The organism is Variovorax sp. PAMC26660 (assembly GCF_014302995.1).
GTDB lineage: Bacteria > Pseudomonadota > Gammaproteobacteria > Burkholderiales > Burkholderiaceae_C > Variovorax.
Genome location: NZ_CP060295.1, coordinates 3,110,148 through 3,167,359, shown reverse-complemented (window position 1 = coordinate 3,167,359; position 57,212 = coordinate 3,110,148). Strand labels below are relative to the sequence as shown.

The 57,212-nt window shown below is 67.8% G+C and carries 46 protein-coding genes (2 of these 46 cut by a window edge); 25 read left to right on the top strand and 21 right to left on the bottom strand.

Annotated features, from left to right (window positions below; translation table 11 throughout):
* On the top strand, positions 1-1,890 hold the 3' portion of the coding sequence (locus H7F35_RS15150) for an ATP-binding protein (protein ID WP_187113645.1). Its footprint begins 90 nt before the window's first position; only the last 1,890 of its 1,980 coding nucleotides appear in the window; the start codon falls outside the window, past its left edge; its stop codon occupies positions 1,888-1,890.
* 10 nt (positions 1,891-1,900) lie between these two features.
* Here H7F35_RS15150 and H7F35_RS15145 read toward each other — a convergent pair whose 3' ends face one another.
* On the bottom strand, positions 1,901-2,878 hold the full coding sequence (locus H7F35_RS15145) for a GlxA family transcriptional regulator (protein ID WP_187113644.1): 978 nt from the start codon (positions 2,876-2,878) through the stop codon (positions 1,901-1,903).
* A gap of 101 nt (positions 2,879-2,979) precedes the next feature.
* Here H7F35_RS15145 and H7F35_RS15140 point away from each other — a divergent pair, with 101 nt between their 5' ends.
* Positions 2,980-3,609: a cysteine hydrolase family protein gene (locus H7F35_RS15140; protein ID WP_187113643.1), complete on the top strand. Its 630-nt coding sequence runs from the start codon at positions 2,980-2,982 to the stop codon at positions 3,607-3,609.
* A 295-nt stretch (positions 3,610-3,904) separates the two neighbouring features.
* Here the strand turns inward: H7F35_RS15140 and H7F35_RS15135 are convergent, their stop codons facing one another.
* From H7F35_RS15135 to H7F35_RS15120, 4 genes are all read right to left on the bottom strand, one after another.
* Positions 3,905-9,346, bottom strand: a complete 5,442-nt coding sequence (locus H7F35_RS15135; protein ID WP_187113642.1) for a filamentous hemagglutinin N-terminal domain-containing protein — start codon at positions 9,344-9,346, stop codon at positions 3,905-3,907.
* Positions 9,347-9,348: 2 nt separating this feature from the next.
* On the bottom strand, positions 9,349-11,070 hold the full coding sequence (locus tag H7F35_RS15130; RefSeq protein ID WP_187113641.1) for a ShlB/FhaC/HecB family hemolysin secretion/activation protein: 1,722 nt from the start codon (positions 11,068-11,070) through the stop codon (positions 9,349-9,351).
* Between the two features lie 395 nt (positions 11,071-11,465).
* A complete protein-coding gene (locus H7F35_RS15125) occupies positions 11,466-13,457 on the bottom strand; it encodes a CHAT domain-containing protein (protein WP_261803636.1) in 1,992 nt (663 codons plus the stop codon).
* 298 nt (positions 13,458-13,755) lie between these two features.
* Positions 13,756-14,715 (bottom strand): DMT family transporter, encoded by a 960-nt coding sequence (locus tag H7F35_RS15120; RefSeq protein ID WP_187113639.1) that lies wholly within the window; start codon positions 14,713-14,715, stop codon positions 13,756-13,758.
* A gap of 102 nt (positions 14,716-14,817) precedes the next feature.
* Here H7F35_RS15120 and H7F35_RS15115 point away from each other — a divergent pair, with 102 nt between their 5' ends.
* Positions 14,818-16,305 (top strand): PLP-dependent aminotransferase family protein, encoded by a 1,488-nt coding sequence (locus tag H7F35_RS15115; RefSeq protein WP_261803635.1) that lies wholly within the window; start codon positions 14,818-14,820, stop codon positions 16,303-16,305.
* On the opposite strand, the gene katE is transcribed toward H7F35_RS15115, so the two are convergent.
* The gene (gene katE / locus H7F35_RS15110) at positions 16,302-18,488 is read right to left on the bottom strand and encodes a catalase HPII (RefSeq protein ID WP_261803634.1); all 2,187 of its coding nucleotides are present in this window, start codon (positions 18,486-18,488) and stop codon (positions 16,302-16,304) included. The two genes, H7F35_RS15115 and katE, sit on opposite strands and share 4 nt — an antisense overlap.
* Before the next feature lie 32 nt (positions 18,489-18,520).
* Positions 18,521-18,670 (bottom strand): hypothetical protein, encoded by a 150-nt coding sequence (locus tag H7F35_RS15105; protein WP_187113636.1) that lies wholly within the window; start codon positions 18,668-18,670, stop codon positions 18,521-18,523.
* A 322-nt stretch (positions 18,671-18,992) separates the two neighbouring features.
* Between H7F35_RS15105 and H7F35_RS15100 the strand changes: the two genes are divergently transcribed.
* On the top strand, positions 18,993-19,811 hold the full coding sequence (locus tag H7F35_RS15100) for a transglutaminase-like domain-containing protein (protein ID WP_187113635.1): 819 nt from the start codon (positions 18,993-18,995) through the stop codon (positions 19,809-19,811).
* A gap of 140 nt (positions 19,812-19,951) precedes the next feature.
* Here H7F35_RS15100 and ligD read toward each other — a convergent pair whose 3' ends face one another.
* The 3 genes from ligD to H7F35_RS15085 form a co-directional block, all read right to left on the bottom strand.
* Positions 19,952-22,474 (bottom strand): DNA ligase D, encoded by a 2,523-nt coding sequence (ligD, locus tag H7F35_RS15095; RefSeq protein WP_187113634.1) that lies wholly within the window; start codon positions 22,472-22,474, stop codon positions 19,952-19,954.
* Between the two features lie 15 nt (positions 22,475-22,489).
* Positions 22,490-23,464, bottom strand: coding sequence for a Ku protein (locus H7F35_RS15090; RefSeq protein WP_187113633.1), 975 nt, complete (start codon positions 23,462-23,464; stop codon positions 22,490-22,492).
* A 63-nt stretch (positions 23,465-23,527) separates the two neighbouring features.
* Positions 23,528-24,529: a succinylglutamate desuccinylase/aspartoacylase family protein gene (locus H7F35_RS15085; protein WP_187113632.1), complete on the bottom strand. Its 1,002-nt coding sequence runs from the start codon at positions 24,527-24,529 to the stop codon at positions 23,528-23,530.
* Between the two features lie 167 nt (positions 24,530-24,696).
* On the opposite strand from H7F35_RS15085, the gene H7F35_RS15080 reads away from it, so the two are divergent.
* Entirely contained in the window at positions 24,697-24,951 is a 255-nt protein-coding gene (locus H7F35_RS15080; protein ID WP_187113631.1) for a hypothetical protein, read from the top strand.
* Here H7F35_RS15080 and rpe read toward each other — a convergent pair.
* The gene (rpe, locus tag H7F35_RS15075) at positions 24,941-25,633 is read right to left on the bottom strand and encodes a ribulose-phosphate 3-epimerase (RefSeq protein WP_187113630.1); all 693 of its coding nucleotides are present in this window, start codon (positions 25,631-25,633) and stop codon (positions 24,941-24,943) included. The two genes, H7F35_RS15080 and rpe, sit on opposite strands and share 11 nt — an antisense overlap.
* Before the next feature lie 107 nt (positions 25,634-25,740).
* Here rpe and H7F35_RS15070 point away from each other — a divergent pair, with 107 nt between their 5' ends.
* The 5 genes from H7F35_RS15070 to H7F35_RS15050 all read left to right on the top strand — a co-directional run bounded on the left by H7F35_RS15070 (position 25,741) and on the right by H7F35_RS15050 (position 32,042).
* Entirely contained in the window at positions 25,741-27,120 is a 1,380-nt protein-coding gene (locus H7F35_RS15070) for an RDD family protein (RefSeq protein WP_261803633.1), read from the top strand.
* Positions 27,121-27,160: 40 nt separating this feature from the next.
* The gene (apaG, locus tag H7F35_RS15065) at positions 27,161-27,556 is read left to right on the top strand and encodes a Co2+/Mg2+ efflux protein ApaG (RefSeq protein WP_187113628.1); all 396 of its coding nucleotides are present in this window, start codon (positions 27,161-27,163) and stop codon (positions 27,554-27,556) included.
* Positions 27,557-27,589: 33 nt separating this feature from the next.
* Entirely contained in the window at positions 27,590-29,572 is a 1,983-nt protein-coding gene (locus tag H7F35_RS15060; RefSeq protein ID WP_187113627.1) for a site-specific recombinase, read from the top strand.
* Positions 29,569-30,840: a cation:proton antiporter gene (locus H7F35_RS15055; RefSeq protein ID WP_187113626.1), complete on the top strand. Its 1,272-nt coding sequence runs from the start codon at positions 29,569-29,571 to the stop codon at positions 30,838-30,840. Before H7F35_RS15060 ends, H7F35_RS15055 begins: the two co-directional genes overlap by 4 nt.
* Before the next feature lie 77 nt (positions 30,841-30,917).
* A complete protein-coding gene (locus H7F35_RS15050) occupies positions 30,918-32,042 on the top strand; it encodes a YbdK family carboxylate-amine ligase (RefSeq protein WP_187114283.1) in 1,125 nt (374 codons plus the stop codon).
* Positions 32,043-32,144: 102 nt separating this feature from the next.
* On the opposite strand, the gene H7F35_RS15045 is transcribed toward H7F35_RS15050, so the two are convergent.
* Positions 32,145-33,734, bottom strand: coding sequence for a hypothetical protein (locus tag H7F35_RS15045; protein ID WP_187113625.1), 1,590 nt, complete (start codon positions 33,732-33,734; stop codon positions 32,145-32,147).
* Positions 33,735-33,866: 132 nt separating this feature from the next.
* Between H7F35_RS15045 and thiL the strand changes: the two genes are divergently transcribed.
* Positions 33,867-34,823 carry a thiamine-phosphate kinase gene (gene thiL, locus H7F35_RS15040; protein ID WP_187113624.1) on the top strand — a complete coding sequence of 319 codons (957 nt, stop codon included), beginning with the start codon at positions 33,867-33,869 and terminating at the stop codon, positions 34,821-34,823.
* Here thiL and H7F35_RS15035 read toward each other — a convergent pair whose 3' ends face one another.
* Both H7F35_RS15035 and H7F35_RS15030 read right to left on the bottom strand, forming a co-directional pair.
* On the bottom strand, positions 34,824-35,534 hold the full coding sequence (locus H7F35_RS15035) for a DUF3053 domain-containing protein (RefSeq protein ID WP_187113623.1): 711 nt from the start codon (positions 35,532-35,534) through the stop codon (positions 34,824-34,826). It lies immediately after the preceding gene.
* Positions 35,535-35,569: 35 nt separating this feature from the next.
* Positions 35,570-36,466 (bottom strand): LysR family transcriptional regulator, encoded by an 897-nt coding sequence (locus H7F35_RS15030; protein ID WP_187113622.1) that lies wholly within the window; start codon positions 36,464-36,466, stop codon positions 35,570-35,572.
* A gap of 100 nt (positions 36,467-36,566) precedes the next feature.
* Here H7F35_RS15030 and H7F35_RS15025 point away from each other — a divergent pair, with 100 nt between their 5' ends.
* Positions 36,567-37,574, top strand: coding sequence for a Bug family tripartite tricarboxylate transporter substrate binding protein (locus H7F35_RS15025; RefSeq protein WP_187113621.1), 1,008 nt, complete (start codon positions 36,567-36,569; stop codon positions 37,572-37,574).
* A gap of 18 nt (positions 37,575-37,592) precedes the next feature.
* The gene (locus H7F35_RS15020; protein ID WP_187113620.1) at positions 37,593-39,299 is read left to right on the top strand and encodes an FAD-dependent oxidoreductase; all 1,707 of its coding nucleotides are present in this window, start codon (positions 37,593-37,595) and stop codon (positions 39,297-39,299) included.
* 16 nt (positions 39,300-39,315) lie between these two features.
* Here the strand turns inward: H7F35_RS15020 and H7F35_RS15015 are convergent, their stop codons facing one another.
* On the bottom strand, positions 39,316-40,776 hold the full coding sequence (locus H7F35_RS15015) for an MFS transporter (protein WP_187113619.1): 1,461 nt from the start codon (positions 40,774-40,776) through the stop codon (positions 39,316-39,318).
* Between the two features lie 183 nt (positions 40,777-40,959).
* Here H7F35_RS15015 and H7F35_RS15010 point away from each other — a divergent pair, with 183 nt between their 5' ends.
* The 4 genes from H7F35_RS15010 to H7F35_RS14995 all read left to right on the top strand — a co-directional run bounded on the left by H7F35_RS15010 (position 40,960) and on the right by H7F35_RS14995 (position 43,026).
* Positions 40,960-41,487, top strand: coding sequence for a phosphatidylglycerophosphatase A (locus tag H7F35_RS15010; protein WP_187114282.1), 528 nt, complete (start codon positions 40,960-40,962; stop codon positions 41,485-41,487).
* Positions 41,488-41,497: 10 nt separating this feature from the next.
* On the top strand, positions 41,498-42,028 hold the full coding sequence (locus H7F35_RS15005; RefSeq protein ID WP_187114281.1) for a CinA family protein: 531 nt from the start codon (positions 41,498-41,500) through the stop codon (positions 42,026-42,028).
* A gap of 189 nt (positions 42,029-42,217) precedes the next feature.
* Positions 42,218-42,712, top strand: coding sequence for a nuclear transport factor 2 family protein (locus H7F35_RS15000; RefSeq protein ID WP_187113618.1), 495 nt, complete (start codon positions 42,218-42,220; stop codon positions 42,710-42,712).
* Complete coding sequence (locus H7F35_RS14995) at positions 42,709-43,026, top strand: GNAT family N-acetyltransferase (protein WP_187113617.1); 318 nt, start codon at positions 42,709-42,711, stop codon at positions 43,024-43,026. Before H7F35_RS15000 ends, H7F35_RS14995 begins: the two co-directional genes overlap by 4 nt.
* Here H7F35_RS14995 and H7F35_RS14990 read toward each other — a convergent pair.
* Both H7F35_RS14990 and H7F35_RS14985 read right to left on the bottom strand, forming a co-directional pair.
* Positions 43,016-44,206: an MFS transporter gene (locus tag H7F35_RS14990; RefSeq protein WP_187114280.1), complete on the bottom strand. Its 1,191-nt coding sequence runs from the start codon at positions 44,204-44,206 to the stop codon at positions 43,016-43,018. The two genes, H7F35_RS14995 and H7F35_RS14990, sit on opposite strands and share 11 nt — an antisense overlap.
* A gap of 419 nt (positions 44,207-44,625) precedes the next feature.
* Positions 44,626-45,408 carry a UPF0149 family protein gene (locus H7F35_RS14985; protein WP_187113616.1) on the bottom strand — a complete coding sequence of 261 codons (783 nt, stop codon included), beginning with the start codon at positions 45,406-45,408 and terminating at the stop codon, positions 44,626-44,628.
* A 57-nt stretch (positions 45,409-45,465) separates the two neighbouring features.
* Here H7F35_RS14985 and H7F35_RS14980 point away from each other — a divergent pair, with 57 nt between their 5' ends.
* Both H7F35_RS14980 and H7F35_RS14975 read left to right on the top strand, forming a co-directional pair.
* Entirely contained in the window at positions 45,466-47,166 is a 1,701-nt protein-coding gene (locus H7F35_RS14980; protein WP_187113615.1) for an FMN-binding glutamate synthase family protein, read from the top strand.
* A gap of 31 nt (positions 47,167-47,197) precedes the next feature.
* Positions 47,198-48,118 carry a hypothetical protein gene (locus H7F35_RS14975; RefSeq protein ID WP_187113614.1) on the top strand — a complete coding sequence of 307 codons (921 nt, stop codon included), beginning with the start codon at positions 47,198-47,200 and terminating at the stop codon, positions 48,116-48,118.
* Here the strand turns inward: H7F35_RS14975 and H7F35_RS14970 are convergent.
* Positions 48,115-48,543, bottom strand: coding sequence for a putative toxin-antitoxin system toxin component, PIN family (locus H7F35_RS14970; protein WP_187113613.1), 429 nt, complete (start codon positions 48,541-48,543; stop codon positions 48,115-48,117). The two genes, H7F35_RS14975 and H7F35_RS14970, sit on opposite strands and share 4 nt — an antisense overlap.
* A gap of 137 nt (positions 48,544-48,680) precedes the next feature.
* Here H7F35_RS14970 and H7F35_RS14965 point away from each other — a divergent pair, with 137 nt between their 5' ends.
* A complete protein-coding gene (locus tag H7F35_RS14965) occupies positions 48,681-49,112 on the top strand; it encodes a surface-adhesin E family protein (protein ID WP_187113612.1) in 432 nt (143 codons plus the stop codon).
* Between the two features lie 6 nt (positions 49,113-49,118).
* Here the strand turns inward: H7F35_RS14965 and H7F35_RS14960 are convergent, their stop codons facing one another.
* Positions 49,119-50,378, bottom strand: a complete 1,260-nt coding sequence (locus tag H7F35_RS14960; RefSeq protein WP_187113611.1) for a class I SAM-dependent RNA methyltransferase — start codon at positions 50,376-50,378, stop codon at positions 49,119-49,121.
* Between the two features lie 103 nt (positions 50,379-50,481).
* On the opposite strand from H7F35_RS14960, the gene H7F35_RS14955 reads away from it, so the two are divergent.
* The 4 genes from H7F35_RS14955 (at position 50,482) to H7F35_RS14940 (ending at position 54,570) form a co-directional block, all read left to right on the top strand.
* The gene (locus H7F35_RS14955) at positions 50,482-52,248 is read left to right on the top strand and encodes a hybrid sensor histidine kinase/response regulator (protein WP_261803631.1); all 1,767 of its coding nucleotides are present in this window, start codon (positions 50,482-50,484) and stop codon (positions 52,246-52,248) included.
* Between the two features lie 431 nt (positions 52,249-52,679).
* The gene (locus H7F35_RS14950) at positions 52,680-53,285 is read left to right on the top strand and encodes a cytochrome b (protein WP_187113609.1); all 606 of its coding nucleotides are present in this window, start codon (positions 52,680-52,682) and stop codon (positions 53,283-53,285) included.
* On the top strand, positions 53,282-53,869 hold the full coding sequence (locus tag H7F35_RS14945; protein ID WP_187113608.1) for a YceI family protein: 588 nt from the start codon (positions 53,282-53,284) through the stop codon (positions 53,867-53,869). Before H7F35_RS14950 ends, H7F35_RS14945 begins: the two co-directional genes overlap by 4 nt.
* Positions 53,870-53,940: 71 nt before the next feature.
* Positions 53,941-54,570, top strand: a complete 630-nt coding sequence (locus H7F35_RS14940) for a YceI family protein (protein WP_187113607.1) — start codon at positions 53,941-53,943, stop codon at positions 54,568-54,570.
* A gap of 29 nt (positions 54,571-54,599) precedes the next feature.
* Here H7F35_RS14940 and H7F35_RS14935 read toward each other — a convergent pair whose 3' ends face one another.
* Positions 54,600-54,860, bottom strand: coding sequence for a hypothetical protein (locus H7F35_RS14935; protein WP_187113606.1), 261 nt, complete (start codon positions 54,858-54,860; stop codon positions 54,600-54,602).
* Between the two features lie 134 nt (positions 54,861-54,994).
* Between H7F35_RS14935 and H7F35_RS14930 the strand changes: the two genes are divergently transcribed.
* The gene (locus H7F35_RS14930; RefSeq protein WP_187113605.1) at positions 54,995-55,636 is read left to right on the top strand and encodes a LysE family translocator; all 642 of its coding nucleotides are present in this window, start codon (positions 54,995-54,997) and stop codon (positions 55,634-55,636) included.
* Positions 55,637-55,649: 13 nt separating this feature from the next.
* Here the strand turns inward: H7F35_RS14930 and H7F35_RS14925 are convergent, their stop codons facing one another.
* On the bottom strand, positions 55,650-57,212 hold the 3' portion of the coding sequence (locus tag H7F35_RS14925; RefSeq protein ID WP_187113604.1) for a phospholipase D family protein. It continues 51 nt past the right edge of the window; 1,563 of the gene's 1,614 nt are visible here — the last part of the coding sequence; its start codon lies off the right edge, out of view — the gene reads right to left on this strand; the stop codon is at positions 55,650-55,652.

The following is a 57,212-nucleotide window of genomic DNA, read 5'->3' as shown; positions in this document are numbered from 1 at the left end:
TCCCACACGCTGGTCGTGCGCGGCAACCTGCAGCGCGACCTGTTCCGCCTTGGCGTGGTGCCATGCGCAGCAGTGGCGCTCGCGCTCACCGGCTGGTTCACGCACAACCGGCTGCAGACGCTCGAAGCCGCCTTCGATGCCGAAGGGCAGGCCGTGGCGCGGCAAGTCGCGGCCATGTCCGACCTGAGCCTTTACGCGGGCGACCTGCCGGCGCTGCAGAACGTGGCCAACGCCGCACTGCGCGGCGGACAGGTCACGCGCGTGGAGATCAGCAACAGCGCTGGCGTGTACGTCACCGCCGGGCCCAAGACCGCGTCGCTCGCGCAGTTGCGCATGTTCACCTCGCCGGTCACGCTGCGCGAAGCCTCGCGCGCCAGCGCCTTCGCGCCCGCCGGTTCCACCGCGGCGGGCGATGCGCCCATCGGGCTGGTGCAGACCTTTCGCGACACCACGGCTTACACGCGCGAACGCAGCCGCTCGCTGATTGCCGGCATCGGCATTGCGCTGGTCGCGCTGCTGGCGGCATGGGCTTCGGTGCGCCACATGGCACGCACCGTAGCGCGGCCGCTGCGGCGCGTGTCGCGCACGGTGGCTGCGCTGGAGGCCGGGCACTTCGAGATGCGCTGCGACGTGGTCGAAGGCGGCACACGCGGCACGCACGAACTGGCGGTGCTGGCCCACGACATCGACCGCCTGGCCGAACGCCTGCAGCGCAACCGCCAGATCAGCGAAGAGCGTGTGCGCGAAGCCACCGCCGTCGCGCTGCAGCGCATGGCCGAGGCCGAGCAGGCCGCGCTGTCGCGCGCGCGCTTTCTTGCGGCCGCGAGCCACGACCTGCGCCAGCCGCTGCATGCCATGGGCCTGTTCATCGACGGGCTGCTGCCGGGCGCTTCGGCCACGCAACGCCCGGCCGTGCTGCGGCTGCAGGAAAGCACCGAGTTCATGGGCGTGCTGCTCGACGACCTGCTCGAAATCTCGCGGCTCGACGCGCAGGTGCTGACACCGGCCATCACCAAGGTGTCGCTCGCCGCGCTGTTCGACCAGCTAGATGCACAACACGCCGCCACCGCCATCGAGGCGCGCATCCGCCTGCGCTGGAGCGACCGTGGCCTGGCGGTGCGCACCGATGCGGCGATGCTGCGGCGCATCGTCGGCAACCTCGTGACCAACGCGCTGCGCCATGCGCCCGACGGCGGCACCGTGCTGGTGGCCGCGCGGCGCAGCCCGGCCGGTATACGCATCGAGGTGCGCGACAACGGCGTGGGCATCGCGCCGATCCACCAGGGCCGCATCTTCGAGGAGTTCTACCAGGTGGCGAACACCGAGCGCGACCGGCGCCGCGGCTTTGGCCTGGGCCTGGCGATCTGCGCGCGCATCGCGACCTTGCTGGGCACCCGCATCACCGTGCGCTCCGCGCTGCAGGCCGGCAGCACTTTTTCCTTCACACTGCCTGCGGCGCGCACCACCGATGCCATGCCGGCCGAGCCGCCGCCACTCGCGCCAGCGCCCCTGGCCGGCCTGCGCTGCCTGGTGGTGGACGACGACCCGGTCATCCTCGACGGCAGCCGCACGCTGCTGGAGCAGTGGGGCTGCCAGGTCGAATGCGTGACCACCGGCCCCGAGGCCATCGCGCGGCTGGGCACCGGTGACATCCACTACGACGCGGTGCTCTGCGACCTTCAGTTGGCGGGCGATGGCGACGGCGTGGACGTGATCGACGCCGCCAAGCGCCTGCAGCCCGATGCGCTCGCGGTGCTGGTGTCGGGTGCCACCGGGCCTGAAGTGCTGCAACGGTTGCGCCACGGTGGCGTGATGCTGCTGACCAAGCCGGTCGCGCCGGCCAAGCTGCGCGCGCTGCTCACCACGCGGCGGCACGCGCACGTGGCCTGACGCCGGCTGTTCAGGCCGTGGCTTCGGCCCGCGAGAACTGCCGGCGGTACACCGTCGGCGACACCTTGAACGCCGACAGGAAGTGCTTGCGCAGCGACACCGCCGATCCGAAGCCGGCGCCGGTCGCCACCCGCTCGACCGGATGGTTCGTCGTCTCCAGCAGCCGTTGCGCCAGTGCCAGCCGCTGGTTCTGCACCCACTGGCCGACGGTGGTGCCGGTGGATTCGCGAAAGCGCCGCGTGAAGGTGCGACGACTCATCAGCGCGCGCCGGGCCAGGTCGTCCAGCACGTGCGGCACATCGAGGTGCCTGCCGAGCCACTCCAGCAGCGGTGCGAGGCGATCGCGCTCGCCGGTGGCGGGCATGGGCTGCTGGATGTACTGCGCCTGGCCGCCTTGCCGGTGCGGCGCGACCACCATGCGCCGCGCGGCCCGGTTCGCCGTCTCGGCGCCGTAGCGCACGCGCAGCAGGTGCAGACAGCAATCGATGCCTGCGGCGGTGCCAGCGGAAGTGAGCACGTTGCCGTCGTCCACGTACAGCACCTCGGGCTGCAACTGCACCTGCGGGTATTGCTTTGCGAAGGCCGGTGCCAGCTTCCAGTGCGTGGTGGCGGGCCGGCCGTCGAGCAGGCCGGCCTCGGCCAGCACGAAGGCACCCAGGCACAGGCCGACCACGGTGGCGCCCCGTTTGTGCGCCGCCTGCAGCGCGCGAATCAGCGCGGGCGGTGCTGCACTGCCGTCGTCGCGCCACGAAGGCACCACCACGATCTGCGCGCGGCGGATGGCCTCCAGCCCGTGTGTCACGCCGAGCGTGAAGCCCGCGTTGGTCTGCAGCGGGCCCGGCTCGGGCGCGCACACGCGCATGCGAAAGCGCGGCGCACCGTCCTCCTTGCGGTCTTCGCCGAAGACCATGCAGGGCACGGACAGGTGGAACGGGCTGATGCCGTCGAAAGCAACGACGGCGATGGTTTCGACGGCAGTTCGGGTCATGGCCCGATCTTATCGATGAATGGCTTTCGGGCCACTTTCCGCAAAGGGCGCCAGCGCGAAGAATCAGGCCATCCCATCCACACACAAGAAGGAGCCCTTCCATGAGCAACACCGCCCCGCGCCGCGCCCTCGTCGTGATCGACGTGCAGAACGAATACTTCGAAGGCGGTGGCCTGCCGATCGAATACCCGCCCATCCTGGACACGCTGCCCAACGTGACCCGCGCCATGGACGCGGCACGTGCCGCCGGCACGCCAGTGGTGGTGGTGCAACACCATTCGCCCAAGGGTGCGCCGGTGTTCCAGGCCGACACGCACAACGGCCAGTTGCATCCCGAGATCGCGAAGCGTCCGCACGACCACCTGATCACCAAGACCTTCCCGAGTGTGTTCACCGGCACCGATTTCGCCGAGTGGATCGCCAGCAACAAGATCGACACGCTGAGCGTGGCCGGCTACATGACGCAGAACTGCGACGCGTCCACCGTGTACGAAGCCCTGCATCGCGGTCTGAGCGTGGAGTTCCTGGCAGACGCCAGCGGCGCGCTGCCTTACGAGAATGCGGCGGGCAAGGTCACTGCGGAGGAAATCCATCGCGTCTTCAGCGTTGTGTTCCACAGCAACTTCGCGGCTGTGACATCGACTGCTGCGTGGATTGCAGCAATGCAGGAGGGCTTAGTCATCCCGAAGGACAACGTGGTGATGTCCAACCGGCGCGCTCGAGGCGTCTGAAGCGGCCTGCGTTTTGGGGGCGCCGTTGTTCAGGGCGACGCTCACGCCGACACGGTGCTCTTTTTCGCGAATGTCCCCCGCTTCGCTCCTCCTTTATTTAGCTAAAAAGAGCCCCGTATCGACGTGAGCGCTCAGAGCGGTCGTTGATCGCAAGATCAATCAGAGCGTGCCCATGTGCGAATGACGCCAGGTGCTCCCCGCAGCGAAATAAAGGAGGAGCGAAGCGGGGGACATTCGCGGAGGGGAGCACCTGGTGTCATTCGCACGCACCCCGAACGACGGAAAGCAAACAACCTCAGAAGTCCGAACAGCCATTGCGCTTCTCGGTATCCACGCAGCTGGACAAGTTAGGCCGAGAACGCACACGCGACCACTCGCGCGCAAGCACATCGCCGCCCTGCGCCGCCCGATCGCCTTCCAATGGCCCGGTCGCAAAGCAGATCGGCGGCGGCCCGATGTTGCGGTCATACAGCCAGGTGCTCGGCAGGTCGCGCAGCACATCGGGGCGCGGCAGGTTGGGCAGCCCCGAGACCAGCAGGTTGCCCGGCACCACGTTGACCGCATAGCCCTCGGCGGAAATGAAGACGCCGTTGATCGGGTACACACCCAGCGGGCTCGACGGCACCGCCGGCGACCCGAGGATGCCGAAGAAGCCCACACCCGTGTCGCCGAGAATCAACCCACCGATGCCATAACTGAACAGCTGGTTCGGATAGCCGAACGGCCGGCTCACGTTGCTGATGACCACCGTGGCCGTTGGCTGCTGCGCGTAGATGAAGTGGTTGGCGCCCGCGGGAATGCTCACCGAACACAGACCCGAATACGCGCAGTGGTACAGGTTCGGGTACAGCCCCGAACCCAGCAGGCCGCCGCGCGTTTCGCCAACCCAGGTGTCGGCCCACACGCGCCACGGCGCACCGGTGATCGTGTAAGCGCCTAGGTTCTGAAAGCGTGACCCTGCGACAAGGTCGGTGCCGCTCGTGCTGCTCACGTTCGTGCCCAGCAGCAGGTCGCCGGACAGCGTGCGCACGAACACGGTGTCGGCCGCCATCGAGGTGGCCGACTCGACCTGGGGCGCGTTGCCGGTGGCATCGAAGCCGACGACCGAGACCGAGCCCAGTTGCACCGTGTCGACATCCACATAGCGGAAGGCACCGGCCGCACCACCGCCGACGGTGGCGGCGCTGACATTGTTCGGTGCCTGGTCGAGCAGCACGCTGCCGCCGGTGGAGCGCGCCATCAGCGTGGTGGCGGTGATCGGTGCATTGCTCGCCTGCGTGATGTTGCCGCGCGACAGCAAGCCCAGCTTCGGCACCGTGACCGCGCCGCCCAGGTTGATGTTGCCGCCGCCACCGTTCTCCAGCGTGAGCGCCGAAGACAGCGTCAACGGGCCGACGACGTTGATGTCCGCGGCATGCGCGTTGCTGCCGGCCACGATGGTGGGCGCATCGAGGCGGGTGAACTCGTCCGCCGACACCGCGAAGCCCGTGGCCGCCGTGCTGCCCAGCGTGATGGGGTTGGCCGTGCGGTCCACCGCGTTGCCCGTGGCATCCACGCCGCCGGGTCGCAGGTCGAGCACGTTGCCCGCGCGCACCGTGCCACCGATCACCAGCGCATCGACCGCGCCGCCGTTGCTGGCGCGCAGCACCACGTCGTGGTTGCCGTCGACACGCGCCGTCGGCGCGATGGTGACGCCCGCGCCACCCGATTGCGATTCGCCAGCGATGTCGATGTTGCCCACGCCGAGCGTCGTGACGAGCGCGTTGTTGGCGAGCAGCACGCCGCCCGAGGTGTCGCCGGCGGGGCCGGCCGTTGCGAGCCCGCGAATGGCGATGTTGCCGTCGACGCTGCGCACCAGCGCGTCGTTCAAGTCGACGCTCTGCACGGTCGTCGTGCCGAAGCTGGTCGTCGGCGCACTGCCGACGCCGACGATCTCGATGTCGCCGCTGGTCGTGAGGATCTGGCTCGGTGCCGTGCCATCGGCGATGCGCACGCCCGCGCCCTGCACGCCGATGCCCGAGATGGCCACGTTGCCCGTGCTGCTCTGGATGTTGACGCCGTTGAACTCGACCGTCGCGCCAGTGGTCGAGAAGGTGGGTGCCCCGCGCTTGCCGGTGATCTGCACGAAGCCGCCGGGGCCCGCGTCGCCCAACGCGGTGATGCGCGTGTCGATCGTCGTGTTGCTCAGCAGGATGGCGCGGTTGCCCGTGTTGGTGGCGTCGGCATTCATCGTGACGTTGCCGCCGTCGGTGAGGATCTGCCCGCTGTACACGATGCCGTTGCTGAAGCCGCCCCCGACGCCCTTGGCGTTGAAGACCACGTCGAGCGGCCCGGTCGTGGACCGGATGACCGTCGGCACGAACGGGCTGCAGGGAAAGCTGGGGCACGGTGGCGGGTTCTGGCCGATGCCGTTGTTGGCATCGAGCCGGAACGTGATCGGCGTCGCGCCGCTGGTGCGCTCGACCACGACGCCGCTGTCGAAATTGATGTTGCCCGGGCTCGTGCCCGCGGTGCCGGTGGTGATGGTCACGCTGGTGCCCTTGTCGAGCGCCGCGTTGATGTCGCCGTCCTGGATGGTCGAGTCGATCACCGGAACAAATGGGTTGGTGGGCAGGGAACTGGAAGCGTTGCCGTGCGCGATGGTGACGTCGGAAGGGTCGATCACCCAGGAGCCGGCGGTGCCGACGGGCGCCGATGCATCGATGCGAACGCCCGACAGGTCGAAGTGCGGTGCCGAGGTCTCGATGGCGCCGCCGTTGCCGCCGGCGCTGCCGCCGCGCGCGGAGACGCTGCCATAGCCACGCAACGTGTCGCCCGCGATCAGGTTCACCGTGCCCCCGTCGCCCACCGCCGATGTCGCATCGGCCCGCAGGCTCGCCTTGCTGCCCACGGCGATCACGTTGCTGGCGCGGATGTCGATGGTGCCGGCCTTGCCCGCGCCACCCGCGTCGATGGTGGGCAGGTCGTAGACATCGTCGATGCCGATGTTGCGGCCGGTGATCGAGACGCTGCCGCCGGCGCCGGTGCTGCTGGACACGTCGAGCACGGGCGTGGTGATGCCCGGCGGCACGTCGCCACGGCTCAGCGTGCGCGCCACCATCACGTCGCCGCCACGGCCATCGATCGCGATGCGCCCGCCTTCGCTGCGCACGACGTCGCCGGCCTGCATGACGATGCTCACGGCCAACGGGTCCTGCCCCGGCGTCACGCCCTTGCCGGTGGTCACCGTGAAGCCCTTGCCACCCGCCGTACCCGCAATAGACACCTGCTGCCCCTTGCCGGCCGAGATGCTGCCGCCGTTGACTGACACGCCGTTGCCCGCACCGAAGCCGATGCCGGTCCCGCCATTGGCCGCCGCCGCCGAGGTCACGAAGACGGAGCTTGCGGTCAGGCCCTGAACGTCGCTGCCGGTGCCGTCGATGCCGACGCGGCCGCCCGCGTCGATGGTCGCGCCACGCAGATTGACGCCGGCGGTGACCGCCACCGTCACATCGGGTGCGGACATGCTGGTGGGCGCCACTGCGCTGGCGTACACCGCCACCGGATCGCCGGCGGTCCAGCTGCGCGAGCTGCCCACCACATTCACGTCGCCTGTCAGCGTGCGCAGTATGGTGGCCTGCGCATCGGTGCTGGCCAGCAGCACGCCGTTGGCGCCAATGGCGCCCTGGCCGTCGATGGCGATGTTGCCGGCGCCGGTGGTCAGGCTGCTGCCCTGGACCACGACGCCGTCCGCGCTCACGTAGTAGTTCGGGTCGCCACCGGCAGAGTTGCTCGTGCCCTTGCCGCGCAAGGTGATCGCGCCCGAGCCACCGCACGCGGTAGAGCCCGTCGCGCACGTGGACAACGTGCTGCCTGACAGCGTGATGCCCGCGCGGGCGTTGTACGGCCCACCGTCCGAAGGGGCCGTGCCGCCGACCGCGTAGCCGCCGGTTGGATCGCCCTGCCCGTAAAAGCGGATGTTGCCGCCGTTGGTGGCGATGCTCGCGTTCGCCAACTCGATCGCACCGCCCTGCGGGCCGCCGGCCGAGTTGGCGTCGAAGTCCACATGCAGGGCGCCGCTGGTCGACTGGATCGACGAACCGGGGCGCATCTGGATGTCGCGCAGCGAATCGACAGTGAGCCGCGCATCGCGCCCTTCGGACTTCACGATGCTTGCGTTGTCCTGGAACACCACGTCGTGCACGTCCCCATCGACGGCGCCGGTGCGCAGCACCACGTCGGTCGAACGGCCCAGCGTGTTGCCGATGGCCACCGCGCTCACGCGGGTGTCGGCCGTGTTCTGTGCGTAGTCCGACGGGTCGTAGGCCGGCGTCGTGTTGTCCACATTGAGATCGCCCTTGGACACCACGACCCAGGTGCCATTGGCCCCGCTCGCGCCACCGGCCGCATCGATCTGCGCCAGCCCCGAGACCTCGACCTGCCGCGCGGTCGTGGTGATGGTGCCGCCAGCGCCGCTGCCCGCGCCGCGCGCCTGGATCTGGCCGGAGACATGCGTGAAGTCGCCGCTCAGGTCCACGGTGCCGCCATGGCCGTTGGCGCCATTCGCGCCTGCCGCATTCGCGCGCAACGACGAGTCGGGCGACATGCTCACGGCGCTGGTGCCCGTCACCTGGATCTGGCCGCCGTTGCTGCCGCTGACATCGGCATCCAGACCCGACAGGCGCACGTAGTCTGCGCGCGCGGTGATCGACCCGCCGGCCACGCCCGCGTCGGTGCCCGAGGCATCGATGTGGCCGCCGAGGAGCATTTCGTTGGAGCGCCCCGACACCGACTGGCCCGCGTCGAGCACGATCTCGCCGTTGCGCGACGACAGCGATTTCGCCTGGATCAGGCCGGTCTGGCTCACGACCAGTTGCCGGGGGTCGACGTCCGCAGCCGCCGCCATCAACACCACGCGCCCGCCATCGGCCGTGACCTTGCCGCTGTTCATGAGCTGCGCGGTCGCCGTCTTGTCGCTGGCCTGCAGCTCGGCCAGCTTGAAGGTGGTCTGCCCGTCCGCCGGGATCTTGAAGGTGGTGAGCCCGTCGCCGTCGAAGTCCAGGTTCAGCGTGACCTTGCTGGCCGACACCAGCCCCACGGAGCCGCGCGCGACATTGATGTCGCCCTCGTTGCGCACCGAGCCGCCCAGCAGCGCCACGGTGCCGTGCGGGGAAGTGGTGGTGATCGACGCGCCGCCCTCGACCTTCACCTGGGCCACGCTGCCCGCGGGCCCGACGAAGACCAGTTGTTCGTTCTTGCCAAAGGCCTTGTTCTCCGATCCCGCCGGCATGAAGTTGTCGTCGGTGATCTTCAGGGTCGACGCCACCAGCCCACCCACGTTCACCGACGATCCGTTGCCGAACACGATGCCGCTCGGGTTGATGAGGAACACGCTGCCGCCCGGCAGGTTCGGGTTGCTCGCAAGGTAGGTCCGCAGCGTGCCGTCGATGCGGGACGCCTGGATGCTCATGCCATCGCCCACCACCCGGTTGAGCAGCACGGCCGAGGTGCTCGGCTGCGCGATGTTGACCGCGCCACCGGGGCCGATGGAGAAGGTCTGCCAGTTGACGATGCCGCGCTGCAGCGGCTGGGTGATGGTCATCACGCCACCGCTTTGCGTCACCATCACGTTGCCGAGGATGGCGCCAGGGCGCGGGGAAACGACCGGCAGCACCTGGGCCATGGCCGGTGCCAGGCCCGCGCAGATCAGCGACAGCGCGAGGGGGCGCAGCGGCAGGAGCTTGTTGCGTTGCTTCATGGTCAGAACGCCTTGATGAGCTGCACGTACAGCCGTGGATTGCGGCCACCGCCGTCGGTCTGCGCCGCCGGCGTTCCCGCGCGCCAGGCCAGCGTCGCGTTGATCGAGAAATTGCCGGGCCGCGACCAGCTCAGGCCCACGCCGTAGCCGCGCAGGCTGTGGCTGTTGATGCCGTCGTAGGGCGTCGGGTTGCGCACGATCTTTCCGCGCGCCGCGTCGTAGAACAGGAAGGGTGTGAGTTCTTCGTTGAGCGACCAGCGCCACTCGACGGTGCCGATCAGGCCCTGGTCGACCAGCAGTTCGCCCGAGGGGTACGCACGCACTGCGCGTGCGCCACCGAGCGCGAGCTTTTCCGATGCGTCGAGGTTCTTGCTGGCCCACTGGCCGCCGAGCGAGAGGTACAGCGAATGGCGCGGCACGATGGCCTGCAGGCGCGACAACTGGAAGCTGAGCTTGGTGAAGCCGCCTTCGGTGTGATGGCCGGTGATGCTCTGGTCGAACTCGCGGCTCTCGCCATCCTTGATCGACAGGTTGCCGTGGTACAGCGTGCCCGAGCTGGCCCAGTAGCCGCCGCCCAGAAGCTCGTCGCGGCGCTCCCACGTCCAGCCCACACTGAGGCCGTGCACACGCTTCTTCGAGGTGAAGTCGGCCGCGCGCAATTCGTCGGTCAGGTCTTTCACGTCGATGCCCAGGCGCACGAAAAGGTTCTGCTGCCGTTGGCGGATGAGCGGGTAGTTGAGCGAGAAGTCGAGCACGTTGGCGCGGCCGCGCGCGTCGAGGTCGACGAACTGCCCGCCCAGCTCGTAGCTCACGCGCGACAGGCCGATGCCCGCGCGCAGGCCGCTGGTGCCGATGGGCGCCTCGTACGCGATGCGACCGAACTGCAGCGCATTGCTGTCGGACACCATCACGCGCATGTCGAGGTTGTCGCCGATGCCGAAGGGACTGAGCCAGCGCGCCGTGCCGCCCACGCGGTAGCGGCCCGATTCCTTGGTGCCGTGGTTGTCGCCCTCGGCCGTGAAGGCCCAGCGCGGTGCGGCCGCCACTTCGACCGACAGGTCGGTGGTGCCGGCCTGCGCGCCTTCCTGCAGGCCCGACGACACCTTGATGCCGGGCTGGTCCGACAGCAGCAGCATCGCGCGCTCGTAGGCGGGCGCACTGACCGCTTCGCCAGGTTGCAGCGGAGCGAGGAAGCCGCGCACGCGCGCCTCGCTGATGGGGGCATCGGGCGCGACCACCACGTCGACCTTGCCAAGGCGCCCTTCGATGACGCTGATTTCGACGATGCCGTCGCGCACGGTCTGCACCGGCACCACGGCCTGCGCGAGGAAGTAGCCGCGTTCCTTGTAGCGTGCGGTGATGGCCTTGGCGAGTTCTTCGAGGTCGCCGAGCGTGACGTCGCGGCCGATGTAGGGGGCGGTGATGGACTGCAGTTCTTCGTTGCTCAGCGCCTTGACGCCGTTGAGCCGCAGGTCGTTGAGTTTGAAGGAGCCTGCGGCTGCGGTGGGTTGCGGCGGTGCCGGCAGGCTTTGCGGTGCGACGGTGCCGGTGGCCTGTGCCAGCGGTCGGTCGCAGGTGCCGCAAGGGTCGCTGGTCGGTAGCAGCGCGTTGGCATCGACATCGGCCTCGGTCGCGTGTGTGCGCTGGGCGGCTACCAGCAGCGTTGCACCGACCAAGGCGGTGACTGCGAGGGCGATCGGTGTGGAGCGTTGAAGAGCGCGCATTTCAGTGCTCCGCTGCGTGTTGGGCTGCGGGTTGCTTTTGTTCGCTGTGCGTTTGTTCGGGGCGCTGTTGTTCAGGGCGCGTGCGAATGACGCCAGGTGCTCCCCTGTGCGAATGTCCCCCGCTTCGCTCCTCCTTTATTTCGCTGCGGGGAGCACCTGGCGTCATTCGCACCTGGACACGCTGCTGGTGATCGCCGATCAACCAGTGCTCTGACCGCTCACGTCGATACGGCGCTCTTTTTCGCGAAATAAAGGAGGAGCGAAGCGGGGGACATTCGCGAAAAAAAGCACCGTGTCGGCGTGAGCGTCGCCCTGAACAGCAGCGCCAAGAACAACGCTCCTCAACCTCGACGCGATGAATCAAAGAGAAGGTTTCCATTCGAGTGGCCAACATTTCAACTCCCCACAGTGAGGCGCCAGTTGCCGATCAGGTTGAACGGCGCCCAGAAGAAGGGGTGAGACATCTTGGGGTCCTTCAGTACGGCGAGCTGCCCGGCCTGCATGGCCTTCTGGATGTCACGACCCTTGGCCAGCTCGCCATAGAGCGTGCTCATGAGAACGGCCGTCGCGTCGTCCGACACCGGCCACAGCGACGCGATCAGGCTGGAGCTGCCGGCCGAGAGAAAGGAGCGCGTGAAGCCCAGTACCTCGTCGCCCTGCGCGATGCGTCCCAACCCCGACTCGCAAGCCGACAACGTGACCAGCGCCGTGCCGTCCATCGGCATTTCGAGGATCTCGTGCGCTTCCAGAAAATTCTGCTTGCCGCCTTCATTGGCCAACAGGATGCGCGAGTACAGCGGATCGACCGCATCGGCCTCCGCATGCGCCGCCACATGCATCAGCGGCGAGCGCGAAGCCACATCGCGGAACTGCGTCTTGGTGGCGGCGGCGCCCATGTACACGGTGTTGCGCGGGAACAGTTGCGCGAGCTGCTTCACCTCGGACTCGGCACCGGGCAGGTCGTACTTGTCTTCGATGCGCGGATTGCCGAAGGCCACCAGCGAGGCGCTCACGCGCGGCGTGCGCTGCGCCAGTTGCACGGCGATGCTGATGGACGGCGCCACCGACACCGGGTGCGTCTCGATCACATAGCGGCCGTCCAGGCGCAGCGCCTGGAACGGCAGGTAGTGCAACGGCCCGTGCGGCACGACGATCAGCCGCTGGCCCGGTGCCAGCCCCAGCGGCCCGAGCAGCGCGGCGCCCAGCTTGTCGGCATTGGTGATGGCCGTGCGGCGCCCGCGCACGATGGAGTTGCGGAAGGTCTCGACCAGCTCGTTGAGATCGTCGCGCTTCACTGCCACCGTCTTCTCGGTGATGCTGCTCGAGCTGACGACCCACACCACCAGCCGGTCGGGCAACGAGTGGAACTGCACCACGCGCTCGTCGGGTGCCAACATGCGCTGCAGCGTGGCGAGGTCGACGGTGTTGGCCGCCTGCTCGCTGATCTTCGCGCGGCCGCGCACCGCGTCGAGCAGCGCGCGCGAGCGGCTGTGCTCGCTGACCTCGAAGGCCTGGCGCGCATCGCCCGCGTCACTGTAGATCGACACACCGCGCTCGAACACCGTCTGCAGGTCCGAGAACAGGCCCATCTTGAATTCTTCGCTGCGGAACTTCGCGCGCACCTTGTCGACGTCACCGAGCGCGCGGCCCACGGCTTCGGCCGCGGCTTGCTTCTGGCCGAGCGCGAGTTCGCTGCGCGCCACGCCGTCCCAGGCCCAGAGGCGGTAGTACTCGGTGTCGACGCCGACCTGGCGCGCAGTGAGCGCACGGTACGCATCGCGTGCCTCGGCCGGCTTGTTCTCGGCCAGCAGCAGGCGTGCGCGCGTGCGGTCGAGCTGCGCTGTGAGCGGTGCGTCTTTCGGCGGCGCCATGGTGCCGAGCACTTCGCGCGCCCGCACCGCATCGCCCGATTCGATCAGCGCATTGACCAGCGAGGCCTGCACCAGCGGCGCATAGCGCGATGAACTGTTGGCCAAGGCCTCGTCATAGCTGAGCACGGCGCCCGAGAAATCGCCGCGCCGCGTGCGCACGTCGCCGATCACTTTCTGCACCGGGCCGACGACCAGCTTGGGGTCGCGCGCCGGATGCTTGAGCGCTTCGCGCGCGAACTCTTCTGCTTTTTCGAGCTGGCCCGAATAGCTGTAGACGATCGCGAGGTCGCGATTGGCCATCGCCATCAGGTTCGGATCGTTGGTGGCATTGGCCAGGTGCAGCGCCTTGCTCGCGGCACGCACGCTCTGGCGAAACTCGCCGGCCTCGGCCAATGCGACGGCCTGGCTGCAGTACTGGTAGCCCGAGAGCTTGACCGCGTCCTGCCCGTAGAGCACGGCGCCTTCGCTGGTCAGTGCCAGCAAGGTGTCGGTGTCGGCCAGCCGCGCCTGCTCCATCCGGTCGGCGGCAGCCTCGGCACCCGATGCCTGTTGCTGTGCCGTTGCCGAAGGACCGAAGCCCAGGAGAAGAATGCCTGCAAGCCCGAGCGCTGCCGCAGTCCCCGCACGATGACGTGCAGGGCGACCCCACCCCCATCTCGATATCCACGCCATTGGATCCCCCGCGCGCGGCCCATGCGCCCGCCGGAAGCGGGCGGTCGACGCGGCGAAAGTGCGCGCCGTTCAGGCCTCGTGGGGAAAGTCTAGGAGGGGGTACCCTCCGCGCCTATTCGCAATACGGTCTAGCGCAAAAGAACTACGGCCGCATGCCCGCTCCGCCCTGCCCGATCTGCGTCGATGTCCGCACCATCCCCAACACGATGCCGCCGAGGATGAGCAGCAGCGCCATCAACAACGCCGCGCCGACGGGTTCCCGCAGCGCCGCCGCCGAACAGGCGATGCCGACCACCGGAACACCCAGCAGGCCGAGCGATGTCGTCGTGGCCGGCAGCGTGCGATTGACCGTGGTCATGGCCCAGTAAGCCAGCGCAATGCCGAACAGTCCGCCGTAGAGCAACTGCGACACCAGCACCGCACTCCACGCGATGTGCGGAACGCCTTCGATCGCCACGGCCATCGGCAGCAACAGGCAGCTGGCCAGCAGCGCATGCCAGAACACCAGCTCGAAGGGCGGCGTGACCCACTTGTGTACCCGCACGTAGAGGATGCTTGCAGCCCAGCACAACGCGGCCAGCAACACCGCCACGTTGCCGGTCACGGCACGCCGGTCGTGCCAGTCGAAGGTGAGCGGATTGAAGATCAGCACGAGCCCCGCCAGGCCGAGGCCCGCGCCGAGCAGCCGCCAGCGCGTGGGCGCCTCCCCAAGCAGCAGCCACGCGCCAGGCACGACCCACAACGGCGTCGTGTAGGCCAGCACCACCGAACGGCTGGCCGACACATGCTGCAGACCCAGGCTGCACAGCACGGAGAACGCCGTCATGTGCAACACGCCCACGCTCAAGATGACCGGAATGTCCGCGCGCCGCGGCAGCACCAGCCGCCGTGTCAGCACGCACAGCACGAGAACCGCCAGCGCACCCACGGCGGTTCGTAGCGCCACGGTCCACACCGGCGGCACGTGCACGAGCATGGCCTTGCCGATCGGCCAATTGATGCCCCAAACGATGGCCACCAGGCCCAGCAGCCAGAAGGCGCCGCGCGGAGACTTCGATGCGAGGGCGGTGCTGTGCCGGGAAGGCGTGGCGGAAGGAGGCATTGGCTGTCGGAAGGAGATAGAGAACGGAAAGAGGTCCCGTGAGCGTAGACATCCGGTGGCATCATGCATAGACCCACTCAACCCCCATTCGATGGAGCCACCGTGGACCATCTCGCCCTGCTCGCCGCCTTCGCGCGCGAAGGCCCGCAAGGCCCTGCCACCCGCCAGCACCGGTTGTACGCCTGCCTCCGGTGGGCGATCCTCGGCGGAAAGATCGCGGAGGGCGCCCGGCTTCCTTCTACGCGCGCCCTGGCCGAAGAACTCGGCATGGCCCGCAATTCCGTGCTCTATGCCTACGAGCATTTGGCGGCGGAGGGATTCCTGGTCGGCACCCGTCACGGCACCGTCGTTGTGCGCCTGGGCCTGTCACCTCTCCATGGCCGCGGCACGGGAACCGCGCATGACGCGCAGCGCCCACTGGCGCCACCGCTGGCCCGCCGTGCGGCTCCCCTTCAAGGCGAACAGAACGACACGAACCATTTGCTGCCCCTTTGGCCCGGCACGCCCGCGCTGAACGAATTTCCGCTGGCCGCGTGGCGGCGCTGCATGGAGCGGGCCTGGCGCCAGACCGAGGTGCCGCAGCTGGGCTATGCGCCCGGGCAAGGCCATCTGCGACTGCGAGAAGCGATTGCGCAATACCTGCGCGTGTCGCGCGGCGTGCGGTGCGAGGCGGCGCAGGTGTTCATCTCCGACGGATCCCAGGGCAGCCTGGATCTGTGCGCCCGCATGCTGGCCGATGGGGGTGATACAGCCTGGATCGAGAACCCCGGCTATCCGGGCGCTCGCGCCGCGTTCCAGGCAGCCGACCTCCGGCTGGTGCCCATCGCCGTCGATTCCGAAGGCCTGGCGCCACGCACCGTGGACTGGCACCGCACGCCGCCGAAGCTGATCTACATCACGCCTTCGCACCAATACCCGCTGGGCGCCATGATGAGCCTCGAGCGACGGCTGGCGTTGCTCCGGCAGGCGCGCGAGGCCGGTGCGTGGCTGGTCGAGGACGACTACGACAGCGAATTCCGCAGCGACGGGATTCCGCTGTCTGCCGTGCAGGGGCTGGATGCGCACGCGCCGGTGGTCTACGTCGGCACCTTCAGCAAGACGCTGTTTCCCGCACTTCGCCTGGGCTTCACCGTCGTGCCCGCCACGTTGTCGACAGCATGGCTCGGCGCGATCGCCACCGGCGGCATGCGCGGCCGGCTCGCGGAGCAGATTGCGCTGGCAGACTTCATCGAAAGCGGGCAGTTCACCCTGCATCTGCGCCGCATGCGGCAGCTCTATGCGCAGCGTCGTGAGGCTTTGCAGGCTGCGCTCAAGCGGCACCTGCAGGGCGTGGTCACCGTCTCGGGCGGTGCGGGTGGCATGCACTTGTCGGCGCGGCTCGAGGCGCCGGTCTCCGACGTGGCCGTGAGCCGCGCCGCGCGAGTGCAGGGACTGGGCCTGCGGCCGCTGAGCCCGTTCTGTCTTCCGGGCACCGACGGCTCACGCTACAACGGCTTCGTGCTCGGCTATGCGGGCATGCCTGTCGAGCGGGCCGACGGGCTGGGGCGGCACATGGCGCGGGTTATTGCAGAAGTGTCACGGTCCGGCTAGGCCGGTACCGCGTCGATGTTCGCCCGGTCCCAGTGCCGATGCTTGGCGATCGCCGCGATGAAATCGTGCGCGATCTGCGTGGCGGCCGTGCTGTCGCCCAGGTTGGTGACCGGCGTGGCGGCCACGACGACACCCGAGGGCGCGTCGCTGTCCGCGCCGATGCCCAGCGTCGAGAGCAATTGCACGCCCTCGCCCACCGTGCAGATCGCCTTGCAGTGCTTGTAGGCCTCCAGCACGAAGTGCACCGCATCGCCTGTTGCCGCCATCGCGGCCGCGCTGTCGGCGCCGGCCGGCACCAGCACCGCGTCGAACATCACCGAGGGCGTGTTCGAGAACGTCATGTCGACATCGATCTGCCGCTTGGACGCGCTGGCCACGGTGCCGAGCTTCGGGCCCACCACCTTGCATTGCGCACCCGCCTGTTCGAGCGCATCGCGGATCGGCTTGAGCGAAGCGGAATCGACGCCATCGGCCACGAGGATCGCGATCTTGCGTGTGCGGATCGAGCCGTCGCCGGTGTCGGCCATGCTCAGCGCCGGCGACTCGTCGATCGGCAGCGCGATGCGGTGGTCGCGAAAACCGGCACGGCCTGCGGCGGCCTTGGCATCGGGCTCGCCGATGCCCAGCGGCTCGGCCACGCGGCGCGCAAGTTTCTCGTCCACGTGCGCGAGGTTGTCGACCATGCGCTGGCGAATCGCCGGCACTTCGAGCTTCGACAGCTCGAAGCGGAAGGCCGCGACGATGTGTTCCTTCTCGGCCGCACTCTGGCTGTTGAAGAACAGGCGCGCCTGAGTGAAATGGTCGTCGAACGAAGGGCTGCGCCGGCGCACCTTCGGCGGATCGATCTCTTCGGGGAACGACTGAAAGCCGTTGCTGCCCCCATCGACACGAAACTCGGTGCCGCTGCCCAGCGTATTGGGCTCATAAGCCACCTGGCCGCGCGCGATGCTCTGGCGGTGCATGCCGTCGCGCTGCATGTTGTGGAACGGGCACACGGCCTTGTTGATCGGCAGTTCGTGGAAGTTGGCACCGCCCAGGCGCGAGATCTGCGTGTCGGTGTACGAGAACAGGCGCCCCTGCAGCAGCGGGTCGTTGCTGAAGTCGATGCCGGGCACCACGTGGCCGGGGTGGAAGGCCACCTGCTCGGTCTCGGCAAAGAAGTTGTCGGGGTTGCGGTTGAGCACCAGCTTGCCGATCTTCTGCACGGGCACCATTTCCTCGGGAATGAGCTTGGTGGGGTCGAGCAGGTCGAAGCCGAGCGAATGCTCCTTGTCCTGCGGAATGATCTGCACGCCGAGTTCCCATTCAGGGAAGTCGCCGTTCTCGATGGCTTCCCACAGGTCGCGGCGATGGAAGTCGGCGTCCTTGCCGGCGATCTTCTGTGCTTCATCCCACACCAGGCCGTGGATGCCGAGCTTGGGCTTCCAGTGGAACTTCACGAAGTGGCTCTCGCCGCGGCCGTTGATGAAGCGAAAGGTGTGGACGCCAAAGCCTTCCATCATGCGCAGGCTGCGCGGAATGGCGCGGTCGCTCATGGCCCACATCAGCATGTGGGTGCTCTCGGGCATCAGCGAGGCGAAGTCCCAGAAGGTGTCGTGCGCGCTCGCGGCCTGCGGCATCTCGTGGTGCGGCTCGGGCTTCACGGCGTGAATGAGGTCGGGAAACTTCATCGCGTCCTGGATGAAGAACACCGGAATGTTGTTGCCCACAAGGTCGTAGTTGCCTTCGCGGGTGTAGAACTTGACGGCAAAGCCACGCACGTCGCGCACCGTATCGGCGGATCCGCGCGAGCCGGCCACGGTCGAGAAGCGCACGAAAACGGGCGTCTTCTGGTCGGGGTCCTGAAGAAAGTCGGCGCAGGTGAACTGCGACATCGACTTGTAGACCTGGAAGTAGCCATGCGCCGCAGAGCCGCGCGCATGCACGGCACGCTCGGGAATGCGCTCGTGGTCGAAGTGCGTGATCTTCTCGCGCAGGATGAAGTCTTCGAGCAGCGTGGGCCCGCGCACGCCGGCCTTGAGCGAGTTGTGGTTGTCCGGAATCTGCAGACCCTGGTTGGTGGTCAGGGTCGACGGATGTTCGACGGTAAAGCCTTCGAGCTGCTGCTGCTTGGCGTTGCTGCCGTCACCCGTCTTGGCGGTGCTGGCGCGGCGGCCTGCGGCGGCCTTGTTCTGTGGCGTCATCGTGGACCTGGAATCTTTCATGGGGAGGGCGCTCAGCCCGCTTCGTTGCTGTCGAGGAACATGTCGAGCACGTTCACCAACGCGATCAGGCAGATGCATCCCGCAACGGCGGCGACGGCCCAGACAAGGATCTCGTCGCCCCACGCGGTGGTGAGCGAGTCGAAAAGCGATGAAATCTCCATGATTCCCTCCAAGGAAACAGACGGACCGGCGCGCGGTGGCGGGGTTTGCAAGCGAAATGCAAGGTTATGTTTCGCGCGGGCCGCCAACCGTAGTGGCCGCCCTCCCCCCTCTGTGGGAGAAGGAGCGAGTGCGCAGTAGGAGCGCGCCGACAGCGCATCGCGGCGGCCTACGCAGCTTCGGGCGTCCTGGCCGCGCGACGTTCAGGGGCGTGTCGCATAGCATGGGGCAGAAGGCGGCATCAATCGTGCTTGCTGTCTTCACTGTGTCTCGCGCACCGGGCGCAATCACCCGGATCACCCCAGGGAAGAAAGAAAGAACGCCATGCAGATCAGGATCGGTTTCGACATCGAACTCGGCGTCACCGCCCCCACGGCGTTGATCTACATGCTGCAGGTGCATCCGTCGCGCACGGCGGACCTGCAGGGCAGCGAGCACATCACCATCAGCCCGCCGCTGGTGACCGACCATTACAAGGACAACTTCGACAACCACTGTGCTCGGGTGCATGTGCCCTTTGGCGTGAGCAGCGTGCGGCTGCGCAACCATGCGGTGGTGTACGACACCGGTTGGCCCGATCCGGTGGACCTGGGGGCTCTGGAGCACGCGGCGGCGGACCTGCCGGTATCGACCTTGCCGTTCGTGCTGCCGAGCCGCTACTGTGAAGTCGACAGCGAGCTGCTGCAGTTCGCCTGGGCGAATTTCTCGAACGTGCCGCCGGGCTGGTCTCGCGTGCAGGCGATCTGCGACTTCGTGCACCGGCACCTGCGCTTCGACTACCAGAATGCACGCGCCACGCGCACCGCGCTCGAAGGCTATCGCGAGGGCACCGGCGTGTGCCGCGACTTCGCGCACCTGGCGATCACGCTGTGCCGTTGCATGAACATTCCGGCGCGCTACGTGACGGGCTACCTCGGCGACATCGGCATTCCGCCGGTGCGCTATCCGATGGACTTCAGCGCATGGTTCGAGGTGTACCTGGGCAACCGCTGGCACACCTTCGATGCGCGCCACAACACGCCACGCATCGGCCGCGTGGTGCTGGCGCGCGGACGCGATGCGGCCGATGTGCCGATCACGATGGTGTTCGGGGCGAACACGCTGCAGCGTTTTGATGTGACGACGGAAGAAGTGCTGCAGTAGCTCTGGCTTTGCTCCTTCCCCTTCCGGGGGAAGGCTGGGATGGGGGCAGGCCTTCGATCAGGCGCCGCGCTTTGGTTGAGGCCGTCGTGCCCCCACCCCAACCCTCCCCCAGCGGGGGAGGGAGAAATACCAAGAGGCCGCTACTTGTTGTAGCCCAGCGTCTTCATCGCAGCGGCCAGCCCCTCGCGGCTGCGCTCCATCGCGGCCCAGGGCTTGTTGCCGATCTCGAAGCGCTCGCCCACGTTGGTCACGGTCCACTGCGCGGCGCTGGTCAACGCAGGCAATTCGTCCCACCCCAGCGGCACCGACACACCAAGCCCCGGCCGCGAACGCGCCGACCATGCGCTGACGGTGGTGGCACCGAAGCCGTTGCGCAGGTAGTCGACAAAGACCTTCCCCACGCGATTGCGCGGCCCGCTCTTGGCGACGAAGCGCTCCGGAATCGTCTGCGCCAGATGCGCCACCACGGCCTGCGAGAAGCCCTTGACGGTGTCCCAGTCGTACCGCCGCCGGATCGGCACGACCACATGCAGGCCCTTGCCGCCGCTGGTCTTGAGGAAGGACGGCAGGCCCAGTTCGTCGAGCAGCGTACGCACCAGCAAAGCGGCTTCCTGGATCTGCGGCCACGCCACGCCTTCGCCGGGGTCGAGGTCGAAGGTCATGCGGTCGGGCTTGCCGATGGCGCGCGAAGTCGCGTTCCAGGTGTGCAGTTCGATCACATTCATCTGCGCGGCGCCGAGCAGACCCTGCTTCGTGTCGATCTGCAGCAGCGGCTCGTGGCCCGGATCGAGCGCGGGATCGAGCAGGTGCACGCCGGGAATCTCGCGGCCCTGCACGTGCTTCTGGAAGAACAACTCTCCGCCCACGCCTTCCGGTGCACGCACCAGCGACACGGGCCGGCCGCGCAGATGCGGCAGTATGAGCTTGGCGACGCTCTCGTAGTAGGTCGCGAGTTCGCCCTTGGTGATGCCGCTTTGCGCGTCGATCACGCGGTCGGCATGAGTGATTTTTTGAGCCATGGCGGTCGCGGGTCCTTTCTTCTTCTTTGCTGGCTGCGCTCGCTCACGCTGGATCTCGCGCGCCGGCTTGTCGGCGCGCAGCCCCTGGAACACCGCCTGGCGCACGCGGTCTTCGCGCGTCCATTCGCCGAAGGACACCTCGGCCACCAGCGTGGGTTGGACCCACCGGGCCTTCACGCCGCGCGGTATCGGCGCGAAGGGGCAGTCGTCGGTGGCCAGCTTGTCGAGCCTGGCCTTGATATCGACAAGCCGGCCGGCATCGAAGCCCGTGCCCACGTTGCCGCAGTAACGCAGGCGCCCGGTAGCTTCATCGTGCACACCCAGCAGCAAAGCGCCGAAGCCCGCACGCGATCCCTTGGGCGCCGTGTAGCCGCCGATCACGAACTCCTGCCGCTGCTGGTTCTTGAGCTTGATCCAGTCGGGCGAGCGACGCGACACATAGGCCGAGCCCTTGCGCTTGCCGACGATGCCCTCGAAGCCGATGCGTGCGGACGACGCGAGCAGGTCGTGCGGCGAAGCGTCGAAGGTATCGCTCAGGCGCAGTGGCGCGGGTGGCTTCTTGCCGAGCAGGCGGGCGAGCTGCGCGCGCCGCACTTCGACCGGCGCATCACGCAAGTCATCGCCATCGAGAAAGGGCGCGTCGAACAGCCAATAGACGATGGACGACGTCGCGCCGCTGTCGAAGGCGTTCTGCAGCGCCTGGAAGTCGGGCGCGCCGTTCTCGCCCTCGACCGTGATCTCGCCGTCGAGCCAGGCCGAGTCGGTGGGGAGCTGGGCCAATGCCTTCGCCAGCGTGGGCAGCTTCGCGGTCCAGTCGTGGCCGTTGCGGGTGAAGCAGCGGACCTTGCCTTTCTCGATGCGCGTGAGCAGGCGGTAGCCGTCGAACTTGAGTTCGTAGAGCCAGTCGTCGGGCGAGGCCGGCGGTGACGCGGCCAAGGTGGCGAGTTGGGGCTGCAGGGTCGCGGGCAGCGCGGTCTTTGTTGCAGGCTTGTTTGCTGGCTTCTTTGCCGCTGCCTTCTTGGCGGGCGCCTTGGCCGCCACTTTCTTCGGAGGACTGCTCACCTCGTCCACGCCGCGCCCGGTCAGCACGCTCGAGGGCTGTTCTTCGAGCACGTCGTAGTCGGCGAGCGCACGCGCCTCGCCGTCACGCTCCTTGATGAGCAGCCACGGCTCGTGCTTTTCATCGCCCTTGCCGTGCATGCGCACCAGTGTCCAGTGGCCATTCAGCTTCTCGCCGCGCAGCTCGAACTTGAGCTTGCCGGCCGCGAGTGCCTTGCGCGCATCGCCATCGGGCAGCCAGTCGCCGCGGTCCCAGACGATCACGGTGCCGGCGCCGTACTGCTTCGGCGGGATGGTGCCCTCGAAATCCGCGTACGAGATCGGATGGTCTTCCACGTGCACGGCCATGCGTTTCACCGTCGGATCAAGGCAAGGCCCCTTGGGCACGGCCCAACTCTTGAGCGTGCCGTCGAGTTCGAGCCGGAAGTCGTAGTGCAGGTGGCTCGCGTGGTGCTTCTGGATGACGAAGGACAGCACGCGCTTGCCCGTGCTGCCGCCCGTTCGGGGCTCCGGCGTGCGCGAGAAATCGCGCTTGCCGTGGTAGCGCGCCAGTGCCTTGCGCGCGGTCGATGCGGTGGTGCCCATCGCGTCGTTGCTCCGTCAGGCCACGCGGCGATGGCGGGCGGTGGTCTTGCTGGCGGTCTTGACGACCTTCGCGGCGGGCTTGCGCTTCTTGGCTGCGGGCTTTGCTGCCGGCGCGTCTTCTTCATCGTCGCCTTCTTCTTTATCGGCCGCCTTGGCCTTGCCGCCCTTGCGCAGGCTGCGTTGCAGCAGCTCGGTCAGGTCGATGATCTTGGCGCCGCGGCTTTCCGTGGACTGGCCTTCTTCAGGCTCCGGCTGCGTCACGGTCTCGGTCTGGCCCGCCTTCACCTTGCGATCGACCAGCCGCAGGATCTCGTCCTTGAACTCGTCCTTGAATTCGCCCGGGTCCCACTCGGCGCTCATGTCGTCGACGAGTTGCCTGGCCATCTTGAGTTCGCGATCGCTCAGGCCGGCCTTCTTCGCGTCTTCGGACGGCAGCGGCAGGTCGGTCCAAGGCCGGATGTCGGCACCCCAGCGCAACAGGTTCAACACGAGGCCGGGCCCGACAGGCACCAGCACCGCGAGATGCTGCTTGGTCTGGATCACGACGCGGGCCACGCCCACGCGACCGCTGCGCTGCAGCGTTTCGCGCAGCAGTGCATAGACCTTCGCGCCCCGGTTGATCGGCGCCACGTAGTAGGGCCGTTCGAGATACACGAAGGGAATGCCGTTGGCGGGCACGAAGGTCTCGATCTCGATGGTCTGCGTGGTCTTGGGGTACGCAGCGGAGATTTCCTTGTCGCTGAGCACCACGTACTCGCCACTCTCGTACTCGACGCCCTTGACGATGTTCTCGCGCGCGATTTCCTTGCCGGTCTTCTTGTTGATGCGCTTGTAGCCGACCGGGTCCATGCTGCGCTTGTCGAGCCAGTCGAAGTCGATGCCGTGGTCGGTGGTGGCCGAGTAGAGCGCCACCGGAATGTGGACAAGGCCGAAGCTGATCGCGCCCTTCCACAGGACGCGCGGCGCGGGGGCTTTTCTAGAGACGGGCATGGGCACACTCCTTCGGTCTCGGAATGTGCACCGCGCGTGGCCGCGCGATGTAGGAGCGTGGCCTCAGGCGGCGCCAGCCACCGGCCCAAGCTGGCGTTCGCTCGGATGCGCGAAGTAGAACCACTCGGCGCCGGGCAGCGCCAGTGCGTTGGGGAACACGATGAAGCCGTCGTCGGGTGCGTTCAGCATCGTGCCGTCGTGGCGCATGCCGATGGGTTCGCCGCGCTGCACTTCGTCGAAGGTGGCCCAGTCGCGCACGAAGCTGTCGTCCTCGTGCAGGCGGTCGGTCACGCTCGCCAGTCGCAGCAGCTTGGGCGGCTGGGCAGATGCGCCCGCCAGGCCCGGCGGCAGCGGTGCCATGCCCAGCAGCGCGAGCGTGCGGCGAATGGCGCGCCACGCCACCTCGGGCGCCTGCGGGTCCTGGTGCTGGCCGCATTCGAGCGTGACGCCGTAGCCGCCGCAACTGCGGATGTATTCGTTGGTGCCGCGGCCGAAGTCGAGCGCCGCCTCGTCGGCCGGCGCACCGCCGGCGCGTTGCGCAAGGCCGGCTGCGTAGATGTCGAGCCAGCCTTCCACCACGATGGGCGTGCCGATGTGCAGCGCGAGCTGGCCTTCTTCGTACGAGCGGGCGAAGGGCTCCAGCGTGCCGGTGTTGTCGCGCGGGCCGATCATCGCGAAGGCCTCGCCCTCGCTCTGGAAGGAGTGCAGGTCGAGCAGCACGTCGTGGCGCGCGATCAACGGGGCCAGTCGGTTGGTGATGCGGGCTTCGTAGTCGGCGGGGTCTTCGGTCGGGCGAAACAGGCGGTTGAGGTTGCGTTCGCCTTCGCGCTGCAGGCGCCGGCGCGCGAGCGGGTTGGCAATAGGCACCACCGTCAGCTCGCCGCGCTGAAGTTGCAGCAAACCAGCGTCGAATTCGGCCAGGATGCGCTCGATGCCTTCGGTGCCGCAGGTCTCGTCGCCGTGCACGCCCCCGATCACGAGCAGACGCGGGCCGGGGTTCAGCGAGGCGAAGGTGTGGATGCGCAGGCTGTCGATGGCCGCGCCGTCAAAAGGATCGGAAGACATGCGGGGGATTATTGCGGAGCCCTCTCCCTGCCCGCAAAGACGCTATTCGTTGCATGGCAGACGATCCGGCGCCTACAGGGGCTGCCTTGCCTGTCCTACCGCCCGGCCGGCCGCTGCGGGGCAGGCTGCGTTTTCGAGTTTCAAAACGCCGACCGAAGGAGCCCCGCATGAGCCCAAGCAAGACCCAGCCCAGCGATCCGGTGAAGGACGCGGGCGGCGGCAAGACCAAGGTGGAACAGGCCGGCGAATCCGCGCCGCGCCTGCCGAATGAGCACGATCAGTCGTCCGACAGCCAGAAGTCGCTGGACGGCAAGCCGTCCGAGAAGGGCCGCAAGGCCCATGACGACGTGGAGCGCGGCCTGGTCGACACCGACCAGGGCCTGGAGGCCAACCGCGTCTACAAAGACAAGGTCAGGCGCTGACGCTGGCCAGTTGCTTGCGCATGTCGGCGATCACGCCGCCGTAGTCCTTGGCGTTGAAGATCGCGCTGCCCGCCACGAAGGTGTCCGCGCCGGCCGAGGCCACACGCGCAATGTTGTCGGCCTTGATGCCGCCGTCGACTTCCAGGCGGATGTCGCGACCGCTCTGCTCGATGCGCTTGCGCGTGAGTTCGATCTTGCGCAGGGCCGAGTCGATGAAGCTCTGGCCGCCGAAACCGGGGTTCACGCTCATGATGAGGATGAGGTCGATGTCGTCGATGGCCCAGTCCAGCGCCTCCAGCCCAAGGCCCGGATTGAACACCAGCCCCGCCTTGCAGCCAGCCGCCTTGATGGCCTGGATGCTGCGGTGCACATGGGGCGAAGCGTCGGGGTGGAAGCTGATGTAGTCGGCGCCCGCTTGCGCGAACGAGGCCGCCAGCGCGTCGACCGGCTGGATCATCAGGTGCACGTCGACCGGCACCGGCGTGCCGTCCGCCTTCTTGGCGTAGGGCTTGAGTGCCTGGCAGATCATCGGGCCGAAGGTCAGGTTCGGCACGTAATGGTTGTCCATCACGTCGAAATGGATCCAGTCGGCGCCGGCCGCGATCACGTCGGTCAGTTCTTGGCCGAGGTGCGCGAAGTCGGCGGACAGGATGGAGGGCGCAATGCGGAACGGGGTGCTCATGCCTCCGATTGTCGCTTCAGCCCCCGGCCGTTGTCCTTGGAGCCCTGCATACTTCCCGATACATTTGGCCTGCCGCAAGAGGGCTGGTACGACAAATGGGGGGTCCTATGGACGAGGGTTGGTGGTATGTAGAGGGCGACGACAGGCAGGGTCCGCTGTCGGTCGCGCAGATCCATGAACGCATCCGCGCGGGCACCATTGGCCCGCAGACGCTGGTCTGGCGTCCGGGGCGGCTGGCCTGGAAGCCCCTGCACCAGGTCGAGGAACTGGTGCTGCCCGGCATGCGCATGGAGCCCGTGCTGCTGCCGGACTTCGCGCCCGCCGTCGTGCGCGAGGCACCGCCTTTGCCCGAACCGCGGGCCTTCGACCCGGTGCCTGCGCCGCAGTTCGCACGTTCGGAGCAGGAACCGGAACCGTGGCTGTCGGACGGTCCCGTGGAGGCGCCGGCACCGCAAAGGCGGCCCTCCGGCTTGCCGCCGGCCGGCCCATGGCGTCGCTTTTTCGCCCGCATCCTGGACGTCTGGACGATGTGCGTGCCCGCCGGCTTCTTCATGGGCGCAGTGGTCGGCCGCATCTGGCCGGCCTTTGGCCTGTGGATGGAAACCCCGTCGTCCACGCCGGTGCTCAGTCTCATCTTCCTGCCGTTGGCGCTGCTCTTCGAAGCCGTCGTCTTCGGCCTGTTCGGCACGACGCTCGGCAAGCTGCTGTTCGGCATCCGGGTCACACTGCATGGCGGCGGACGGCCGACCTTCCTTCAATACCTGGGACGCATGGCGCGGATGTACCTGTCCGGCCTCGGACTGGGCGTTCCCTTCGTCACGCTGTTCACCATGGGCCGCCAGTTCTTCGAGGTGAACGCGGGCCGCCCCGCCTCTTACGACGAGAAGCGCTACCAGGTGCAGGCGACGGGAGCGGGCGTGTTTCGTACGGGCGTGGCCGCAACCGCCCTGGTGGGTCTTGTGGCTGGCGTGAGCATCCTCCACCAGCGCGAGGCCGAAAAAAGCATCAGCTACTACGCCGGCTTTGCGTGGACGAACCCCGTCACGAAGCTGCGCGCGGACATCCCTCGCGGCTGGCAGTACCGGGAACAGTCCAACAGCTCGGGGGATGTTGTTCACACCTTCGTCTCCGACAACGTGGTCGCGGTCTTTGCCGTGGAAGGCGGGCTGGAACGGATAAGCCTCGACGAATACCAGCGGGTGTGGGTGCACGCGGTGCGCGTGTCGATGGAACTGGACACGCGCGCCCGCCCGATCAACGTCAAGGGGCGCTTCGGCCTGCAGATGAAGGGCGCCATGGCCTCGGACGCCTCGCGGCACGTCGACGCCACGCTGCTGAAAAGCGGCGGGCAGATCTGGCGGATGGTGCTGGTCGGCACGTCGGACCGCGATCCGGACACGGCCGCCACGGCGGCGTTGCGCGACCAGTTGTTCCAGACCGTTCCGTCCGTGGCCACCGAAGTCGCGCCGAAGGGCGAAACGATCTGAAGCCCGGAGGGCGCCGAGGCCTGCAGTTACCATCGCGGCCATGTCACACAGCCCCTTCAGCGTACAAGTCGAACCACGCTACCTGGCCGAGCAGTCCTCTCCCAAGGACAACATTTACACCTTTTCGTACACGATCACCGTGACGAACACGGGTTCGGTGGCCGCGCAGTTGATCGCCCGCCACTGGCTCATCAACGATGCCTCGGGCCATCCGCAGGAGGTCAAGGGCCTCGGTGTGATCGGCCAGCAGCCGTTGCTGGCCCCCGGCGAATCCTTCCGTTACACCAGCGGTTGCCGCCTTCAGGCCGCGAGCGGCACCATGCACGGCAGCTTCTTCGTGGTGACGGAGGAAGGCGAGCGTTTCGACGTGCCGGTTCCGATGTTCGTGCTCGAAGCCGACATTGGCGGTGCCCCGGTTTCGCGCGTCCTGCACTGAGCACGACGCCCCTTTTTCTTTCCCCCGCTCCCCATGGCTGCTGCATCTCGCGACTTGCAGGGGCTGCTTGCCGGCCTCGACCCCACGGCCGATGTGGCGCAGCGCCACATCTGGCTCATCAATCTCTTCGACTGGCTGCGCGGTGACCGCGCCTCGCCACAGGCGGCCATGGGCCGCGTGCAACTGCTGCTCGACGCCATCGAGGCACGGCCCGAGCTGCGCGAGCGCCTGCGTGCCTGGTGGCGCGCCTTCACGCAGACGGTCGACCTGACGACGCTGCTGGCCGACTACGGCTTCGCGCCGCGCACCGCCTTCGCCAGCGAGCTGGGCGAACGGCTGCGCCGCAAGATCCTGCCCGGCACGCCCGAGACCACCGATGCGTCAGACCTGTTCCGCGTGGTGCTGCCGGGTGTGTTCGATGCAGGCTGGATCGCGCTGCTCGACGAAACCCAACTCGCGCGCATCGGCGCGCTGCTGGCCGACGCGGCCGTGGATGCGGACGGCGCGCCGCGCTGGCGCCACACGGTGATGGACGCCGTCACCTATTGCGCCAGCCAGGTGGTGGCCGCCGGCTTCTCGCCCGAACTGCGGCTGCGCATGAGCACCGAGCAGGCCGCATCGCGCCCCTTCCACGCGCTGATGGCCGACCTCGACGAGCTGCGCGAGCAGATGTTCGAGCAGCCTCCCGGCGAAGAAAGCGAAGAAGCACTGCAAGCCGCCTTCGTGGCCTTCCGCGATCGGCTCGACGCCTGCCGCGCCGGCGCCTCCTCGGTCTACACGCACCTGGAAGACAACGGCATCTCGGTCGGCCTGGTGTTCCGGCTGCGCCAGTTGCGCGAGCGCGTGCTGCGCATTCGCGAGCTGCTCGATTGCCTGATGTCGCCCAACCCCGCGCCCAGCGTGGCGCGGCTGATGGGCCGGCTGGTGCTGGCAGGCGGCGAACGCAACAGCATCCGCGCGCTGATCGCGTCGAACTCTTCGATGCTGGCGGCCAAGGTGACCGAGCGCAGCGCCGAGACCGGCGAGCACTACATCACCCGCGACCGCGCCAGCTACGCGCAGATGGTGAAAAAGGCGGCCGGCGGCGGCGCACTCACGGCCATCACCGTGCTGCTGAAGTTCAGCATCTATGCGCTGGGCCTGTCGGCCTTCTGGGCGGGCCTGAGTTCGGGCCTGATGTATGCGGCGAGCTTCGTCGCGATCCAGCTGCTGCACCTGACGCTCGCCACCAAGCAGCCCGCGATGACGGCGCCCGCGCTGGCGGCGCGGCTGCGGGACATCAAGTCGGACGCCGCCATCGACGATTTCGTCGACGAGGTTGCCAACCTCGTGCGCTCCCAGGTGGCGGCCGTGCTGGGCAATGTGCTGGTGGTGGTGCCGGCGATGCTCGGGCTGGCGCTGCTGGTGCAGCTTGCGCTGGGTCGGCCGCTGCTCGATGCGGCGCACGCCGCGGCCACGCTGCATTCGCTGTCGCTGGCCGGGCCGACCGCGCTTTATGCGGCAATCACCGGCATCCTGCTGTTTTCGGCCAGCATCATCGCCGGATGGACAGAAAACGCCTTTGTCCTGCATCGCATGGACTCCGCCATGCGTTACAACCCACGCATCGGTGCTTTTCTGGGCGCCGCACGGGCCCGCCGCTGGGCCACCTTCATGCGCACACACATCTCAGGCTTCGCCTCCAACATCTCGCTGGGACTCATGCTCGGACTGCTGCCTGCGTTCGCGGGTTTCTTCGGGCTCGGGCTGGATGTGCGCCACGTGACACTCTCGGCCGGGCAGATCGCCGCGGCCGCAGCGTCCACGGGGCTTTCGGTGCTGCAGCAGCCTGCGCTGTGGTGGGCGGTGGCGGCCATTCCGGTCATCGGCGCGCTCAACGTGAGCGTGAGTTTCTATTTCGCCTTCCGGCTGGCGCTGCGCGCGCACAGCGTGAGCCTGGGAGACCGCGCACGCATCCGCAGCGCGATCTGGGCCCGCTGGCGCAGCCGGCCCATCAGCTTTTTCCTACCTGCATGAATTTGACGAGCTTCATCAACGATCTGCTGGGCTTCTGGTCCGAATGGGTCCGCCCCTCGGCCGGCCTGCCCACCGTGCTGTGGTCGCTGCTGCTGGCCGCGGCTGCGGCCTCCGGCCACCTGGTGCGCCGCTACCTGGGCCTGCCCAAAGTCATCGGCTATTCGCTGGTGGGCGCGGTGGTGGGCTTTGCCGGTTTTGAAGGCGCGATCTGGCCGCTGCGCGGCATCAGCCTGTTCCTGCTTGAACTGGGCGTGGCCGTGGTGCTGTTCGAGGCCGGCGGGCGGCTGCCGCTGCGCTGGTTCCGCCACAACCCGATGGTGCTGGTGCAGAGCTTGCTCGAAGCCACGCTCACCTACTTCGGCGTGTTCTGGGTGCTGATGCTGCTGGGCCTGCCCGAGCCGGTGGCCAACCCGATCGCGCTGATGGCCATCGTTGCGTCGCCGGCCGTGCTGAGCCGCGTGATCATCGACACCCGCGCCGCCGGCCCGGTGACCGAACGCGCGATGACGCTGGCCACGCTCAATACCTTCTACGCACTCGCGCTCGGCTATGCGCAGGCCGGACTGATCGAACGCGCGCCGCAGACGCTGCTGCAAAAGCTCTACCCGGTGGCGGTGGTGCTGGGGCTGTCCTTCGTGGTCGGCGCGATCATGGCGCTGGCTCTGCGCTCGGCGCTGCGGGTGATGAGCCCGACCAGCGAGAACACGTCGATCCTGTTGCTGGCGCTCATCGCGGCGGGCGCCGCGCTCACCGCGCACGTCGGCGGCTCGGCACCGCTGGCGGCGCTGATCGGCGGCGTGCTGCTGAAAACGCTCAACCCCAAGCCGTGGGCATGGCAACGGCAGCTCGGCACCGCAGCGTCGCTACTCACCATGCTGATGTTCGTGCTGGTGTCCATCGTCGCGGCGCAGGCCGACTGGACGCTGCCGGTGGCCAGCGTGGTGCTGGCCGTGATCGGCGTGCGCCTGGTCACCAAGATCGCCGGCGTGGCCATTGCCAACCCGGGCAGCGGCGCAAGCTGGAAGCAGGCCTTCTGGGTCGGCTGCGCGATGTCGCCGCTGTCGTCGATCGCGTTGCTGATCGCCTCGAACTTCGCCACCGCCTCGCCCTTGCTCGGCACCATGATCACGCAGGTCGCCCTGCCCTCGATTCTGTTGATGGAGGTGGTGGGCGCGGTGCTTGCCACCGTGGCCATTCATGCGGTGGGCGAAAGCTCGGTGCCATGGGCACCCCAGGCCTTCAGCACCACGGAGGACACGCAGCGATGAGCACCGCCATTCCCACCATCGACCCGGACAGCGACGACGTGCGCTCGGCCCCGCTGCCCTCGGACCCCGAGAGCCGCATGGTCAAGCTGGAGCCTTTCAACAAGTCGGAAGCGCTGTCGCTCGGCGTCGAGCTGGAGCTGCAACTCGTCAACACACACGACTACGACCTCGCGCCGTATGCCGAAGACATGCTGCGGCTGATGGCGCAAACGCCGCTGCCCGGCAGCGTGGTGCCCGAGATGACGTCGAGCATGATCGAGATCTCGACCGACATCTGCCACTCGGCGCAGGACGTGATCACGCAGTTGTCGCCGATCCGCGAAGCGCTGATCCGCAATGCCGACAAGCTCAACATCGCGGTGGTCGGCGGCGGCACGCATGCCTTCCAGCAATGGCACGAGCGCCGCATCTACGACAAGCCGCGCTTTCGCGAACTGTCGGAGCTGTACGGCTACCTGAGCAAGCAGTTCACCATCTTCGGCCAGCATGTGCACATCGGCTGTCCCGATGCCGACTCGGCGCTGCTGATGCTGCACCGCATGTCGCGCTACATCCCGCACTTCATCGCGCTGTCGGCCTCGTCGCCGTTCGTGCAGGGGCAGGACACGCAGTTCGACTCGGCCCGGCTCAACTCGGTGTTCGCGTTCCCGCTGTCGGGCCGCGCGCCCTTTACGCTGAGCTGGAAGGAATTCGAGGCGTATTTCGAGCGCATGACCCGCACCGGCGTCGTGCGCAGCATGAAGGACTTCTACTGGGACATCCGTCCCAAGCCCGAGTTCGGCACCATCGAGATCCGCGTGTTCGACACGCCGCTCACCATCGAGCGCGCCGCCGCGCTCGCAGGCTACGTGCAGTCGCTCGCCGCCTGGTTCCTGCAGGAGCAGCCCTTCGAGCCGTGCGAGGACGACTACCTTGTCTACACCTACAACCGTTTCCAGGCCTGCCGCTTCGGCCTCGACGCGGTGTATGTCGATCCGGCCACCGGCCAGCACATGCCGCTGCGCGAGCACATCCTGATGACGATGACGCAGCTCGAATGGCACAGCGAGGCACTCAACGCCACGCAGGCGCTGGGCGAGCTGCGCACCAGCGTCGAGGCCAACCGCAACGATGCGCGCTGGCTGCGCGAGAAGCAGGGGAAAGAGCGGCTGCTGGCGGAGGTGGTGCGGCAGGCGGCGTTGAGGTTCAGGGGCGCGGCCTGAGGCGACTCGCCTCAACTTCCGGCACAACGAAGCCCGGCATCCAGCGACCAGAGCTTCTGGCCATTGGAAATCCACAACGCGCAGACGGAGAGATATGCATGTTCACCTCACGGTCTGGCTCTGCCCTGTCACCACAGTCGCAGGCAGGACCGGAGGCCACGCCTGCAGATAGTCGGGCTCGTAGATCAGGTCGACAAGCATGCGGGTCCACGCGGTCGAGATGTAGCCGTTGTGGACAGAGGCACTGCCAAGGCTCGGCACACGGAAGTTGAGCACGCTCTCGCTGGTCTCGATGTTCCACATGCGTCCCTGCGCGGGCACCCGGCGGGCGGACAGCGGAAAGCCGTCGCCTCCATCCTTCGATCGAAGATAGTCGAAGTCCACCTGCGCAACGTTGCAGACGGCATCGCTCCTGAGCTGCTCCCGCTGCTGCACCGACAGCATGGGACGCCGCACCAGCACGCCGCAATAGTCGGTGGGCGCATTGTTTCCTGGCGGAGTCCAGGCGTATCGCTGTACGAACTGGTTGTATTCGAACCCCTTGCCCTCGTCCTGTGCCCATGCCTTTGCACCCACATGGGCGTCGACGTTCCTGCAGTCGTTCCCGCTGCAGCGCACGACGTCCAGCAGGTGCGTGATGTAGGTCGGGAAATGGCCAATCGTCACGCCCGAAGCATCGTTCTTCTCATCCCTCTCCGGTCCGAGCCATCCCAGCGAAAACGCCATCGGGTAGATCCGGCCGGTGGCCCAGTCTTGTTTTGAAGTCAGGTTGATCCAGCTCGGACGCAGCGCCTCAGCCCGCGCAAAGCCTGGCGCATAGAGCGGCGTGAAGTAGTCCGCGCCGATCGCCGCATTGACCGTGTTCACCAGCACCCGCTCGCCCAGGGGCTGCGGGCGGCCCTGGAGAAAGTCGGGCACGAAGGCCCTGCTCAGCAGGCGGCCTCCGAACGAGTGCCCCATCACGACCATGCGGCTTTCAGGATGGGTTGCGCGCATCGCCTGGGCCACGGCCTTCAGCGTGCCACGAACGCCGTCTGGAGAAGGGTTGGCGGCGATGTCATTGGCCACCTGAGCGCGCGACCCCACGGAACGAAGCCATCTATAGCCACCATCGTAGATTTCGCCCTGCCAGCCCACATAGATGCCCAGGACATCGGGAGCGCGTCCATCGGGGAATTTGCGCACCAGCGAATCTTTCGTGCGCGCGAGCAGGTCGTCAAACTTGACGGCGTTCTCGCCCTCGTCGGAAGCGACGGTGCTCGCGTTCTGATGCCACCCGTGCACGTAGACGAGCACAAACAAGGGCTTGTGCGTGTTCTTGAGGTAGCGCTCGACGGCATCCAGCTGATTGACATCGTGCGGCCAGCCTTCGGCATTGAATTCCAGATACGCCTTCGGCAGGCTCTGTGGGATGTAGCTGGCGGGGTCCGTGCCTGCTGGAAGCGCCTGGCGGTAGGTCCACCATCCGTCGCGCCTGACGAAGACCGGTGCCGGCTTCACCGCATCGGTGTATTCGTCGTCCGTGCATTGGCGAGGTTCCTTGCAACTCACGCGTTGCCAAGCCCGGTCGGGAACATAAGACCCACAGCCTGCCAGCACGCATGCGGCGCATGCCGCAAGGAATGCGCGGCGCCGGCTGTCAGCCCCCTTGCCTGCGATTGTGGTTGACGTGGTGGTGTTGGACTGGTGCATGGCGCTCTCCCCCGGCGTGTGCATTTGTTGATCCGGCGGATTCTGGAGCTTCGCGGCGCGGACCGCCATCCTGCTTTTTAAGGATGCACGGGCACGCACGCCACTCCGGCCGCGAGCGCTTATGCTCCCCCGATGGGTGAATTTGACCTGATCACGCGCTACTTCAAGCGTCCCGCCACGCGCTCGCCGCTCGGCGTGGGTGACGACTGCGCCTTGCTCGCGCCGGCTGCGGGCATGCAGCTTGCCGTTTCTTCCGACATGCTGATCGAGGGCCGGCACTTTCTCTCGACCGTCGATCCGGCGCGGCTGGGCCACAAGGCGCTGGCGGTGAACCTCAGCGACCTCGCGGCCTGCGGCGCGAAGCCTCTGGCCTTCACGCTCGCGCTGGCGTTGCCGGGTGTGGATGAACCTTGGCTCGAAGGCTTCTCGCGCGGCCTCTTCGCGCTGGCCGACGCGCACGGCTGCGAGCTGGTGGGTGGCGACACCACGCGCGGGCCACTCAACATCTGCATCACGGTGTTCGGCGAAGTGCCGGCCGGCGCGGCGCTGTTGCGTTCGGGTGCGCGCGTGGGCGACGACATCTGGGTCAGCGGCACGCTGGGCGATGCACGGCTGGCGCTGGAGGTTTTTCGCGGCACGGTCGCGCTGTCGGCCGATGCCTTCGAGTCGGCACGCACGCGCATGGAACAGCCAACGCCGCGCGTGGCACTGGGGCAGGCACTGCGCGGCACGGCCACGTCGGCGGTGGATGTGAGCGACGGGCTGATCGGCGACCTGGGCCACATCCTCGGATCGAGCGGCGTGGGCGCCACGCTCGATGCCGATGCGGCGATTGCGCTGATCTCTGTCGAGGCGCCTGGCCTGAGCAAGGAAATCCTGCGCACCTGCGCGCTGTCGGGTGGCGACGATTACGAGCTGGTCTTTACCGCGCCACCGTCAGCGCGCGGTGCGGTCGAACAGGCCGGCAAGGACAGCGCGACGCGCGTCACGCGCATCGGCCGCATCGATGCGGAAGCGGGCCTGCGCATCGTCGATGCGAGCGGCGCGCCGGTGGCGCAGCGCTTCGGCTCGTTCGACCACTTCGTCTGATCAGGACCCGCGGACCATCGCCTGCATCTTGCGCTGGGCGGCGTTGATGGCGGCCGACTGGCCGTTCAGTTGCTGCAGCATCTTGTTCAGCTCGGCCTGCACAGCCGGGTCGGTCACGGTGACCGAGTTGCCGGAGACCTGGATCTTCGATTTGTTCTGCTGCAGAAAATCGCCGATGGTCAGTGCGCTGTCGAACACGGTGTCGAGCGCGGGAAACACGTCCTTGAACGTGGTGGCCGGCATCGTCACGGTCCTTTCGTAGGCCTTGTCGTAGACCTGCTTCAGGTCGTCGGGCTGCTTGAGTTGCGCGTGCGCCGCATCGGCCTTGGCGACCTGCTGGTCGAGGGCGGTGCGCAAACCACCCAAGCCTTCCTTCGCGGCCTTGAGGTCATCGCGGCGCGAAGCGAGGTCGGCAATGGAGCGCAGCGCGCCCTTGGCCATGACCTCGCCCATCGGCTTGCTCACCGACTGGTTCATGCCCTCGTTGAAGTCGGTGATCACCGCATAGTGCTGCGCATAGTCGCCGAACGAGGTTTTTTCTTCGGGGGTCGGTGTCGGCACGTGCAGGCCCGGCTTGTCGAGTACGCGGGTCTGCAGGAAGGCGATGAAGGCGGTGCGTTGCTCGGCCTCCTTGTTGCCGCAGGCCACCAGCGCAAAGCTGAAGGCCACGAGGAGCGACAGTGCCCCGAGACGTTGAATGAAAATTCTCATGGCGCAAGGCCCTCCTGTTGTTCCGGACTCAAGAATCATAGGGAGCGCTTCAGTGCCTCGATGAAGGCGCGCGCCGCGGCCGAGAGCGAGTGGCCGCGCTTGGTGACGATCGAGATGTCGCGCGCCACGCGCGGCGCGCTGAGCACCTTGATCACCAGCGACGGATCGGCCTCGGCACGCGCAAAGGCCGAGGGCATGATCGACGCGCCCATGCCGGCAGCCGTCATCCAGATCGCGGTGGAGAGAAAAGAGACTTCGTTCACCACGTCGAGCGTCACGCCGGCTTCGGCCGCAGTGCCGTCGATGAGCGGCCGCACGCCGTAGCCGGGCCGCACGGTGATGACGGGGTGATGGCCCAGGTCGCTCCAGCGCACGACGCGCGCCTTGGCCAGCGGATGGTCGCTGCGGCACACCAGCGCGAGGTGGTCGCGCATCAGGCGCTGCACCTCGACCTCGGTGCCGGGCCGCTCGGGCGTGCCGATACCAAAGTCCACATGCTCGCCGATGATGCGCGAGATGAACTGGTCGGGCGCGCAGTCGTTCACCAGCACGCGCACTTTCGGATGCTGTTCGTTGAATGCGCGCATGGCATCGGGCAGCAGGAAGCCCGCGAGCGTGGGCGTGATGGCCAGCGTGACGCGGCCGCGCTCGAGCGTGGCCAGTTCGCGGAAATCGTTCGAGAGCGAATCGATATCGCGCACGATGCGCTCGACCGTGACCATCATCTGCTCGGCCGCCGCCGTGGGCTTGAGCGAGCGCGTGGTGCGGTCGAAGAGGCGCGTTTCCAGTCCGTCTTCAAGCTGGCGGATCAGCATGCTCACCGCCGACTGCGTGACGAACAGCCTTTGCGCCGCCGTGCTGAGCTTGCGCAACTGGTACACGGCCAGGAAAGCGCGCAGCTGGCGGATCGTAGGACTGAAGTTCGTATTCATCAGGAAAAATGATATTTCATTCGATATTTCTTGATTTACGAATGAATCATGCCATCGTTCAATGCTCACTCGAACCGACATGCATATTCAAGGAGTCTCGATGACAGTTCCCCTCGCCTGCGGGACGAGCGCACTGCGTCGGCAGCTGATGCTGGCGACGGCTTGCACGGTCCTCGGTGGCGCGGCTTTCGCGCAGGCTCCGGCCGGCGACTATCCGAACAAACCCATCCGCATGGTCGTGACATTCCCGCCGGGCGGCAGCGCCGACGCGGTGGTCCGCATGCTGGTGCCGCGGCTCAACGAGAAGCTGGGCCAGCCGGTGGTGGTGGACAACCGGCCCGGCGCCGGCGGCAACGTGGGGCTTTCGCTGGTGGCCAAGACACCGGCCGACGGCTACACGCTGGGCCTGGGCGCAGCGGGCGCGCTGACCGCCAACGTGAGCCTGTATCCGCAGATGCCCTTCGATCCGATCAAGGACTTCAAGCCGGTGGGCATGGTCGCGGCCACGCCCTTCGTGATCGTCGGCCATCCCTCGATCGCGGCGCGCACGCAGCGCGAACTGATCGCGCTGGCGAAGTCACAGCCGGGCGGACTGTCGATCGGGCACGGCGGCAACGGCACGGCGATGCACCTGTCGGCGGCGCTGTTCGCACAGATGGCCGATGTGAAGCTGGTGGAGGTGCCGTATCGCGGCTCGGGTCCGGCGGCACTCGACACCATCGCGGGGCAGATCCCGCTTGCGCTGGTCGACCTGCCCGCTTCGCTGCAGCAGATACGGGCCGGCAAGCTGATTGCCTTCGCGGTCACCAGCGCGCAGCGTGTGCCGATGCTGCCCGACGTGCCCACGGTGGCCGAGGCCGGGCTGCCCGGCTACGACTCCACTGGCTGGTTCGGCGTGGTGGCACCGGCCGGCACGCCCGCTCCCATCGTGGCGCGGCTCAATGCGGAGATCAACGCCGCGCTCGGCGACGAGCAGATCAAGGCCTCGATGCGCAACCTCGGCGCGGAGCCGGCACCGGGCTCGACCGAAGCCTTCGAGGCCTACATCCGCTCCGAAACGAAGAAGTGGGCGAAGGTCATCCAGGCCGCCAACATCCGGCTCGACTGACAGAATTTCTTGGAAGACATGACTGACAACACCGCACTGACCGCCGACGTGATGATCGTCGGCGCGGGCCCCGTGGGACTCACGCTGGCGATGGACCTCGCCTCGCGCGGTGTCTCTGTGATCATTTGCGAAACGCGCCATTTCGCCGAGCCGCCGAACGTGAAATGCAACCACGTGGCCTCGCGCACCATGGAGCAGTTCCGCCGCCTGGGCGTGGCGCAGAAGCTGCGCGATGCGGGGCTGCCCGCGGACTATCCGAACGACGTGGTGTTCCGCACCAGCGTGACGGGCGCCGAACTCACGCGCATTCCCATCCCGTGCCGGCGCGACCGCCACACCGAGACCGAAGGCCCCGACGCATGGTGGCCCACGCCGGAGCCACCGCACCGCATCAACCAGATCTACCTGGAGCCGATCCTGCTGAAGCACACGGCCGCGCTGCCGGGCGTGACGCTCCTCAACCGCACGCAGTTCGCGGGCTTCACGCAGGACGAAGGCGGCGTGACCGCCATTGCCACCGACATGGACAGCGGCGTGACGCGCAGCATCCGTTGCCGCTACATGGTGGGCTGCGATGGCGGCAGCTCCGCCGTGCGCAAGCAGATCGGCGCCAAGCTCGAAGGCACGCCCGTCATCCAGCGCGTGCAGTCGACCTTCATCCGCGCGCCGCAACTGCGCGCCATGATCCCGGGCAAGCCGGCGTGGTCGTACTACGCAATGAACCCGCGCCGCTGCGGCACGATGTTCGCCATCGACGGCCACGAGACCTGGCTGGTGCACAACCACCTGAACGCCGAAGAGCCCGAGTTCGATTCGGTCGACCGCGACCGCTCGCTGCGCGAAATTTTGGGCGTGGGACCGGACTTCGAGTACGAGATCATCAGCAAGGAAGACTGGATCGGCCGTCGCCTCGTGGCCAACCGCTTCCGCGAAGGCCGCGTGTTCCTGGCCGGCGACGCGGCGCACCTGTGGGTGCCCTATGCGGGCTACGGCATGAACGCGGGCATTGCCGATGCGCTCAATCTCTCGTGGCTGCTGGGCGCCTGCGTGCAGGGCTGGGGCGACGAGGCGATCCTCGATGCCTACGAAGCAGAGCGCCAGCCGATCACCGAGCAGGTGTCGAACTTCGCGATGGACCATGCGCAGAAGATGATTCGCGCGCGCCGCGCCGTGCCGTCGAACATCGAGGAGCCCGGCCCCGCGGGCGATGCGCTGCGGGCCGACATCGGGCGCGAGGCCTACGAACTCAACGTGCAGCAGTTCTGCTGCGGCGGGCTGAACTTCGGCTACTTCTACAGCGGCTCGCCGATCATCATTGCGGACGGCGAACACACGGCGCCGCCCTATTCGATGGGCGACTTCACGCCGTCCACCGTGCCCGGCTGCCGTGCACCGCATTTCTGGCTGGCCGACGGCCGTTCGCTCTACGACGCCTTCGGGCCCGGCTACACGCTGCTGCGCTTCGACCGCAGCGTGGACGTGAAGCCGATCGAGCATGCGGCACGCGCCTACAAGATGCCGCTCACGGTGCTGGACATCGAGACCGAGGACGTGCCCAAGGCCTACACGCACCGCCTGGTGCTGTGCCGCGCCGACCAGCATGTGGCCTGGCGCGGCGCGCATCTGCCGGCCGAGGTCTACGACCTGGTGGCGATGCTGCGCGGCGAAGCCCAGCGCGTGCGGGCACGCAAGCGGGCGCTGGCCTGGGAAGGCGTGGTCGCCTGAACCCGGCGGGGCCCGTTCACCAGGTCCGCCGCGCCACGGTGCTGTACGCCAGCCACGCCGCCAGCGCGGGGGCCAGCGCAAAGCTCGCGAACAGCCAGATGGCTGCCGAGCGCCCGCCTTCGGTGCCGCCCGGCACGGTCAGGCCCGCCGCATTGGCGACAAGCCCCGCCACCGCCGCGCCCACAGCCATGCCATAGAGCTGCACCGTGGTGATCGAGGCGGAGGCCCGGCCTTCCTCGCCCTTGGGGGCCAGCGACATCACCCGCGTCACCAGGTGCGGCCAGCCGATGCCCACGCCCAGGCCGACTGCTGCCAGCGCGATGGCCACGAGCACCATCTCGAAGCCCGCGCCGAGCAGGCCCGGTGCCGGCAGCAGCAGCACCAGCGCAACCAGACCCAGCGTGCAGATCACCGGCCCGGCGCGCAGCATGCGGTCGGCCCCAGCACCGCTGCGGCCCGACGACAGCAGCGAGCCCACGCTCCAGCCGCCCGCCATCGCCGCCGTGAGGTAACCCGCCATGAGCGGCGAATGGCCGTGCAGCAACTGCAGGAAGTACGGCACGAAGATCTCGGTGGTGGTGCCGATCAGCAGCAGCGCCACGCTGGCGTAGATGGCACCGAGCGGCGTGCGCACGGCATAGGCGCCGGTGGGCAGCACACGCACGGTGGCGCTGCGGTCGATGCGCGTGGCGGCGAAGCCGATGGCCAGCCCGAGCACCACGCCGGCGGCCTGCCAGGGCAGGTCGGACAGGAAGCCGCTCGCGGCAATCACCAGCACCGAGGCCGCGAGCAGGCCGATCTGCAGGGCCGGCACGCGCGGCAGGGTCGCGGGGCGTTCATGCTTCACACCGGCCGAGGGCCGCAGTTGCACCAGCACCAGCACCGCCTGGGCGGCGGCCACCGGCAGCAGGAACCAGAAGGCCCAGCGCCAGTGCCCGGCCTGCGCGAACAGCCCGCCCACGGCCGGCCCGCACAGCGTGGCAACGCCCCACATGCCCGACACCAGTGCCACCGCGCGCGGCCAGAGCCGCTGCGCGAACACCAACTGGATCAGCCCGTAGCTCAGCGCGGCGAGCATGCCGCCGCCGAGCCCTTGCACCGTGCGGCCGGCGAGCATCCAGTGCATGGCCGGTGCGATCGCGCAGCCCACCGAGCCGGCGCTGAACACCGCCAGCGCCGCAAGGCAGGCACCACGCGGCCCGAGCACCGCGAGCAACCGCACCGACAGCGTGGCACCGAGGATGGAGCCGACCACGAACAGCGTGGTGCTCCAGGCGTACCAGTCGAGCCCGCCGATCTCGCGCACCACCGATGGCAGCACGGTCGTCACGATGTGGACGTTGATGGCATGCAGCGCGACCCCGCCGGTCAATGCAAGCGCACGCCAGCCATTGCGGCCGGTGAACAGCTCGCTCCATGCGGCGGTGGGGGACGGCGCTTGCAAGGCGGCGGAATCGGCGGAAGAAGAAGACGACATGGCAGACACGAAGGACGGAAAGGAGTCCGAATACTAGGTGGCCCCACTTAATTAAACAAGCTATTGCTTTGATAAATAGAAACTTCGGCGCGCGGGCCAGGGCGCAGATGCGCGACACTTCTGCCCCTGATGCAAGCCGTTTCTTCCTCCGATACCCGCGACATCCACGACGCCACCGGCCCCATGCCGACACCCACGCTGCCCCGCCCCACCGTCCGCTTTCTGTTCTCGCACCCCGCGCATGCCATCGCGCTGGGTTTCGGCTCCGGGCTGCCGCGTTTCGCGCCCGGCACCGTGGGCACGCTGTGGGCCTGGGTGGCTTTCGTGGTGATGCAGCTGTGGTTCACGCCCGCCACCATCGGCTGGATCGTCCTGGCGTCGCTGCCCATCGGCTGGTGGGCCTGCACGGTGACCGCGCGCGACATGAACATCGCCGACCCCGGCGCCGTGGTGTGGGACGAGGTGGTCGCCTTCTGGATCGTGCTGTGGCTGGTCACGCCGGCCGGGCTGCTCGCGCAGGCCATCGCGTTCGCGCTGTTCCGTTACTTCGATGCCGCCAAGCCCGGACCGGTGGCCTGGGCCGACGCGCTGTTCAAGCAGCGCGATGCGGCCCAAGTGCGCTGGTGGCGCGCGGGCTTCGGCATCATCCTCGACGATCTGGTGGCCGCCTTTTGCACGCTGCTGGTCATTGCGCTTTGGCGCGCATGGTGAAAAACCGATGATGGATTCTTCTTCGACCTTGTCTTCCGCGTCGCCGACGCTCGCCGACCAGGACACGCCCGCGCTGGTCGTGACCGTGGCCGGCCTGCTGCAGCAAAAGGGCTGGATGCTGGCCACCGCCGAAAGCTGCACGGGCGGGCTGATTGCCGCCGCCTGCACCGAGCTTGCAGGTTCGAGCGCATGGTTCGAGCGCGGCTTCATCACTTACTCCAATGGCGCCAAGACCGAGCTGCTGGGCGTGGACGCCGCGGTCATCGCGGCGAACGGCGCCGTCAGCGAGCCGGTGGTGCGTGCCATGGCCACGGGCGCGATCGCGCACTCGCCGCCGTCGCGCGTGGCGCTGGCCGTCACCGGCGTGGCGGGGCCGACCGGCGGCACGCCCGACAAGCCGGTGGGCACTGTGTGGTTCGGCTGGTCGGTCGATGGCGAGGTCCGCACCGAACGCCGGCGCTTCGACGGCGACCGCGCCACGGTGCGCGCGGCCACGGTGCACTACGCGCTGCAGACGCTGGTCGAACTGCTCGCGCGATAGAGGCCGCCCCTCGTCGAGGCTCAGGCTTTCATGAACTCGCCGACGGTCCGGCGCGACCGTGCGGTGCCGTTCAGCGAACTGCCCGAGCGGCTCGCGGTGCACCGCCTGGCGCATCCACACGGTCTATGATTTCCTCGCGCGCACCCTGTTCAAGGTGATGTGACCCCGCTCCCCAACCCCAGAGGCCCCATGACCGCAGCCACCAATGCCCAGACCATCGAGCGCTTCTACAGCGCCTTCTCGAAACTCGATGCCGCCACCATGGCCGCCTGCTACGCCCCCGACGCGGAATTCGACGACGAGGCTTTTTCGCTGCGCGGCCGGCGTGAGGTCGGCGGCATGTGGCGCATGCTGGCCCTGGCCACGCGCGCCAAGGGCGCGGACGTGTGGCGCCTGAAGTGGAGCGACGTGCAGGCCGACGAGACCACGGGCAGCGCCCATTGGGACGCGCACTACCGCTTCAGCGCCACCGGTCGCCTGGTCGACAACAGCATCGACGCGCGCTTCACCTTCACGCCCGAAGGACTGATCGCGACGCACCGCGACAGCTTCCCGTTCTGGACCTGGTCGCGCCAGGCCCTGGGCACGCCGGGCCTGCTGCTCGGCTGGACACCGATGCTGCGCAAGAAAGTGCGCGCCACTGCCGCCACCAACCTTGCCGCCTTCCTGGCACGCCAACCATGAGCAATACCACCGACCTCGCCTTCACCAACAACGAAGCCCTGCACCGCTACGAGGCAACGCTCGACGGCAAACTCGCGGCCTATGCCGAGTACAACCTGCTGACCGAAGCGATCATGTTCACGCACACCGAGGTGCTGCCGGAACACGAAGGCAAGGGCGTGGGCTCGGGCATCGCGAAGCACGTGCTCGACGAGGCCCGCGCCAAGGGGCTGCATGTGATTCCGGTGTGCCAGTTCATTGCGGGCTACATCCGCAAGCACCGCGAATATGCCGACCTCGTTCGGCCGGACATCCAGCGCGCCTTCAAGATTTGAACGAGCCGGCCTTCGGCGCGGGCAGCCACGCGAAGGCCACGATGCCCAGCACCAGCAGTGCGGCAATGGTCGCCAGCACCGCGGTCAGCGGGTCGGCGCCATGCGCTGCGGCCATCGAGGCCGCGACACCCGTTCCCCATTGCATGAACGCCACGCCGAGGAACATGGCCATCGTGAAGACGGCCATCGCGCGCCCGGTGAGCGCCACCGGGTAGGCGCCGCGCACGTCGGCGTACTGCCAGACGATGAAGCCCGACAGCACGCCGATCAGCACCATGCCGCCGATGTCGAGCCAGGCCGAGTGTAGAAAAGCGATGAGCGCGAACAGCGCCGCGTAGACCAGCCCGCAGGCCACGATCCAGCGGCGGCGCGCGGCGGCACCGTCACGGTCGAGCTTGCCGAACAGGGGCGCGCCGAACAGAGAGATGACCGACACCACCAGCGCCACATTGCCGCTCTGCACCAGCGAGTAGCCGTGGCGCTCCATCATGAGCGGCCCGAGCCAGAGCCCGCGCAGCGAGATGAAGGCTGCATAGGTGACCGCGCCGAGCACGATGATGCCGAGCGTGTGCGGCATAGCGAACAGCGCGCCGAACTGGCGGATCGCCTCGGGGATCGACTCCTTCACCTGCGGCATGGCCGAAGCCGGCTCGTGCACCCAGTGCCAGATCGCGAGCCAGGCCAGCGCGGCAGCCACGGCCAGCACCAGGAAACCCGCGCGCCATGAGTAGGCCTGCACCAGCCAGGCCAGCGGTGTGCCCGTGGCCAGCATGCCCAGGCCGCCGATGGCCAGCACCATGCCCGAGACGGTGGCGAAGCGTGCCGCCGGAAAGTGCCGAGCGATGAAAACGGTGCATACGAGGAATGCTGGCGCGCAGCCGACACCGATCAGCGCCTGCCCTGCCACCAACATGAGGTAGCTCGAAGACACGGCTGACAGCAGCGCGCCCACGATGGCGATGGGAAAGGCCACCAGCACTGTGCGCCGCACACCGTGCAGGTCGATGCCGATGCCCATGAAGAGCTGCATGGCGCCGAAGGCGAAATGAAAAGCCCCCGAGAAAATCCCGAGGGCCTGGGCCGACAGCTTGAAGTCGGCCTGCAGCGGGCTCGCCATGATGGCGCCGACCGTGCGAAAGGCCTGGCTCAGCGCGACACCGGCGCACAGCGCGAGGACCATGACCCAGGCTGCTCGGGGCGTCAGGGGTTCTGTGGTGGAGCGCTGTATCTGCGGGGTCATGTCGGTGTGTTTTTGTTCAAGGCGGGTTCTGGGTCATTCAGGGCGCGTGCGAATGACACCAGGTGCTCCCCTCCGCGAATGTCCCCCGCTTCGCTCCTCCTTTATTTCGCTGCGGGGAGCACCTGGCGTCATTCGCACCTGGGCACGCTGCTATTGATCCTGCGATCAACAACCGCTCTGTCCAACGCTCACGTCGATACGGGGCTCTTTTTCGCGAAATAAAGGAGGAGCGAAGCGGGGGACATTCGCGAAAAAGAGCACCGTGTCGGCGTGGGCGATGCCCTGAACAGCAGCAGCGCTCAAACCACACAACGCGACGAACCGAAGAGCAAGGTGGCATCCCGGGATGCAAAGCTCAGTTACTCACCGTGGCACTTCTTGTACTTCTTGCCGCTGCCACAGGGACAGGGATCGTTGCGACCAGGCGTGGCTTCCTTGCGGATCGTCTCGACCTTCGGCCCCAGGCTCTTCCAGAGCTGGCGCAGGTCGTAAACCGCCCAGATGACGGCGCCGAAATCGTCCAGCCGCTGCTGGCTCACGCTGGGCGGGCCGTCGTCGCTGAACATCGAGACCGTGGGCTTGGCGGTGTCGTCTTCGGTGAGCGCCACGATGTTGTCGAGCGCGTCGTTGAGCATCTGCGCGGCATCCTTGTCGCGCGGGGCGGCCCATTCCTCGGGCCAGTTCTCGACCGCGTACATGAAGCCCAGCGCCCAGACCTGTGCGAACGAGGGAATTTCCTCGCCTGCCATCTCGGCGCGTTCTTCTTCGGGCAACGAGGCGATGGCGCCGCGGGTGTCGAGCACCTCGGGCTGCCAACTGCGTTCGTCGTCCAGCGTCTCGACGGGGGCGTCCAGGCCCTCTTCGATCTCGCGCCAGCGGCGCTTCCAGTTCCAGACGAACTCCATCTGCTGCGCGGGCGTGAAGCTGTCGCCCAGCAGCACGGGCCAGTATTCAGCGGGTGGAATTGGCCGGCGGGTGCAGATCAGCGCGGCCATGAAGCCTTCGCAGAACTCCCACTGGGGAATTTCCTCGTCGTGCTCGCGCATGGCGTCCAGCGCGTGGTCGAGGGCGTCGAAATCGTCGGGGCCGAGGGGTTCCTGGGCGGGCGGAGGGGTCTGGGGGGTATCGGAGGAGGTCGTCATGGCAAGTTCGGGGCAGCCCTCTATGATGCAGCAGGCTCTGGTAGTCATCTCATTTCTATGCCCACGATTATTCCGTTTCCGACGCGTTACAGCGCCTTTGCCCTGTGCGTGGTTGGTCTGATCGCCTGCCTCGCCACTGTTTTCGTGTCGCCACACCTGTGGCTGGCCTGGATCGGCGTGGTTGTTTTCGCGGTGCTCAGCGGCACCGGCGTGCACGACCTGCGCCAGACCCGGCATGCCATCTTGCGCAATTACCCGGTGATCGGCCACATCCGCTTTCTGCTGGAGTACATCCGCCCCGAGATGCGGCAGTACTTCATCGAGAGCGACTCCGAGGCCGCGCCCTTCTCGCGCGCGCAACGCTCGCTGGTCTATCAGCGCGCCAAGGGCGACCCGGACAACCGGCCCTTCGGCACGCAGCTCAACGTGACGATCGCGGGCTACGAGTGGATCAACCATTCGATGCAGCCGACGAAGCTGGAGGACCACGATTTCCGCATCGTGATCGGCGGCACGCCGCAGCCGGCCGACGCCAACCCCGCGCAGGTCTGTACCCAGCCTTACAGCGCGAGCGTGTTCAACATCTCGGCCATGAGCTTCGGCGCACTGTCGGCCAACGCGATCCTGGCGCTCAACCAGGGCGCCAAGATGGGCGGCTTTGCGCACGACACCGGCGAAGGATCGATCTCGCAGCACCACCGCGTGCACGGCGGCGACCTGATCTGGGAAATCGGCTCCGGCTATTTCGGCTGCCGCAACGACGACGGCACCTTCAACGCCGAGCGCTTCAGCACCAATGCGCGCGACCCGCAGGTGAAGATGATCGAGATCAAGCTGAGCCAGGGCGCCAAGCCCGGCCACGGCGGTGTGCTGCCGGCGCCGAAGGTCACGCCCGAGATCGCGGCGGCGCGCGGCGTGCCGGTGGGCGTGGACTGCATTTCGCCCTCGTCGCACAGCGCGTTCTCCAATCCGACCGAGATGATGCATTTCGTCGCCAAGCTGCGCGAGCTGTCGGGCGGCAAGCCGACCGGCTTCAAGTTCTGCCTGGGCCATCCGTGGGAATGGTTCGGCATCGTCAAGGCGATGCAGGCCACCGGCATCACGCCCGACTTCATCGTGGTCGACGGTGCCGAGGGCGGCACGGGCGCCGCGCCGGTCGAGTTCAGCGACCACGTGGGTGCACCGCTGCAAGAGGGCCTGCTGCTGGTGCACAACACGCTGATCGGCGTGAACCTGCGGCACCGCATCAAGATCGGCTGCGCCGCCAAGGTGATCACCGCCTTCGACGTGGCCCGCATGATGGCGCTGGGCGCCGACTGGTGCAACGCGGCACGCGGCTTCATGATGGCGCTGGGCTGCATCCAGGCGCAGAGCTGCCACACCGGCCACTGCCCTACCGGCGTGACCACGCAGGACCCGCTGCGCCAGCAGGCGCTGGTGGTGCCCACCAAGGCCGACCGCGTGCGCAACTTCCACCGCAGCACGCTGCATGCGCTGCAGGAGCTGGTGCAGGCCGCGGGCCTGGACCATCCGCAGCAGATCACCGCGCACCACATCGTGCGCCGCATCTCCGACACCGAAGTGCGCCTGTTGAGCAACCTGGTGATGCAGGTGCAGCCGGGCGCGCTGCTCGGCGCGCTCGACGAGCAGCACAATGTTTTCAGAACCTACTGGCCGCTGGCCAGCGCAGAGAGCTTCCAGCCTGTGACGCAGGGCCCGCAAGGGTTGCGGGTCACGGGCCTCGCCATGGCTGCATGAGCGCAGCGCGAAGTGCGAACGTACTGACCTGATGAATCCACTGAGACGAGGCGCCCCGACGCGCCTGCAGATGCGCAAGGGAGCCGCTTCGGCCCCCGCGCCCCTCGATGCCCTCCCGAACCCGCCGGCACCCGGCGACTACGCGGAGTTCCTGCGCACCACCCTGCCGCGGCAGCAGAAGAACGTGGCGAGCCACCGCTTCGGCAGCGAGCGCGTGTGGCTCAAGAAGGCCGGCCCGCGCCACGGCAAATGGGGCTACCGCGTGATGGCGGCGGTCGCGCGCATGGTGCGCCTGGACATCATCAAGCCGGTGCCCAACCCGGGCGGCGAAGCAGCCATTGCCACCGAGGCCCGGCGCCTGAAGCAGTTGGCGGCCGCCGGCCTGCGCGTGCCCACCGTGCTGGCGCAGCAGGCGGACGGCCTGCTGATCTCCGACCTCGGCGAAAGCGGCCGCGCCACTGTCGTGCTGCAGGAGCGGCTCGACCACGCCGCCGCCACCGGCCCTGCCGCCCTGCTCGCCGTGTGGCGCGAAGGCCTTGTGGCCATCGCGGCCGTGCACCTGTGCGGCCAGCACTTGAGCCAGGCCTTCGACCGCAACCTCGTGCAATGCCCCGACGGCGTGATCGGCTACATCGACTTCGAGGACGACCCCGCCGAAGTCATGACGCTGGCCGAATGCCAGGCGCGCGACTGGCTCAGCTATCTGCATTCGACGGCCATGATGCTGGAAGCCGCTGCCCCGCAGGCCGCGGGACTGCACTGGCATGCGGCGCTGGCCGGCGTGAATGAAGAGGTGCGCGAGCGCATCGCCAATGCGGCGCGTCGCATGAAGTGGGCGCAGAAGCTGCCGGCGAGCCGGCGTTGGGGACGCGATACGCAGCGGGTGCGGGCAGTGGCGCGGCTGTTGGGGCAGTGGCACGGGGTGCCACCCACCCACACGTCTGCCAGCTAGGGCGAAAAAGCCGCCTGCACCGCCACACCCCGCAGTGCCAGCCGCTTCTTCATCGACAGCACCGCCCGGTCCTTGCTCAGCAGCAGCGCACCATGCGCCACGGCCAGGTCGATGAAGACCTGGTCATCGGGATCGCTGCAGACGCAAGGCGCGCGCGGCGGCGTGTCGGCCAGCATCTGCACGCGCGCATCGAACTCGGCCAGCACGGCGGGCACTTCGAGCCCCCGCTGCGCCATGCGTCTGGCAATGAGCGGATAGCCGAGCACGCGCGCAAGCTCGGTGCGCATGGCGTCGGAAGCGATCCAGCGCAGTTCGCCCGCCGCAAGCCTTTCGGTCAGCCGATCCCACGACGGGTCCTCGAAGACCAGCAGGTCGAGCGCGATGTTGGTGTCGATGACGACAGGGTCGGATGCGGTAAAGGTCATGGATGCGTGGGGACTATCGCCGATGTTGCACCATGCGGGGTCGGCGTCAGCCTCGAGTGGGTTCGGCGCCTGACAATGCGGCGGCGCCGGTCGCGCGTTGCACGCCGCGCACTCTCCCAACACGCACTTCCTTTTTCATGAAACGACTTCCGCTGCTCTGCCTTGTCCTGCTCGCCGGCGCGGGTGTCCGGGCCGAGTGGCTGACGCTGAACGGCTCGCCCGGCGACGCCGGCAACAGCTACGTGCAGGTCGATCCGACCAGCGTCGAGGTGAACGGATCGCGCCGCAACGTGACGCTGCGCATGAGCTTGGCGGAAGACCGCACCAGCAAGGACGGCGTGCGGTTCCGCTCCTTCCTGGCCCGCGCGAGCGTCGATTGCGAGGCCCGCAGCGCACGCTATGTGAGTGCCACCTACTTCGCCCACCCGAACTTCGTCGGCGAGCCGGTCGCGGTGAAGAATTTCGAGGAAGACGACGTGCGCCCGATGACCTTCGCGGGCGCGCCGGGCGACCTGGCCGTCCGCACGGTGAATGCGGCGTGCAGCGTCGGCGCCCCGCGCCAGCAGTGACTCAGCCTATTCAGCCGCTTCCTGCTGCGGCGCCCGGTTGGAGCCCCGGACCAGGTCGAAGCGGAACAGCCGGCATTCGATGGGCCCGTTCCACATCGGCACACGGCGCGATTCCTTCAGCCGCATCTGCTTGGGCAGCTTCAGGTCGGGCGTGAGCACCCAGGCGGTCCAGCCGGCGTAGTTCTTCTTCCAGTGCGTGGCCAGTTGCGGAAAGAAATCGCCGCCGTTGCCATCGCCGCCTTCTGCGTCACCGGAGGTCTGGGCGGCTTCGCGCGCGCCGAAGCGGGCCACGCCGCCAACTTCGATCCGCTCGCCGTACGGCGGGTTGAGCATGATCACGCCGCCTTCGGCCGGGGGCATGCGCTGCAAGGCGTCGCCACCACGGAATTCGATGGCATCGGCCACGCCGGCGCGCTCGGCATTGCGCTCGGAAAAATCGACCATACGGTGCGAAACGTCTGACCCAAAAATCGCGACATCGCCCGTGGACACTTGGGATTCAGCTTCTTTTTTGATAGCAGTCCAGACATGCGCCTGGAATGGCAGCAACTTCTCGAAGCCGAACTGCCGCAGCGAGCCGGCCGGAATGCCGCGCGCAATCTGCGCCGCCTCGATGGCGATGGTGCCGCTGCCGCAGCAGGGGTCGTACAGCGCTTGCGCGGCCACCGCGCCGGTCTCGGGGTTCCACCAGCCGCTGGCGGCCAGCATGGCGGCGGCCAGGGTTTCCTTCAGCGGGGCATCGCCCTTGTCCTGGCGCCAGCCGCGCTTGAACAGCGGCTCGCCCGAGGTGTCGATGTACAGCGTGCAGTGGTCGGTGGTCAGGTGGGCGAACACGCGGCAGTCGGGCCACTGGGTCTCGATGCTGGGGCGCACGCCGTGGGCCTTGGCGCGGAAGCGGTCGGCAATGGCGTCCTTGATGCGCAGCGTGGCGAAGTTCAGGCTCTGCAGCGGGCTGTGCTGGGCGGTGGTCTCGATCTTGAAGGTCTGCTTCGGGGTGAACCAGATCTCCCAGGCCACGCCGCTGGCGATGGCGTAGAGGTCGTTCTCGTTGCGGTAGGGCGCATGGGCCAGCTCGACCAGCACGCGCTGCGCCAGGCGGCTGTGCAGGTTGAGCTTCAGGCCGTCGCGCCAGTCGGCACGCACCCGCACGCCGCCGCGCAGCGTGAGCAGGTCTTGCCCGGCACGGCCGGTCAGGGCGTGCACCTCTTGGGCGAGGAATTCCTCGACGCCGGCGGCGCAAGGCAGGAAAAAGGAAAGATCGTTCACGGAAAGTTGGCCATCGGGAAGCCCGACTAGGGGCCTCCATTGTCGCCGCGTCACGGTGCTTCTCTATATAGTCGATTCGCCCATGACTCCCACCCCTGCCCCCATGGCTGTCCCGGCCGCGCCCGGCGGCGACGGCTTTGCGATCCAGTGCGAGGTGCTGCGGCTGTCCGTGCGGCCGATCGGGCCGGTGCTGCTGGTGCAGTACCTGCTCAACTGCGGCGTGGCAGCGCTCTTTGCCTGGCAGTACTCGCTGTCGCGCGCGCTGGTGTGGATCGCGCTCGTCACGCTGGTGACGGCGATGCGCGGCTTCTTCCCGCAGCGGCTGCCCGACCCGTTCACGCCCGAGAGCCTGCGCGCCGCACAGCGCACCCACACGCTGCGCACCGGCATCTGGGAGCTGGCGCACGGGTTGGCCGGCGTGCTGCTGTTCAACCCGGAACGCGTCGACCAGCAGTTGCTGCTCGGCCTGATCCTGATGGGCATGACGCTGTCGTCGGCGTTCTCGGTGTCGTTCTACACGCCGGCCACGCAACTGGCGATCACGCTGCTGCTGGCGCCGGTGGTCCTCACGGGGCTCTGGCTGGGCGCGCCGATGATGGTGGCGGTGGTCGTCATCGGCATCGGCCTGATCGCGATGATGTGGAAGCTGGTGGCCGAGCGTTCCCGCCAGCTCGAGGAAAACATCGGCCTGCGTCTGAACGAGCGCACGCTGCGCGAACAGGCGCTGGCGGGACTGCGCGCCTCCGAGCAGGCGCAGGCCGAGCGGCTGCGTTTTTTCTCGGCCGCCAACCACGACCTGCGTCAGCCGGTGATGGCCATCGGCCTGCAGGCCGAGGTGCTGCGCCAGCAGTTGCAAAGTGGCGCGGACATGCCGGCCGTGCAGTACACGGTCGCCTCGCTGGCCCGCGCGCAGCAGGCGCTCGAGGGGCTGACCAACCAGTTGCTCGAAATCGGCCGCATCGAGGCCGCCGTCGACCCGCTGCGGCCGGTGGCGGTGGCGCTGGCACCGCTGCTGCAGGAGCTTGCGCGCCAGGCCGGCGATGGCCGAGTGATGGTGCGTTGCCCGGCGGATACCGTCGTCTGGAGCGACGCGGTGTCACTGCGCCGCGTGCTTGCCAACCTGGTCGACAACGCTGTCAAGTTCACGCCGCGCGGCCGGGTGCTGCTGGCGGTGCGGGCGCGCCGGCGCAGCGGCAAGCGAGCCTGGCGCGTCGAGGTGCGCGACAGCGGCATCGGCATCGCGGCGGATTCGCAGGAGCGGGTGTTCAATGACTTCGAGCAGATCGGCAATGTGGAGCGCAACCTGCAGCACGGACACGGCCTGGGCCTGGCGATCGTGCGGCGGCTGGCGGCGCAGTTGGGCATCGAGGTCGGGTTGCGCTCGGCGCCGGGACGGGGCTCGGTCTTCAGCTTCGAGTTGCCTGCGGCTTCGGGTGATGCGGTGGTGGTGACCCAGCCCTCGCCTGTGCCGCACGTCAGCGTCGACACGCCACCCACGCTGCGCCCCGGGCTCGCCGTGCTGGTGGTGGAAGACAACGCAGTGGTTGCCGACAGCCTGTCCGCGCTGCTGCGGCAGTGGGAGGCGTCGCCGCGCGTCTATGCCAGTGCCGCCGAGGCGCTGGCGCTGGCCGACCTGCATGCGCTCGACGCGGCGCTGTGCGACATCCGGCTGCCGGGCGCGCTCGACGGCATCGCGCTGGCCGAGAAGCTGCAACGGCAAAAGCCGTCGCTGACCATCGCGCTGATCTCGGCCGACATCAACGAAGCCACCCAGCGGCTGGCCGCCGAGCGCGGCTGGCATGCGCTGCGCAAGCCGGTGCAGCCGGACGAGCTGCGCGGTGTGTTGCTGAGGGCGCAGCAACAAGGCTGAGCGCTTGTTCGAGCCCCTTGGGCAGATGCATGCGGGGTTCGGTTCGCGGCGCTGTTGTTCAGGGCAAGTGCGAATGACACCGGGAGCTCCCCTCCGCGAATGTCCCCCGCTTCGCTCCTCCTTTATTTCGCTGCGGGGAGCACCCGGTGTCATTCGCACATGGGCACGCTGCTGGTGATCCTGCGATCAACCACCGCTCGGTCCAACGCTCACGTCGATACGGGGCTCTTTTTCGCGAAATAAAGGAGGAGCGAAGCGGGGGACATTCGCGAAAAAGAGCACCGTGTCGGCGTGAGCGACGCCCTGAACAGCAGCACCAAAAACAACGTTGACCTGGATAGACCACAGACAGGCGCCCTGGCACGGCCCATGCACCGGGGTCAAGGGCTTCCGAGATATGCTCCGCGCACAGGCCGCCGGTCCTGCCCCCGATGTCCGCCGACACACCCTCCCCCCTTCCCGCCGCCGACGCGCGCAGGCTGCGCTATGGCACGGTCGCGATCGTGCTGCACTGGCTGCTGGCGGCCATGATCGTGGGCTCGCTCGGCGTGGGCCTGTACATGACGGGCCTGCCCTTCTCCCCGCTGCGGCTGAAGCTCTACAGCTGGCACAAGTGGGCCGGCGTCACCATCCTGCTGCTGTCGGCGCTGCGGCTGCTGTGGCGCCTGGGCCACCCGCCGCCAGCGCTGCCCGCGCCCGTGGCGGCGGCCATGCCGGGCTGGCAGATCGCAGGGCACCGGGTCAGCCATGCGCTGATGTACCTGCTGTTCTTCGCGGTGCCGCTGCTGGGCTGGGCCTACAGCTCGGCGCTCGGTGTGCCGGTGGTTTGGTTCGGCGTGCTGCCGCTGCCCGACTTCGTGCCGCTCGACAAGGATTTCGCCGAGGCCGTGCTCAAGCCGCTGCACAAGGGCAGCGCGTTCGCGCTGGCCGGCATCACGCTGCTGCATGTGGCGGCAGCGCTCAAGCACCACTGGATCGACCGCGACGGTCTGTTGAAACGCATGTGGCCTGCGCCACGCAAGGAATCTGCCGGATGAAGCGCCTCTCCCGTCTACTGCCCTTCGCGGCGCTCGCGCTCGCATTCACCGCGGCAATGCCCGTGGGCGCCGAACCGGCGGCCACGCGGCTGGTGGCGGACACGAGCCAGATCACCTTCGTCAGCAAGCAGATGGGCGTGCCGGTGGAAGGCAGCTTCAAGAAGTTCGATGCGCAGGTCGCCTTCGATCCGAGGAAGCCCGAGGGCGGCACGGTCGCGCTGCAGATCGACACGGCCAGCGCCGGCTTCGGCGTGCCCATGAGCGATGCCGAGTTGCCCAAGCAGCCGTGGTTCGATGCCGCGCACTTTCCGCAGGCGAGCTTCCAGTCGAGCGCCATCCACGCGCTGGGCGACGGCAAGTTCGAGATGGCGGGCAAGCTCACCATCAAGGGCGTGGCGCGCCATGTGACGGTGCCGGTCGGCATCGTGGCGGCCGGCGGCAACTACGCGGTGGCCACCGGAAGCTTTACGATCCAGCGGCTCGACTACAAGGTGGGCGACGGCGAATGGACCGACACCTCGGTGGTCGCCAACGAGGTGCAGGTGCGCTTCAAGCTCACGCTCGCGGGCTTCGGGCCCCTGTGAAGCGCCTGACCGGGCCGGCCTGTACACCCCTCACTCACCAGAACGCTTTCATGACCTCCACATCCATCGCCATGAAAAAGCTCCTTATTGCAGCGGCGCTCTCGGCCGCGGCCGTCACGCTGGCCACGGCACAGGAATACACCGCGCCGGCAGTCGCCGCCAAGCCCGCGGGTGGCCCGGCGAAGAACGCCAACTACGTGGTCGACCCCACGCACACCTTCGTGATGTACGAGATGGGCCACTACGGCACCACCACCAACCGGGGACGCTTCAGCACGAAGGACGGCTCGGTGAAGATCGACGGCACCGGCAGCAGCGGCAAGGTGGACATCACGATGGACATCAGCTCCATCAACACCGGCGTCGACCTGCTCAACCGGCATGTACAGAGCAAGGATTTCTTCAACGTAGCGGAGTTTCCGACCGGCCGCTTCGTGGCCGATCGCATCGACTTCAGCGGTGACAAGGTGGTCGACGTGCCAGGCACGCTCACCCTGATGGGCCAGACACGGCCGGTGACGCTGAAGGCCGTGCGTTTCAACTGCTACCTGAGCCCGCTGATCAATCGCCAGGTGTGCGGCGGCGACTTCGAGACCACGGTGGAGCGCAGCGACTGGGGAATTACCTGGGGCCTGAATTTCGGCTTTGAAAACAAGGTGAAATTGCTGGTGCAGGTGGAAGCGGTCAACATTCAGCCGTAGCCGCTCCCGGCGTGCCCGCGGGGCGTTGCTTACCTGACGACGCTTTTGCGGGCGTTCCGTCCGAGGTGGCCCGCGCTGGCCCTGGACGACTTCAGCCGCTGGCGAACGGCGATGACCGCACGCGGAAGATTCAGCAAAGCAAGCATCCAGGCACCGGTGACAACAGTCATCACCGCGCCGAAGATCAGTTGCTCGGAAAGCGGTGCATCGTTCCAGTAGAAAAAGCTCAGCAGGAACGACAGGACCATGGCCCAGACAGCGAGGAGTAGAAGATTTTTCATTTTTTGCACCGCGGTAGTCCGATGCAGAAAATGTAAAACAAAAGATATCAAAGTACTACTTATAGTTTACTTTTCAATCTCCGATCAACGTGCATTTCTGCACGCTGTTCGCGCTTTTCAAGGCATCCCAGGAGTCAGACCCGATGGACAACACCCTTTCCCTGCTCGGCATCGCCGGCGCCATGGCCGTGGGCGCGATGAGCCCGGGCCCCAGTTTCGTCATGGTGGCGCGCACCGCCGTGGCCTCGCGCGGCGACGGCTTGGCGGCGGCACTGGGCATGGGCGCGGGCGGCATGGTCTTCGCGATCGCCGCGATGGCCGGCCTGCAGGCCGCGTTCCTGGCGGTGCCCGGCCTGTATCTGGCCATCAAGGGTTTTGGCGGCGCCTACCTCATCTACCTGGGCATCCGGATCTGGCGCGGCGCGCGACAGCCGCTGGACGTGGCGCAGGACGCCGGCACATCCCCGCGCCAGCAGGGCCGGGGCGGGCGCACCTTCCTGCTGGGCCTGGCCACGCAGGTCAGCAACCCCAAGACGGCGGTGGTGTACGCGAGCATCTTCGCGGCCTTCCTGCCGCGCGAGGTGCCGCTGGTGCTGGCGCTGGCGGTGCCGGCGGTCATCTTCTGCATCGAGACCGGCTGGTACACCATCGTCGCGCTGGCGCTGTCCTCGGCAGCGCCGCGCTCGGCCTACCTGCGCTACAAGACCTGGATCGACCGGGCGGCCGGCGGCGTGATGGGCCTGCTGGGCCTGCGGCTGGTCTGGTCGGCCGTGCGCGGCGGCTGAACGCCGGGGGCGTCTACAGCAGGCTCTCGGGCGTGAGCGGCGCCAGCAGTTCGAGCATGGTGCGGTCCCAGAAGCCCGAATCGGGCTCTTCGTGGAGCACGGTGGTCTGCCCGGCGTCTTCGCTGACCCACTCGATGCGCGAGCCGTCGCTGCCTTCGGCAAAGCGCAGCCGGTAGGCGCCCTGCTGCTTGAGGACGTCGATCAGCTTGAGCGTCTGCTGCGCCATCTCGGGGCTGCGGATGAACAGCCCGATCTCGGTGTTGTGCGACTCGGAGCGCGGATCGAAATTCATCGAGCCGACGAACAGGATGCGCTGGTCGATCACGGCCGACTTGGCGTGCAGCCGCCCGATCGAGGTGCCGAACAGCCCCAGCCGCACGCTGCGCCGCGTGCGCGTCGAACTCAGTTCGTAGAGGTCGACGCCCAGCTTGAGCATGTCCGGCCGGTAGCGCCGGTAGGCGGTGTGGACCAGCGGCTCGTCGGTGGCGGCCAGCGAGTTGGTGACGACACTGATCTTCACGTTGCGCCCGCGGATCTCGCGCATCACATCGAGCCCCGTGGCACCCGGGATCAGGTAGGGCGAAACGATGGTCACTTCGGAGCGCGCGCGGCGCATCTGCTCGACCACGTTGTAGCGCACGCTGTCGACGTCCAGCAGCGGCACGCCGCCGTACGACGCCGTCTTGCCGATCACGCGGTCGGGTGAATCGGCGTAGGCCTCGGCGGTGGTCCAGATCAGGTCGAGCTTGCCGGCGTCGAGGTTTTCGACCATGGGGCTGTAGCCGAGCAGGTCGTTGGGCGCGGGCTTCGGCGGGGGCGGCGTGGTGGCAGGGCCGGTGGCGACATCGAAGCGTTTTTGCAGTTCTTCGCGCGACAGGCCGCTCGCCACCACCGACTGGATCGGCCGCACGTAGACGCTGTTCCAGTACTGGTCGAACAGGCTGCCCAGGCGTGGCACCAGCGCGCCGGCGACGAAGGTGTCGAGGTCGATGAAGTTCTCGCCCGAGGTGCGCGTGAAGTACTGGTTGCCGATGTTGCGCCCGCCCGCCACCGCCATCGCGCCATCGGCGATGAACAGCTTGTTGTGCATGCGGCGGTTGACCCGCTCGAAATCGAACAGCGACGCAGTGAAGCGCTTGAGCAGGCTGCCGCGCCCGGCCGGAAACGGGTTGAACAGGCGCAGCTCGACATTCGGCGTGGCGGCCAGGCCGAGCAGCAGTTCGTCTTCGCCCGAGGTGTAGAGGTCGTCCATCAGCAGGCGCACCCGCACGCCGCGCTGGGCCGCGTCGCGCAGGGTGCGCAGCAGGTAGCGGCCGGTCTCGTCGTTCTCGATCTGGTAGTACTGCACGTCGAGCGTGCGCTGGGCGCGGCGCGCCAACTGGATGCGGGTGTCGAAGGCAAAGTCGCCGCCCGGCATCAGGCGAAAGCCGCTCAGATCGGGGTCGGGCTGGGAAGCCAGCGCGATCTTGCCGAGCGCGGTGTCGGTCGATGCGGCCATGGCCTTGGTGGGTGGGCGCGGCGCCTCGTCGGGCAAGTTGGCGCAGCCGGCGAACAGCGACACCACCGCCAGGAAAAA

Excerpts from the sequence above, each read along its gene's own strand:
- ligD (WP_187113634.1), bottom strand. The coding sequence starts at position 22,474 with ATGGGCACCACCGCATCGACCGCGCGCAAGGCACTGGCGCGCTACCAC.
- H7F35_RS15055 (WP_187113626.1), top strand. The coding sequence starts at position 29,569 with ATGAATTTGACGAGCTTCATCAACGATCTGCTGGGCTTCTGGTCCGAA.
- H7F35_RS15070 (WP_261803633.1), top strand. The coding sequence starts at position 25,741 with ATGGACGAGGGTTGGTGGTATGTAGAGGGCGACGACAGGCAGGGTCCG.
- H7F35_RS15060 (WP_187113627.1), top strand. The coding sequence starts at position 27,590 with ATGGCTGCTGCATCTCGCGACTTGCAGGGGCTGCTTGCCGGCCTCGAC.
- H7F35_RS14965 (WP_187113612.1), top strand. The coding sequence starts at position 48,681 with ATGAAACGACTTCCGCTGCTCTGCCTTGTCCTGCTCGCCGGCGCGGGT.
- H7F35_RS14940 (WP_187113607.1), top strand. The coding sequence starts at position 53,941 with ATGAAAAAGCTCCTTATTGCAGCGGCGCTCTCGGCCGCGGCCGTCACG.
- H7F35_RS15025 (WP_187113621.1), top strand. The coding sequence starts at position 36,567 with ATGACAGTTCCCCTCGCCTGCGGGACGAGCGCACTGCGTCGGCAGCTG.
- H7F35_RS14985 (WP_187113616.1), bottom strand. The coding sequence starts at position 45,408 with ATGACGACCTCCTCCGATACCCCCCAGACCCCTCCGCCCGCCCAGGAA.
- H7F35_RS14930 (WP_187113605.1), top strand. The coding sequence starts at position 54,995 with ATGGACAACACCCTTTCCCTGCTCGGCATCGCCGGCGCCATGGCCGTG.
- H7F35_RS15045 (WP_187113625.1), bottom strand. The coding sequence starts at position 33,734 with ATGCACCAGTCCAACACCACCACGTCAACCACAATCGCAGGCAAGGGG.
- H7F35_RS14970 (WP_187113613.1), bottom strand. The coding sequence starts at position 48,543 with ATGACCTTTACCGCATCCGACCCTGTCGTCATCGACACCAACATCGCG.
- H7F35_RS14955 (WP_261803631.1), top strand. The coding sequence starts at position 50,482 with ATGGCTGTCCCGGCCGCGCCCGGCGGCGACGGCTTTGCGATCCAGTGC.
- H7F35_RS15050 (WP_187114283.1), top strand. The coding sequence starts at position 30,918 with ATGGTCAAGCTGGAGCCTTTCAACAAGTCGGAAGCGCTGTCGCTCGGC.
- H7F35_RS15035 (WP_187113623.1), bottom strand. The coding sequence starts at position 35,534 with ATGAGAATTTTCATTCAACGTCTCGGGGCACTGTCGCTCCTCGTGGCC.
- H7F35_RS15000 (WP_187113618.1), top strand. The coding sequence starts at position 42,218 with ATGACCGCAGCCACCAATGCCCAGACCATCGAGCGCTTCTACAGCGCC.
- H7F35_RS15145 (WP_187113644.1), bottom strand. The coding sequence starts at position 2,878 with ATGACCCGAACTGCCGTCGAAACCATCGCCGTCGTTGCTTTCGACGGC.
- H7F35_RS15005 (WP_187114281.1), top strand. The coding sequence starts at position 41,498 with ATGGATTCTTCTTCGACCTTGTCTTCCGCGTCGCCGACGCTCGCCGAC.
- H7F35_RS14975 (WP_187113614.1), top strand. The coding sequence starts at position 47,198 with ATGAATCCACTGAGACGAGGCGCCCCGACGCGCCTGCAGATGCGCAAG.
- H7F35_RS15125 (WP_261803636.1), bottom strand. The coding sequence starts at position 13,457 with ATGGAGCAGGCGCGGCTGGCCGACACCGACACCTTGCTGGCACTGACC.
- H7F35_RS15140 (WP_187113643.1), top strand. The coding sequence starts at position 2,980 with ATGAGCAACACCGCCCCGCGCCGCGCCCTCGTCGTGATCGACGTGCAG.
- H7F35_RS15100 (WP_187113635.1), top strand. The coding sequence starts at position 18,993 with ATGCAGATCAGGATCGGTTTCGACATCGAACTCGGCGTCACCGCCCCC.
- H7F35_RS15010 (WP_187114282.1), top strand. The coding sequence starts at position 40,960 with ATGCCGACACCCACGCTGCCCCGCCCCACCGTCCGCTTTCTGTTCTCG.
- H7F35_RS15090 (WP_187113633.1), bottom strand. The coding sequence starts at position 23,464 with ATGCCCGTCTCTAGAAAAGCCCCCGCGCCGCGCGTCCTGTGGAAGGGC.
- apaG (WP_187113628.1), top strand. The coding sequence starts at position 27,161 with ATGTCACACAGCCCCTTCAGCGTACAAGTCGAACCACGCTACCTGGCC.
- H7F35_RS15030 (WP_187113622.1), bottom strand. The coding sequence starts at position 36,466 with ATGAATACGAACTTCAGTCCTACGATCCGCCAGCTGCGCGCTTTCCTG.
- H7F35_RS15120 (WP_187113639.1), bottom strand. The coding sequence starts at position 14,715 with ATGCCTCCTTCCGCCACGCCTTCCCGGCACAGCACCGCCCTCGCATCG.
- H7F35_RS14995 (WP_187113617.1), top strand. The coding sequence starts at position 42,709 with ATGAGCAATACCACCGACCTCGCCTTCACCAACAACGAAGCCCTGCAC.
- H7F35_RS15130 (WP_187113641.1), bottom strand. The coding sequence starts at position 11,070 with ATGCGCGCTCTTCAACGCTCCACACCGATCGCCCTCGCAGTCACCGCC.
- H7F35_RS14945 (WP_187113608.1), top strand. The coding sequence starts at position 53,282 with ATGAAGCGCCTCTCCCGTCTACTGCCCTTCGCGGCGCTCGCGCTCGCA.
- H7F35_RS15015 (WP_187113619.1), bottom strand. The coding sequence starts at position 40,776 with ATGTCGTCTTCTTCTTCCGCCGATTCCGCCGCCTTGCAAGCGCCGTCC.
- H7F35_RS14990 (WP_187114280.1), bottom strand. The coding sequence starts at position 44,206 with ATGGTCCTCGCGCTGTGCGCCGGTGTCGCGCTGAGCCAGGCCTTTCGC.
- rpe (WP_187113630.1), bottom strand. The coding sequence starts at position 25,633 with ATGAGCACCCCGTTCCGCATTGCGCCCTCCATCCTGTCCGCCGACTTC.
- H7F35_RS15085 (WP_187113632.1), bottom strand. The coding sequence starts at position 24,529 with ATGTCTTCCGATCCTTTTGACGGCGCGGCCATCGACAGCCTGCGCATC.
- thiL (WP_187113624.1), top strand. The coding sequence starts at position 33,867 with ATGGGTGAATTTGACCTGATCACGCGCTACTTCAAGCGTCCCGCCACG.
- H7F35_RS15105 (WP_187113636.1), bottom strand. The coding sequence starts at position 18,670 with ATGGAGATTTCATCGCTTTTCGACTCGCTCACCACCGCGTGGGGCGAC.
- H7F35_RS14950 (WP_187113609.1), top strand. The coding sequence starts at position 52,680 with ATGTCCGCCGACACACCCTCCCCCCTTCCCGCCGCCGACGCGCGCAGG.
- H7F35_RS15135 (WP_187113642.1), bottom strand. The coding sequence starts at position 9,346 with ATGAAGCAACGCAACAAGCTCCTGCCGCTGCGCCCCCTCGCGCTGTCG.
- katE (WP_261803634.1), bottom strand. The coding sequence starts at position 18,488 with ATGACGCCACAGAACAAGGCCGCCGCAGGCCGCCGCGCCAGCACCGCC.
- H7F35_RS15020 (WP_187113620.1), top strand. The coding sequence starts at position 37,593 with ATGACTGACAACACCGCACTGACCGCCGACGTGATGATCGTCGGCGCG.
- H7F35_RS14980 (WP_187113615.1), top strand. The coding sequence starts at position 45,466 with ATGCCCACGATTATTCCGTTTCCGACGCGTTACAGCGCCTTTGCCCTG.
- H7F35_RS15080 (WP_187113631.1), top strand. The coding sequence starts at position 24,697 with ATGAGCCCAAGCAAGACCCAGCCCAGCGATCCGGTGAAGGACGCGGGC.